Here is a 56,225-nt window from a genome sequence, read left to right as displayed (position 1 = left end):
GGTGAAGAACCCGACGCGCGGCGGCGCGTCGGCGTGCCCGGCGTCGGCCGCCACCTCGGGCTCGGGCCCGGACAGCAACCGTCGCCACCGACCCTCGCGTTCGGCCGTCGTCATGGGTCAGACCTCCAGTCCGGTTCGCGGGGAGAGGCGGGCGCGCCGCCGGTAGTCGTCGAGCAGGGCGCGGAGCTCCGGGCCGCGCGGGCGCCGCCCGGGCCTGATGTCCGCGGTCAGCGCCTTCACCTCCTGGATGTGGACGTTGGGGTCGAGCACGATCGAGGTCAGCTCGTTGGCGGCGTCGCCGCGGCTGAGCCCGTTGGACCCCCAGTGGTAGGGCAGCCCGATCTGGTACACCGTCCTGCCGGCGGCGCGCAGCGGCCCCATCCGGGCCGTGACGTGCACCCGGGCCTCGATCGCGCCGCGCGCGGTGACCACGGTCGCCCAGCCGCCGTGCGCGAGCCCGCGCTCGGCCGCCAGCTCGGGGGAGACCTCGCAGAACATCTCCGGCTGCAGCTCCACCAGGTAGGGCGACCAGCGGGTCATCCCGCCGGCCGTGAAGTGCTCGGTGAGCCGGTAGGTGGTCACCACGTAGGGGAAGACCCCGGCGCCCGGCTCGTCGGGCGCCGGGTGGTACTCGTTGCCCTCGCGCGGGAACGTCATCCGCACCGGCGAGCGGTCGTGCTCGGGGTGCAGCGGGTTGCCGAACGGCGAGTCCTGCGGCTCGTAGTGCGTCGGCAGCGGCCCGTCCACGAGCCCGGCCGGCGCGAACAGCCAGCCCTTGCCGTCGCCCTGCATGATGAACGCGTCGTCGCCGCTCAGCGCCGCCACACCCGAAGCGTCCTCCGCCGGCACGTGGTCGGGGGCCAGGCCCTCGGGGAAGTCGGGCACGTCGTGCCCCGTCCACCGGCCGGCCGCCGGGTCCCACCACACATACGCCTTGCGCTCGCTCCACGGACGGCCGTCCGGCGCCGCCGAGGCGCGGTTGTACAGCACCCGGCGGTTGGCGGGCCAGGCCCACGCCCACTCGGCCGCCACCCAGTCCTGCTCGTCGCCGGGGCGGCGCCGCGCCGCCTGGTTGACGCCGTCCGCGTACACCCCGCAGTAGATCCAGCAGCCGCAGGAGGTCGAGCCGTCGTCGCGCAGCTCGGTGTACGAGGACAGCGGCGCGCCGTCGGGGCCGCGCCCGTTGATCTCGGCCAGCACCGCGTCGGCGATCGGCTCCGCGGTCGGCCCGTCGGTCGGGTAGTCCCAGGCCAGGTCGAGGAAGAGCCGGTCGGCCGGGTCGGTGGAGCCGGCCAGCTTCTCCCTGATCCGCCGGCCCAGGTGGTAGGCGAACCACAGGTCGCTGCGCGCGTCGCCGGCCGGCTCGACCGCCTTGTGGTGCCACTGCAGCCAGCGGTTGGTGTTGGTGAACGAGCCGGACTTCTCGGTGTGCGCGGCCGCCGGGAAGAAGAACACCTCGGTGGCGATGTCCTCGGTGCGCAGCTCGCCGTTCTCGATCTCGGGACCGTCCCGCCACCAGGTCGCCGACTCGATCAGCGAGAAGTCCCTGACCACCAGCCAGTCGAGGTTGGCCATGCCGAGCCGCTGCAGACGGGCGTTGGCCGAGCCGACCGCCGGGTTCTCGCCGAACAGGAAGTAGCCCTTGCAGTCGCCGTCCAGCTGCGCCATCACCGTGTCGTAGGTGCTGTGCGAGCCGGTGATCCGCGGCAGATGGTCGAAGCAGTAGTCGTTCTCGGCGGTGGCCGCCTCGCCGTAGTAGGACTTCAGCAGGCTCACCACGTACGACCGCGCCTCGGCCCAGAAGCCCTTGCGGGTGCGCACCGTGTCCACGAAGGAGTCCAGGTCCCGGTGGCGGTGCGCCTGCGGCATCGGGATGTAGCCGGGCAGCAGGTTGAACAGGGTCGGGATGTCGCTCGAGCCCTGGATACTGGCGTGGCCGCGCAGCGCCTGGATGCCGCCGCCGGGGCGCCCGATGTTGCCGAGCAGCAGCTGGAGCACGCAGGCGGCCCTGATGTACTGGGCGCCGACCGAGTGCTGGGTCCAGCCGACGGCGTAGGCGAAGGCGCTGGTGCGGTCGGGGCCCGAGTTGGTGGTGAGGGCGTCGCAGACCCGCGCGAAGGTGGCGGGGTCCACGCCGCAGACCCGCTCCACCATCTCCGGCGTGTAACGGGCGTAGTGGCGCCTGAGGATCTGGTAGACGCAGCGCGGGTCGGTCAGCGTCTCGTCCCGCTGGACGCGAGGCTGCACCCGGGCGCCGCCCGAGCCGTGCGACTCGGCGCCGCCGGCGTGTTGCTGAGCGGCCAGCTCCGAGGTGGTGCCCGGCTGGGCCTGTGGGCTGCCGGCCGGCGCCCGCACCGTGTCGCCCGCGTAGCGCCAGCTGGCGGGGTCGTAGTGCCGGCGCTCCTCGTCGAGCCCGGAGAAGACCCCGGCCAGGTCCTCGGTGTCCTGGAACTCCTCGGCGACGATCGTCGCGGCGTTGGTGTACGCGAGCACGTACTCGCGGAAGTCCCTGCCCTCGGTCAGCACGTGGTTGATCAGCCCGCCGAGGAAGGCGATGTCGCTGCCGGCCCTGATCGGCACGTGCAGGTCGGCCAGGGCGCTGGTCCTGGTGAACCTGGGGTCGACGTGGACGATGGTGGCGCCGCGCGCCTTGGCCTCCATCACCCACTGGAAGCCGACCGGATGGCACTCGGCGAAGTTGGAGCCCTGGATCACCACGCAGTCGGAGTTCTGCAGGTCCTGCATGAAGGTGGTGGCGCCGCCCCGGCCGAAGGAGGTGCCGAGGCCCGCGACGGTGGCGCTGTGGCAGACCCGGGCCTGGTTCTCGATCTGCACCACGCCGAGGCCGGTGAGGAGCTTCTTGATCAGGTAGTTCTCCTCGTTGTCCAGCACCGCGCCGCCCAGGCTGGCGATGCCGAGGGCGCGTGCCACCCGGTCGCCGTTCTCCTCCCACCGCCAGGTCTCGCGGCGGGTCCTGATCACCCGGTCGGCCACCATGTCCATGGCGGTGTCCAGGTCGAGCGGCTCCCAGTCGGTGGCGCCCGGGCGCCGGTGGAGCACCTGGTGGCGGCGGGCCTCGCCGGTGACGAGCTGGAGGGTGGCCGCGCCCTTGGGGCAGAGCCGGCCGCGGCTGACCGGGGAGTTCGGGTCGCCCTCGATCTGGGTGACCCGGCCGTCCTTGACGTAGACCTGCTGGCCGCAGCCCACCGCGCAGTAGGGGCAGACGGAGGACACCACCCGGTCGGCGGTCGCGGTCCGGGGTCGCAGCCGCTCGGTGGCCCGGGACTTCGCGGCGGCGCCGCGGCCGAGCGGGTCACCGCCCGTCAGTTGCCGGTACACCGGCCACTCCTGGATCCAGCGGCGCGTGCCCATCCCAGGTCCCTTCCCTTCGGGTGTCCCAGGGTCAGTTTCCCGTTCCGGGCATATTTACCGACTTGCGCCGGATATCCACCCGATTGCGTCATCGAGGCGGGGGTGTCGCGGGGGTGTCGCGGGAGTTCCGTAACCGGTTGTGTTGCTGACACGGCGTATGACAGGATGCCGCGATTCGATCGCCACTCGACCCTGGAGCTTCCGTGACCCACGTCGCCGCCGAGGCCCGCTACGAGGACATGCCCTACCGGCGGAGCGGCAGGTCGGGGCTGCGGCTGCCCGCCGTCTCCCTCGGTCTCTGGCACAACTTCGGGGACGGCAATCCACTGGAGACGCAACGCGCCATCCTGCGGCGGGCGTTCGACCTCGGGGTCACCCACTTCGACCTGGCCAACAACTACGGCCCGCCGCCCGGCGCCGCCGAGCGCAACTTCGGCCGGATATTCGCGGCCGACCTGCGGCGCTACCGCGACGAGATCATCGTCTCGAGCAAGGCCGGGTACCACATGTGGTCCGGGCCCTACGGCGAATGGGGCTCCCGCAAGAACCTGCTGGCCAGCCTCGACCAGAGCCTGGGGCGGCTCGGCCTGGAGTACGTGGACGTCTTCTACTCCCACCGACCCGACCCGGACACCCCGCTCGAGGAGACCATGGGCGCGCTAAACGCCGCGGTCCGGCAGGGCAAGGCGCTCTACGTCGGGATCTCCAACTACTCGGCGGCCCAGACCCGGGAGGCCGCCCGCATCCTGCGCGAGCTCGGCACCCCGCTGCTGATCCACCAGCCCTCCTACTCGATGCTCAACCGCTGGGTGGAGGAGGACGGCCTGCTGGACGCGCTTGACGAGGTCGGCGCCGGCTCCATCGTCTTCTCGCCGCTGGCCCAGGGCCTGCTGACCGACCGCTACCTGGGGGGTGTCCCCGAGGGCTCGCGCGCCGCGGGCGAGAGCCCCTTCCTCTCCCGCGCCGGCATCACCCCCGAGTACCTGGCCAAGGCCAAGAAGCTCGACGAGATCGCCGGCGCGCGCGGCCAGAGCCTGGCCCAGCTGGCCATCGCGTGGGTGCTGCGGGGCGGCCGGGTCACCTCGGCGCTGGTCGGGGCGAGCAGCGTGGCCCAACTGGAGGACAACGTGGCGGCGGTCCGGAACCTCGACTTCACCGAGGAGGAGCTGGCCGCGATCGAGGCGACGCTGGCGGAGTAGCAAGCCTGCCCCGCCGTGCGGCTGGTGCCAAGCGGGCAAACCGCCACCAGCTGCACGGTGGGGTCGGACGCTCCCTTTCAACGTTGCATATTTTCCCCGGGAGTTACTTCACTAAGCTATCGAAGTTGCCTAGAGTGGTGGGAGCCGTCCGCACCGTGAGCATCCGCGCACGGTCAGCTCGACCCGTTCGACCACACCGACCAGGGGGCGCACAGTGACGAGGAGGACCCGGTACGCGTTGATCGGCACCGGCGACCGGGCGCGTGCCTACGTACGCGCCCTGCTCCACGAGCACCGCGAGCCGGCCGAGCTGATCGCGCTGCTCGACGCCGTCCCCGTCCACCTGGACCGCTTCGAGGACTACATCCGTGGCCTCGCCGCGGACGGCAGATCACCGGTGCGCTACGGCGCCGGCGGCCTCGAGCGGATGATCGACGAGCAGAAGATCGACCGGGTCATCCTCACCACGCCCGACCCCACCCACGCCGACCTGACCTGCCGCTCCCTGCTCGCCGGCGCGGACGTGATCGTGGAACCCCCGCTGACCATGGACGACGCCGGCGCCCGGCGGATCGCCTCGGCCATCGAGGCCAGCGGCCGCGAGGTCGTGGTCGCCTTCAACCAGCGCCACGCCCCGGCCAACACCGCCCTGCGTGAGCTGCTTTCGGCGGGCGGGGTCGGCCGGATCACCGCCGTGCGGGCGGAGTGGCCATCGGGGCGTGACCCGCTGCTCGCCCAGGCGTCCCACCACTTCGACCTCGTCAACTGGTGGCTCGACGACGTCCCGGCGAGGGTCTCCGCCACCGCGGGCGACGACCTGCCGCTCGCCGTGACCGTCGCCTACCGGGGCGGCGCCACGCTGCACTACACCCGCCGTGCCGAGGACGAACCCCTGCGGCTGGTGGTCGACGGCACCGAGGGCACCGTAGAGCTGGCGCGCGAGGAGCGGCTGACCCTGCGCCGTCACGGCGTGGCGGAGGCTCAGGAGGTGCCGATCGCCGGGCCGGCGACCGACGCCGACGCTGACGCCGACACCCGGCTCTTCCACGCGCTGTTCCGCCCACGGGAGACCGAGCCGCCGGTGCCGCGCGTCCCCGACGTGACGGCCGGCCTCAACGCCGCGGCGATCGGCGCCGCCGCCGTCCGGTCCCTCGCGGCCGGCCTGCCCGTCGACATCGCGGAGCTCGACCCGGCCGTCCCCTGAGGTCGGGCCGGGGCCGCGTGCTCAGGCCACCGGCCAGATCTCCGGAGGAACGGCCGGGAACCCCGCCGCGAGGAACGCCTCGGCGGCCGGATCGTGCACGATCACGTCCGGCCAGAGGTCCAGCGCTTCCCCGAGACCCCGGTTGCCGAGCAGCAGGTGGAGCAGGGCCGCCGGCGGGACCGCGACGTGGGGCGTCGCGGCGTCCCGCCGCGGCTCGGCGCGCGCCGAGACCGGCGCGCCGTCGGCGAAGCGCAGCGTGATCCACTGGTGGTAGGTGTCGATCACCATGGTCTCGCCTGGCCAGCGCAGGTCCTGCTCCCGCCAGCGCCGGGCGACGACGGGCAGCCAGTGGTCGAGCAGGGCGGCCGGATCGCCGGTGCGCGCGTACCAGGCCCGTGGACGCCGGAAGACGCCGGGCGAGGCGGAGCGCGCCAGCGGGTGGGCGGCGGGCAGCAGCAGCCGCAGCGACGTGAAGGGACGCTGCGGGGTGGCCGCCGCGGCGCCCGCCTCGGCGAGCCGGCGCCGCATGCCGGGCACGGCCAGCGGCCACAGCCCCTGGTCGGCGCAGACGGCGGCCAACACGGGCAGGGAGCCGTCGGTGCCGAGGCGCAGGCCGTGGACCAGGTAGCCGGCCACCGCCCCGGCGGCGTCGAGCACCGCCATGACCCCGCGCCGGACCGTGGAGTCGGGCCGGTGCCCGGAGATCTCGTGGGCCCAGACGCGCTCGTCCCGGGGGCAGGCCAGGACGTCCCGACGCGCCACGGTCTCGTCGACACGGGCCAGGGCGGGGGCGTCCGCGGGCACGGCCGGGCGGATCAGGATTCCGGCGGCGTGCGACGCCGGTGGCTCGGCGAGCTCCGCGGCCGGGATGTCCCGGGCGTCCCCGGGGCGGAGCGCGTAGTCGTAGCCGAAGCGGCGGTAGAAGTAGGAGATCCCCTCGATCACCTGGAGCGCGGTCCCGTCGCGCGAGCACCGGGCGTGCAGTGCGTCGAGCAGGCGGCCGGCCAGCCGCTGTCCGCGGTGGCCGGGGTCGGTGCCGACGAGCTCGGGCTGTGTCACGGGCAGCCGGACGCCGCCGAAGGTCCACGTCTGCCGGATCCCGAGCAGGGCGGCGACGATCCCCGTCCCGTCGGCCCGTTCGGCGACCAGGAAGTCGTCGGGCCGCACGCGCGGATGGCCCTCGAAGAGGTCGCGGGTCCATGATCCGATGCCGGGATACGGGTGCACGGCCTCGTTGAGCTCCGCGCACCGGTCGATGTCGGCCGGACGCCCCGGGCGGATGATGTAAGGGTCACCTATGGATTGCACGGGCTACATCCTCGCCAGTGGGACCGCTTCCCACAAGGGGTGCCGTCACGGCGCGACCGGCACATAGCCCAGGTCGACGGGGGCGTGTGACGGGGCGTCGGCGAGGAGGTCGGGGAGCTGCGGGGGCCACACGGGCTCGGCCGTGGGGGCGGAGAGATCGGCCGGGGACCACCAGCGCCAGGCGAGAATGCCGTCGGCGGCGTGCGACGCGGTGAGGTCGCCGAGCGGGTCGCGGCGCGGGGCGTGGGTCAGGAAGATGACCTCGTGCTGGCGCACCGGGACCCCGGCCCGGGTGAAGTCGTGGATCCAGGTGCAGAGCACCCGGTCGGTATCGAGCGGGACGTCGGCCCAGCCGGTCTCCTCGCGCAGCTCGCGGACGGCCGCCCGGAGGTGTGACTCGCCGGGGTCGAGGCCGCCGCCCGGCAGCGCCCAGTGCACGCCGACCTCCTCGTTGTCGTAGCGGAGGAGGAACACCGCCCCGTCGGGGGCCACGACGGCGACCCTGGCCGCCTCTCTCGGGGTTCGCATGCGCCCATCCTCCCAACCGCCCGGCTCAGGCGAGGGACCGCCCGTGGGCCGCGAAGCCCGAGGTCTGCCACACCTCGCCGGCACGGGTGACGGCGATGGCCTCGTGGCCGTCGAGGCCCTCGATCCAGTCGCGGGCCTCGCGGCCCATCGCGAAGGCCGCGGTGGCGCAGGCGTCGGTCGGGGTGAGGCGGTCGCCGACCAGGGTGAGGGAGAGCAGTTCGGTGACCGGCGTGCCCCGGTGCGGGTCGACGATGTGGGCGCCACGCTCGGCCGTGCCCGAGGTGGCGACCGCGAAGTCGCGGCCCTCCAGCACCGCGAGCAGCTCGCCGGGGCGCGCCGGGTGCGCGACGCCGACCCGCCACGGCACCCCGGGCCCGGCCTCGCCAAGCAGCTGGAGGTCGCCACCGCCGTTGACGTAGACGTCGGCCGCGCCCGCCGCGCGCACCAGCGCCGCGGCCCGTTCCACGGCCCAGCCCTTGACCATCCCGGACGGGTCGAGGACGCCGCTCGCGGTGTCGCTGAACCAGCCGCCGCTGCGCCGCTCCACCTCCGCGCAGAGGCCGAGCACCTCGGCCACCTCGGGCGGGCAGTCGGCCAGGGTGGTCTCGCCCCTGGCCAGCCGGCTGACCGCGCTGTCCTCGCGGTAGGTGGAGAAGACGGCATCGACCCGGTGCAGCCAGGTCACGGCGTCGCGCAGCGCCCGGCGGACGGGCGGCGTGCCCGGCGAGCGCACGTCGAACGAGAAGACCGTGCCCATGACCCGCTCCACGTGGCGGGTCCCCGACTCAGCCACCGGCCTGGTCCAGGGCGCTCTGCAGGGACTCCACGTACCCGGCGCTGGTGTAGCTGGCACCGGAGACCGCGTCGATGTGGGCGCTCTGGGCACTGAGCGTCTCCTGGGTGAGCTTCGGCACCGCGTAGGCGCTGATCTCCTGGTCGCGACCGTTCTCCGACGGGGCCCGGAGCACCTCGACGTCGGTGATCCGCCCCTGGTCGAGGGTGACGGCGACCTGCACGGGCCCGTACTGGGTGGTCACGACGTCGCCGGTGAAGGTGCCGGTCGGCTCCGGCGCGGTGCCGGGCGAGGCGTCGGCCGACGGCGGGTCGCTCGGTGGCGGGGCGGTCGCGGCGGGCGGTGACTGGTGCGGCTTGAGGGACAGCAGCAGCACCACGCCCGCGACGGTCGTCACGGTGGCGGCGGCCATACGGCGCATGGCGGCGACTCCTCTCCTGGGCGTCGGTGGGTGGGTCAGAAGGCGAACGACTCGTGGTGGATGCGGCGCCTGGCCACGCCGGCCCCCCGCAGGGCGCGTACCGCGGCGTCCGTCATCCCCGGCGGACCGCACAGGAACACGTCGTGCTCGGCCAGATCGGGCACCAGCCGCGAGAGGCCCTCCGGGGTCAGCGGCACGGGATGGCCGTCCGGCCCGCCGACCGAGTAGTGCACGGCGGCCCCGCGCCGCGCCGCGACGGCGTCGAGTTCGGCGCGCAGCGCGAGGTCCTCGGGGCGACGCGCCCGGTACAGGAGCGTCACCTGCCCGGGCAGGGTCTCGAACAGGGTCCGCAGCGGCGTGATGCCGACTCCTCCGGCGAGCAGCAGCGACTTGCCGGTGGTGCGCCGGGCGGCGGTCAGCCCGCCGTAGGGGCCCTCGACCCAGACCCGGGTACCGGGCCTGAGACGGGCCAGCGCGGCGCTGTGTCGCCCGACCGCCTTCACGGTGATGCGGAGCTGGTCGCCTCTGGGGGGCGCGGAGAGCGAGTAGGGGCTGGCGGTCCACCACAGGCCGGGGGCCAGGAACCGCCAGCGGAGGAACTGGCCCGGTTCGGCGCGCAGTTCGGGCAGCCGGTGGCCGGTCAGGTAGACGGAGACCACGCCCGGACCCTCCCGCAGCACCCCGGCCACCCGCAGCCGGTGGCGCAGCGAGCGGCGCACCGGCAGCAGGAAGCGGTACCAGAGCAGCAGCCCTGCCACGCCGAGGTAGAGCGCGTACCAGGCGGCCCTGGCGGCCGGTGCGGCCACGAACTCGGCGCCGTTGGCCAGCTGGTGGCCGAAGGCCAGGAAGATCGCCAGATAGGTGAGGAAGTGCAGGTAGTGCCACGTCTCGTAGCGCATCCTGCGCCGTGCCGCCCGAACCGAGACGACGCCGGTGACCACCAGCAGCACGCAGCCGATCAGGCACTTCACCATGTCCGGGTAGTCGAGGACCAGGTCGGTCGTCTGGCTGACCACGTTCCGGTGGGTGGTGAGCGCGTAGCCGCAGACCGTCAGCGCCGCGTGCGCCACGACGAGCGAGACGGCGTACCTGCCGCCCATCGCGTGCCAGCGGGCCAGCCGGTCGGTGCCGACGTTCCGGTCGAGCAGCGGAACCCGGGCCATCAGCGCCAGCAGAACGGCGCAGGCGTAACCGGCCAGCAGCCCGGTGACCCGGCCGGCGTTCGTCAGCCACCCGGCGGGCCCGACGACGGCCTCGGTGTTCGCCCACCACAGGGCGACCACCGCCGCGGCGCCGCCCCAGGCCAGCAGCTGGGCCAGGAACGGCACGAGCCGGGTGGTGCCGGGCAGCCGGGGCGCTCGGTGGACGGCCGTTGCCATGTCGCTCCTCTCTTCGCCGGTTTCGCGCCAGGCTGCCAGCGCTCCCTCTGAGAACCCTCTGAGCCGGCGGGCCGCCCCCGGACTCAGAGGGAACCCAGAGCCGGCACGGCCGGCGCGCCGGCCGTCCGCGCGCGATGCTTGAGACACCATGCAGAACCACAGCACCGCCCTCCACCTGCGCAGACCCGACGGCGAACCGGTCCGCGTGCTGGTCGTCGACGACGAGCCCGACCTGGTCGAGGTGCTGACCGGGGCGTTCGGCTACGAGGGCTGGGAGGTGCGGTCCGCGCCGGACGGTGCCACCGCCCTGGCCCTGGCGCGCGCCTTCCGACCGGACGCCGTCGTCCTCGACTGGATGCTCCCGGACAGCGACGGACTCGCGGTGCTGCGCGCCCTGCGCGCCGACCTCGGTCACGTCTGCGTGCTCTTCCTGACCGCCAGGGACTCCGTCGAGGACCGGATCGCCGGCATCACCGCCGGGGGCGACGACTACGTGACCAAGCCCTTCAGCCTGGAGGAGGTGCTGGCCAGGCTGCGCGGACTGCTGCGCCGCGCCGGCATGGCCCGCGAGCCGGGCGGCGGCCGGCTCGCCGTCGGCGACCTGGTGCTCGACGAGGAGGCCAGGGAGGTGACCAGGGGCGGCCGGGCGGTGGAGCTCACCCGCACGGAGTTCGAACTGCTGCGGTACCTGATGCGCAACCCGCGCCGGGTGCTGTCCAAGGCACAGATCCTCGACCACGTCTGGTCCTACGACTTCGGCGGGCAGGCGCACGTCGTGGAGCTGTACATCAGCTACCTGCGCAGGAAGATCGACGCCGGCCGGTCGCCGCTGATCCACACCGTCCGGGGCGTCGGCTACGTCCTGCGGCCGGCCACGCCATGAGGACCCTGCGGGCCCGGCTCACCACCGGCCTGGTGCTGCTGGTCGGCGCCGTCTGCCTGGCGGTCGGCCTTACGACGGTGCCCGCGCTGCACGGCTACCTGTTCGACCGGCTCGACCAGCAGCTGGTCGCCACCCAGGGCCGGTTCGCCACCAGCCTGGAACAGCGCGAGAACCCGCCCGACCCGGACGACGCCGTCGACACCCGCGGCCAGGCCGAGCACACCCTGGGCGCCCGGCTCCAGGAGGGCAGCGCGCCGCGCGCCGCCGTGGTGCGCGACGACTCGGTGGCCGCCGTCACGCTCACCAGCGGCGACCGCGCCGCGCTCGCCGCGGTGCCGGTCGACGGGCAAGGACACAGCCTGACGCTGTCCGCCCTCGGCGACTACCGGGTGGTGGCCGTGGCGGGCGACGAGCGGGACGTGCTGATCACCGGCCTGCCGCTGCACGGCGTGCACGAGACCGTCGCGCACCTGAAGGTCGTCGAGGGCGTGGTCTTCGGCGTCGCCCTGCTGGTCGCCGGGGCGGCCGGCGCGTTCTGGGTGCGGCTCGCGCTGCGTCCGCTCGACCGGGTGGCGGCCACCGCGACCGAGGTCACCCGGCTGCCGCTGGCCAGCGGCGACGTGGCCATGCCGGCACCGGTGCCCGACCCCGATCCGCGCACCGAGGTGGGCCGGGTGGGTGTCGCCCTGAACCGGCTGCTGAGCCATGTGGGCCGGGCGCTGACCAGGCGGCAGGCCAGCGAGGAGCGGCTGCGCCGGTTCGCCGCCGACGCCAGCCACGAGCTGCGCACCCCGGTGGCGACGGTGCGCGGCCACGCCGAGCTCGCCCTGCGGCACCCGGAACCGCTCCCGGCCGAGGTCCGCAGGTCGCTGGAGCGGATCGCCGCCGAGGCCCGCCGCATGACGGGTCTCGTCGACGACCTGCTGCTCCTGGCCCGCCTCGACGCCGCCCAACCGCTGGCCAGGGAACCGGTCGACCTCAGCCGACTGGCCCTCGACGCCGTCGACGACGCCCGCGCCACGGGGCCCGACCACCGCTGGCTCCTCGACCTGCCGGAGCGCCCGGTCGTGGTCACCGGTGACCCGCACGGCCTGCAGCAGGTCGTCACCAACCTGCTGGCCAACGCCCGCGCCCACACCCCGCCCGGCACCGAGGTGGTGCTGCGGCTCGCCACCGGCCCCGAGGAAACCGAGCTGACCGTCACGGACAACGGCCCCGGCATCCCCGCCGAGTCGCGGTCCGAGGTCTTCCAACGCTTCGTGCGCGGCGCCCACACCAGAGCCGGCACGGGCGGCGGCTCTGGGCTCGGCCTCGCGATCGTCGCCGCCGTCGCCGCCGCCCACGGCGGCGCCGCGGAACTCACCAGCCGCCCGGGCCGGACGACCTTCCGCGTCCTCCTGCCCGCCGAGCCCCCGCCCCCTGCGGCGGAGGGCGGGGCGGTCACTCCGGCGTGAGGTCCTCCGGCGTGCCGCGGGCCAGGCCGGCCAACGTGTCGAGGGCCCGGGACAGCACGCCGGGCGCGGGCGACCCCAGGGCCAGCCGCACCGCGTTGGGGGCGTGGGCCGGGTCCACGGTGAAGGCCGCGCCGGGGGCCATGGCGATGCCGTGCCGGGCCGCGGCGGCGACGAAGGTCTCGGCGCGCCAGGGGGCGGGCAACTCCCACCAGCAGTGGTAGGCGCCGGGGTCGGCCGAGACGGCGAAGCCGGCGAGGCGGTCGGCGACGAGCCGTTGGCGCTCGGCCGCGTCGGCCCGCTTGGCGGCCTCCACGGCCGCCGCCGTGCCGTCCGTCAGCCACTGGGTGGCCGCCGCGAGCGCGAAGCCGGCCGCGGACCAGGCGCCGGAGCGCAGGGCGGCCGCGAAGCGCGGCGCGTCGCCCGGCGGGGCGACCAGGAAGCCCACGGTCAGGCCGGGGGCCAGCCGCTTGGAGAGGCTGTCGACGACCACCACCCGCTCCGGCGCGAGGGCGGCCAGCGGGGGGAGATCGGCGCGCAGGAATCCGTAGACGCTGTCCTCGACTGCGGTCAGGCCGGAGTGCCGTAGGACGGCGGCCAGTTCGGACCTGCGCTCGGGCGGCATGGTGGTGCCGAGCGGGTTGTGCACGGTCGGCTGGAGGTAGACGGCGCGCAGCGGGGGAGCGGTGGCCAGCGCGTCGGGCCGCAGCCCGTGCTCGTCCATGGCGAGTGGCACCAGGGCGATGCCGAGTCGCGCCGCGATCCCCTTGACCAGCGGGTAGGTGAACCGCTCGACCCCGAGCCGTTCGCCGGTGGGAACGAGCGCGGCGAGTGCGGCGGCCAGGGCGGCGCGGCCGCTGCCGGCGAACAGCAGGCGGTCGGGCTCCGGCGCCCAGCCGGCGCGGGACAGGTGTGCGGCGGCCGCCTCCCGGGCCGGGGTGGTGCCGGCCGCGGTGGTGGGCCGCAGCCCGGCGTCCAGCACGTCGGGCCGCGTCATCCTTGTCATGCCGGTGGCCAGCCGCTCCGACTGTCCAGGCAACACGGGGAAGTTGACCTCCAGGTCGACGCGGGCCGCGCCCGGCTCGGCCAGCGCGGGCTCGGCCGCCGGCGCGCCGGCCCTGACGAAGGTGCCCCGGCCGACCTCGCCCACGGCCAGGCCGCGCCGCACCAGCTCGCCGTAGACCCGGGCCGCGGTCGAGCCGGCGATGCCGTGCTGCCGCGCGAACCGCCGCTGCGGCGGCAGCCGTTCGCCCGGGCGAAGCCGGCCGGCGGCGATGTCGGCGGCGATCCGGTCGGCGATGCGCCGGTAGTCCTCCATCGGGGGCGGCCCTCTCCTGGTCGGAAAACGAACGAGATTGCTCCGAGAGCATTCTGAAGTATTGCACCGAGATAATGCGGTGCATAGCATCGAGATGTCAAGGCGCACGGCACGAAAGGACGCCGCGATGAGCACTGTCAACGTCAATGGCATCACCGTCGGTTACGAGGACGCCGGCGGGGACCGCCCGGACCTCACCCCGCTCCTGCTGGTGCACGGCCATCCCTTCGACCGCTCGATGTGGGCGCCCCAGCTCGCCACGTTCGCCGCCACCGGCCGCCGGGTGATCGCCCCCGACCTGCGCGGCTACGGCGAGAGCACCGTGGTGCCCGGCGTGGTCACCCTCACCGACCACGCGCGGGACCTCGCCGCGCTGCTCGACGCCCTCGACGTCCCGCGCTGCGTGCTCGGCGGCCTCTCCATGGGCGGGCAGATCGTCATGGAGTTCCAGCGGCTGTACCCCGGGCGCCCCGCCGCGCTGCTGCTCGCCGACACCTCGGCCGCCGCCGACACCGAGGACGGCCGGGCCTGGCGGCGCGCCACGGCGGACCGACTGCTCGCCGAGGGCATGGACGGCTACGCCCACGAGGTGCTGCCCCGGATGATGGCGCCGTACAACATCCAGGCGTTGCCCTCCGTCGCCGCCCACGTGCTGCGGATGATGCGTGGCGCCCACCCCGAGGGTGCGGCGGCCGCGCTGCGTGGCCGGGCGCTGCGCCCCGACTACCGGGCCACCCTGGCCGGGGTGACGGTGCCGACGCTGGTCCTGGTGGGCGCCGACGACGAGTTCACGCCGGTCATCGACGCGCAGGACATCCAGGGGCGGGTGGCCGGGGCGCGGCTCGTCGTCGTCCCGGGCGCCGGGCACCTGCCCAACCTGGAGCGCCCGGACGACGTCGACGCGGCCCTCGCCGACCTCCTCGCCGGCCTTCCGGCCCCGGCGGTCGCCGCTCAGCCGCCCACCGGGAACTCGTAGACGAGGCGGAAGCGGCTCGCCGGCACCACCAGGTCCGCCGTCTCCACGGCCCGGTCGCCGGCGTAGTAGGTGCGCTGCAGGGCCTGGACGTGCGCGCCGGCCGCGAGGCCGAGCCGCTCGGCCTCCTCCGGGGTGGCGGCCCGGCCCGTCACCGACTCGGTGGCCCGGTCCACCGTCACCCCGATGTGCGCCATCCGCGCCACCACCCCGTGGCCGGCCAGCGGCCCGGCGTCCGGCAGCGCCACCGGCGTGCCCTCGGTCAACGCCAGCGGCTCCCAGCTGCTGGAGAGCATGCCGGCCTCGCCGTCGGCCAGGAACGTGTACTCGCTGTGCACCACCGGCGCCTCCGGGTCGACGCCGAGCCGCTCGGCGATCTCGACGGGCGCCGGCAGCACGGCGGTGGCGACGCGCTCGCGGCTGCCGTCCGCCGCCCGCCCCGTGCCGTCGTCCGGCACGTAGAGGGTGCCGCCGAGCCGCTCGTCGTGCCAGGACCGCACGACGGCCCGCAGCGCGGTCGGCTCCCGGACGAAGACCCCGCTGCCGGCCCGCCCGTGTACCAGGCCCTCGGCCATGAGCAGCCGCACCGCCGAGATCGCCACGTTGGGGCCCACGCCGTGCGCCTCGGCCAGGGCCGCCCTGGACGGCAGGCGGGCGCCGGGCGGCAGCTCGCCCTCGACGATCCGGCGCCGCAGCTCGGCGGCCACCCGCAGATAGGCCGGGGTCTCAGACATGGTGCGGGGGCTCCCGTCGCGGTCGACCGATGTGACGAACGACACAGCCCGGGGGTTGATGCAACAGGCGCGCGCCGTCCGCACAGGGCCAACTCGCGGTCGGCGCGCGCTATTCCCGCGTCCCGACAAGCTGATGCAACAGGTTCCGGAAAAGGCGTGCGGTACGTTCGGAAGAAAGCGGCATCCCGTTTGTTCAGTGAATGGAACAGGCTTGACTGCGGACCGCGCGACGGGGCACATTTCCCGATCACCGAGACCCGGTCGGGCGGTCCGGCCTTTCCCCATTGACCGACCGCCCGACCGTCCCGCTTCACCACTCGCGCCGAATGTGAACCACCATGACCCATAACGCAGCTCCCCCGGACGACGAAGTCCATCTCGTCGTCGTCGGCGGCGGGCCGCGTGGGCTCTCCCTGCTGGAGCGCGTCGCGGCGCGCGTCCGCCTGGACGGCGGCCCCGACCTGCGGATCGTGCTGGTCGAGCCGTATCCGCCGGGCGCCGGCAAGGTGTGGCGGCAGGGGCAGCCGGCCGAGCTGCTGATGAACACCACCACCGGCGACAACACCGTCTTCCCCGATGCCTCGGTACGGCTCGACTCGCCCGTGGAAACCGGCCCCACATTTCTCGAATGGCTGCGCCGGATAGCCGCCGAGGGACATCCGGATCCCGGTTCCCTGGCGTTCGCGCGGAGTTCCGGTGAACGCGACTACGCGCCGCGCCGCGTCTACGGCGCATATCTCGCGGAGGCCCTGGAAGCCGTGCGGGCGCGGCTTCCGTTCCGGGTGCTCACCGATTCCGCCACCGGCATAGCCGGCACGGCCGACGGCCGTTACCTCGTGCGCCTGGCCTCCGGCGGCCGGCTCACCGCCGCCGCCGTGGTCCTCGCCACCGGCCACCTCGACGGACCGCCCGCGCCGCCCGCCGCCGAAGGACCCACCCTGCTGCCCGGCGGACACCCCACCGACTACGACCTGGCGGCGACGGCCCCCGGCGCCGAGGTGCTGCTGCGCGGTGGCGGGCTCAACGCCTACGACGTTCTCGCCCTCCTGACCGAGGGACGCGGCGGCCGGCACACCGCCGCCGGGTACCGGCCCAGCGGCCGGGAACCCAGGATCTGGATCACCAGCCGGCGCGGCGTCCCGTTCCACGCCCGTGTCGACACCCCGGGGGTGCGCGCCCCGGTCGCCCATCTGACGCCGGAGACCGTCGACGAGCTGACCGCACGCCCCCGGCTCGACTTCCGCGCCGACGTCCTCCCACTGCTCCACGCCGACCTCGAACTCGCCTGGTACCGGCGGGTGTTCGCGGAACACCCCGAACTCGCGACGGCCGACCTGCCCGCCCTGCGCGCCGCCGCGCCCGCCCCCCACCGGCTCTTCCTCGACCGGCTCGCCGCCCCGCTCGAAGGGCGCCGGTTCGCCCACCCCGACCAGCTGCAACGCTGGTTCGCCGCCCACCTCGACGCCGACCTGGCGGCCGCCACCGACCCCGCGCTGCCCCCGGCCGCCGCGCTCGCCGTCGCCATGCGGCAGGCCCGGCCGGCCCTCACCCGGCTGATCACCGCCGGCAACCTCACCGGCGAGTCCTACCGCCGCGACGTACTCGGACACCTCAACGGCCTGCTGAACTTCTTCTCCGCCGGGCCGCCGGCCCGCCGGGTGCGCGAACTGCGCGCCCTGCACGCCGCCGGCGTCGTCCGCCTCCTCGGCCCGGCCAGCCGCACCCCCGACGGGGCCTGGGCGTCCACCGTGGCCCCCGGACTCGCGGTGCGCCCCGAGGTCGTCATCGACGCCTGGATCCCCCCGGTCGACGTCACCACCGAGGGGACCGGCATCGTCCGCGCCCTGATCGCGGACGGCGTCGGCCGGCCGCACACCCTGCCGTCCGCCACCCCGGGCGGCGCGCCACTGGCCACCGGCGCCCTGGACGCGCGGGCGCGCGACGGGCGGCTGCGATGTCCCGGCGGCGGTGTCCACCACGGCCTGTTCGCCGTCGGAGTGCCCCTCGAAGGGGTGCGCTGGACCACCGCCATCGGCGCCCGACCGGGCACCGACGCCGCCTTCTTCCACGAGACCGACCAGGTCGCCGCCGAGGTACTGGCCACGCTGAGTCAGCGGGGCCACCTCGCCCGCGCCACCCAGGAGATCCCGCAGTGACCGCTGTGACCCCGCCCGCCGCACCGCCCGCCGCGCACCCAGGACGCTGGCTGGAGTTCGGCCTCGCCGACCACTCCACGCCTCCGAGGGCCGAGCCCGCCGCCGGCTACCTCGACCTGTCCGGCACCCCGGCCGAACAGGGCCGGCAGCACGGCGCCGCCGCCCGCGCCGCCATCGCCGCCAACATCGCCGCCGTCCGCCGCGACATCGCAGAGCTCTGCGCCGACGAGGAGTCCCGCGCCCGCTACGAGCGCTGCCTCGACGCCAACGCCGACTTCGTGCGCGCCACGGACCCCGAGCAGTACGCCGAGCTCGCCGGCATCGCCGAGGGCGCCGACGCGTCGCCGCGCGACGTCCTCGCCCTCAACCTCCCCGCCCACATGGTGCTGCGCTGGCTACCGCAGGAGTGCAGCCAGCTGATCGTCGCCGGCGAGCACGCCGCCCCCGGCACCTCGCTGCTCGCCAAGACCCGCGACATGGCCGGCAACTTCGTCGAGCACGTCGTGCTCCGCCGCCGCTACCCCGACGGGCGGCGGCTCGTCGAGGTCACCGTCGCCGGCAGCGTGCTGTGGCCCGGCAGCGGCGTCAACGACGCCGGCGTCGCCATGTCCACCTCCGGCGTGTGGAGCCACCGCACCGAGGTCGACTGGCGTGCCTCGGGCGCCGGCTGGATCCTCATCAACTCCCACGACCTGCTGCGCCGCGCCACCAGCGCCGCCGAGTTCGCCGAACTGCTGCGCGCCCAGCCCAGGATCAGCGGCCTCAACCTCGCCGTGGCCGACGCCGCCGGCGGCCGCCTGGCACTGGAGGCCACCGCCGACGACGTGCTCGTCCGGGACGAGGCCGACCGGCACGTGCTCACCAACCACTACGTCTGCCCGGCCACCGCGCCACTCGCGCCCACCCCGGGGGAGAACGCCTCCACCTACCACCGCGACCAGGTGGCCGGGCGGGCCCTGAACGCGGCCCGGGACATGACCCCCGGGCAGCTCGCCGCGCTCCTCGCCGACCACGACGGCTACCCGCAGAACTCCCTCTGCCGCCACCAGGTCGAGGGCGCGGGATCCGAGACCACCTACGCCTCCATCGCCGTCCTGCCCGACGGCGCCTTCTACGTCACCCTCGGCAACCCCTGCGCCTCCGACCGCGCCGTCTTCGGGGAGGCCGCCCGATGAGTCCACTGAACCGTCGAGCCCCCTCCCGCCGTGGCTTCCTCGGCCTCGGCGGCGGCGCGCTGCTGGCCGGCGCGCTCGCCGGCTGCGGCCTCGGCACCACCACCGCGAGCTCCCGGGCCCGCGACTCCCGGGTGGTCGTCGGCCTCTCCGCCGCCGTCACCACCCTCGACCCGATGAACACCACCTCGGTCGGCACCGACCTCTCCGTGCTGTCCTCGGTGTACTCCTCGCTGGTCACCCGCCGCCCCGACCTGTCCATCGGACCCGACGCCGCCAGCTCCTGGGAGCGCGTCGAGCCCACCCGCTGGCGCTTCCGCCTCGACGAGCGCGCCACCTTCGCCGACGGCACCCCGCTCGACGCCGACGTCGTCGTCTGGAACGTCGAACGGCTGCTGAACGCCGACAACGCGCTGCGCATGACCTCCAACTTCCCGCTGCTGAGCGGCGCCGAGAAGGTGGACGCGACCACCGTCGACCTGGTGACCAGCGCGCCCGACGCCGACCTGCTCGGCGCGCTGTCCTTCCTCTACCTGCTCAGCCCCGCCTGGGCGGAGGCCAACAACCCGGCCACCGCCACCATGGGCTCAGGACCCTACGAGATCACCCGCTACAGCCCCGGCGGCATCGTCGAACTGCGCGCCCGCGCCGACCACTGGCGCGGCGCCCCCGCCATCCGCCAGGTCACCTACCGCATCACCCCGTCGGCCGCCGCCCGGGTCTCCGGACTGCTCTCCGGCGAACTCGACGTCGTCGCGGGGCTCGACCCCCAGGACCTCGACCGGTTGCGCACCGCCCGTGACCTGACCGTCCACCAACTCGACACCACCCGCATGGCGTTCATCAAGCTGAACACCCTCACCGGCCCGATGCGGGACCTGCGGGTGCGGCAGGCCGTCAACTACGCCGTCGACAAGCGGTCCATCAGCGAGAGCCTGCTCAAGGGCACCGTGGAGCCCAGCCCAGGACAGCTGCTCACCTCCGACTACGCCGGCTACCCCGAGGGACTCACCGGCTATCCCCACGACCCGGACCGGGCAAGGGAGCTGCTGCGCGAGGCCGGATACGGCGACGGCGAGCGGCTGCACGTCGAACTCACCGTGCCCACCGGCCAGTACGTCGCCGGCGACCTCATCGTGCAGGCCGTGGCCCAGCAGTTGAGCGAGGTCGGGATCCGCGCCGACATCAACAGCATCCCGTTCACCGTCTACATGCAGAAGTACCTGGTGGATCAGGACATGTCGGACATGCAGTACATCACGCAGGCGTGGCCGACGCTGGCCGCCGGCGGCCTCTACGGGCTCTTCGTCTCCGACAGCCCCTACGCCTACTGGGACGACGCCGAGTTCACCGCCGCCGTCACCGAGGCCCGCACCACCGAGGACACCGCGCGCCGCGACGAGCTCTACGCCACCGCCGCCCGCCGCGCCCGCGAACAGGCCCCCGTGCTCTTCCTCTTCCCCCAGCCCGGCATCCACGCCGCCGCCAGGAACCTGAACTGGCGGGCCCGCCCCGACGACTGGGTGCGCCCGGCCGAGATGTCCTGGAAGGAGGACGCCTGATGCTCCGCTTCGTCCTGCGCCACCTCGGCCTCACCCTGGTCGCCGTCTGGGGCGCCCTCTCCGCCGTCTTCCTGGTCCTGCACTCCTCCGGCGACCCCGCCGTGATGATGGCCCCGGTCGGCGCCGACGAGGACCAGATCGCCCGGCTCAGCCACGCCCTCGGCTACGACCGACCGCTGGCCGAGCAGTACGTCACCTTCTTCGGCGACGTGCTCCGCGGCGACTTCCCCGACTCGCTCACCTTCCAGCAGTCCGCGCTCCACGTCGTCCTCGAGCGGCTGCCCGCCACCGTCACCCTGGCCGTCACCGCGCTGCTGATCGCCTGCGTCGCCGCCGCGGCCGCCGGCCTGTGGTCGGGCTCCCGCGAGGGCGGCGGCGCCCGCCGCGAGTGGCCCATGTGGCTGGTCTTCCTCGCCCAGTCCGTGCCCGGCTTCTACATCGGCGTCCTGCTGGTGTGGATCTTCGGCGTCCAACTCCGCTGGCTGCCCACCTCGGGCTCCGAGGGCGCCGGCGCCCTGCTGCTGCCCGCGCTCACCCTGGCCTGCGGCGTCACCCCGCCGCTCGCCCGCGTCTTCCGCAACAGCCTGCGCGGCGAGCTGGCCCGCCCCTACACCCGCACCGGCATCGCGCTCGGCATGTCGCGCGCCCGGGTGCTGCGGCACGCCGCCCACGGCTCCATGCTCCCGACCATCACCATCCTCGGCCTGGAAGCCGGCGCCCTGCTCGGCGGCACCGTGATCGTCGAGAGCGTCTTCTCCTGGCCGGGCGTCGGCCAGCTGGTCATCACCGCCCTGCAGAACGAGGACTACCCGCTGGTGCTGGCCGACCTCACCTTCCTGATCACCGCGTTCGTGCTGGTCAACCTGATCGTCGACCTGCTGTACGGCCTGCTCGACCCGCGGGTGCGGCACACGAGTGCGAGGAGCTGACCGATGAAGAACCGACACCTCCTCGGCGGACGCGTCAACGGCGGCACCGTGGGCGCCGCCGTCCTCGCCCTGATCGTCGCCCTCACCCTGCTCGCCCCCCTCATCGCCCCACACGACCCGCTCGCCCAGGACCTGGCCCACACCAACGCGGCCCCCGGCGAGCACGGCTACCTCCTCGGCACCGACCAGCTCGGCCGCGACCTGCTCAGCCGGCTCCTGCACGGCGCCCGCACCCCGCTGCTGGTCGGCGCGCTCGCGGTGCTGTGCGGCGGGGTGTTCGGCACCGCGCTCGGCCTGGCCGCCGGCTTCGCCCGCGGCTGGCTCGACCAGATACTCTCCCGGCTCACCGACATCCAGCTCGCCCTGCCCTCCATCCTGCTGGCGCTGCTGGTGCTCTCCTTCGGCGGCCGGTCGACCGCCGTCCTGGTGCTGGTCATCGCCCTCACCGGCTGGCCCACCTACTTCCGGCTGGTCCGCTCCCGGGTCCTCGCCCTGCGCACCAGCGAGTACGTCGAGGCGTCCCTCACCCAGGGCGTCCCGGCCTGGCGGGTCGCCGTCCGCGACCTCCTCCCCGGCGTGCGCGGACTGGTCGCGGTCACCGCCACCCTCGACCTGTCACGGGCCGTGCTCATGGAGGCCGGCCTCAGCTACCTCGGCCTCGGCGCCCAGGCACCCGAGGCCGACTGGGGCCTGATGGTCTCCGAGGGCCAGGGCCAGCTCCTCAGCTCCTGGTGGATCGCCGTGCTGCCCGGGCTCTGCCTGGTCGCCCTGGTGATCTCCGCCAACCTGCTGGGCGAACGCCTCTCCCGCCGCCGCGGCGCCCCCCACGTACCGACAACCTCCACGAGGACCGTCTGATGCTGCCCGACACCACCACCGTCAGGGCCCGCTGGGCCCGCGTCCAGGAGAACCTGCGCGCCGCCGACGTCGACGCGATGATCGTCCTCAAGCCGCAGAACACGTTCTACCTCTCCGGCTACACCCCGGTGATCTACTCCCACCCCGTCCTCGTCGTGCTGCCGGCCGAGGGCGAGCCCGTCTTCGTGCTGCACGCGCTGCGCGCCCACTCCTCGCGGCGCGTCTCGCTCATCACCGACATCCGCCCCTACGGCCGGTGGGCCAGGGAGATCGGCCCCGACCACTGGTGGCAGGTGCTGTCCGACGTCCTCGCCGAACGCGGCCTGGCCGGCGGCCGGATCGGCATCGAGGGCGAGTTCCTGCCGTACAACCACCTCGCCAGGTTCACCGAGGCGCTGCCCGAAGCCACCTTCGTCGACGCCGGCCAGGCCCTGATGCGGGCCCGCTACGTCAAGGACGCGGCCGAACTGGAGTCGCTGCGGGTCGCCGCCTCCGTCGCCGACGCCGGCATGGACGCGGTGCTGGCCGCCGTCGCCGAGCGGCGCAGCGAGGTCGAGGTCTCGGCCGCCGCCATGCGCGCCATGCAGGAGACGTGGGCCACCCGGCACCCCGACCGGATCGCGATCGACTTCGGCAACCTGGAGGGCGGCGTCTTCAACTCCCTCTGGGCCTACTCCCTGATCGGCGACCGGGTCCCGATGAACTCCGCCCCGCCCACCGACCGCCGCCCCGTCGACGGCGAGATCCAGTGGACCGTCATCTGGACCGCGATCGACGGCATGCACACCGAGAACGAGCGCTCCGTCGCCATCGGCCGGCTCGACGCCGAACGACAGGCCGCGTTCGAGGCGCTGCTGGAGATCAACGAGGAGGTCAAGCCGTACCTGCGGCCCGGCCTCAGCTGCGCCGAGGTGTACGAGGCGGCGCGCGCCTCCTACGTGCGGCACGGCTACGGCGACTACCTGCCGGGCCGGATCGGCCACGGCCTCGGGCTCGGCCCGCACGAGCAGCCGAGCCTCGGCCCGCACGACGACCTGGTCCTGGCACCCGGCATGGTGCTGACGATCGAACCCAACCTCCGCATCCCCAGCTTCGGCGGCCTCCAGCACTCCGACAGCGTGGTGATCACGGACACCGGCTTCGAGTACCTCACCACCACCCGCCGTGACCTGATCCAGGTCTGAACCGCGCCCGGGAGTCACGTCATGTCACTGCTGTCCGTCACCAACCTCACGGTCGCCTTCGCGGGCGCCGCCAGGCCCGCCGTGCGGGACGCCTCCTTCGAGGTCCGCCCGGGCGAGATCGTCGGCCTGGTCGGCGAGTCCGGCTCCGGCAAGAGCGCCACCGGCCTCGCCGTCCTCGGCCTGCACGACCCGCACACCACCACGGTCACCGGCTCCGTCACCCTCGAAGGACGGGAACTGGTGGGCGCCGACGAGAAGACCCTGCGGACGATACGCGGCCGGCGGGTCGCGATGATCTTCCAGGACGCGCTCGACGCGCTCAACCCCTACCGGCGGGTGGGGGAGCAGATCGCCGAGGCGTACCGGCTGCACCACGCCGACGCCGACCGCGCCACGGCCCGCGCCCGGGCCGTGGAGCTGCTGACCCGCGTCGGCATCGACCGCCCGGAGGAGCGCGCCCGCCAGTACCCGCACCAGTTCTCCGGCGGCATGCGGCAGCGCGTCATGATCGCGCTCGCCCTGGTCAACGAGCCTGAGCTGCTCATCGCCGACGAGCCGACGACCGCCCTCGACGCCACGGTCCAGGCCCAGGTCCTCGGCCAACTCGTCCGCCTCCAGCGGGAGACCGGCATCGGCGTCGTCCTCATCACCCACGACTTCGGCGTGGTGGCACAGGTCTGCGACCGCGTGGCCGTCATGTACCGCGGCCGACTCGTCGAACAGGGCCCCACCGAACGCGTCCTCACCGCCGGCACCCACCCCTACACCCGCGCGCTGGTCGCCTCCGTCCCCCGCCCCGACGACGAGCCCGGCACCCGCCTCCCCACCGTCCCCGAGGTCGTCGCCACCCTGGTCGGCGAACTGGACGAGGAGGCCCTCGCCGATCCGACCCTCCGCGTCCCGCCTCCGGCGGAGGCCGGCGCGTCGGCCGGCTCCGCCGGCCGCGTGGCGGGCCCGGACCGCGCGGTGCCGGCTGTCTCCGACGGCTCGGGCACCGCCTCGCCTTCGGCGGAGGCCACGCTCGGCGGCGAAGCCGCGGGGGCCGCGTCCGCGTCGGCCGGCTCCGCCGGCCGTGCGGGCGGGCGGGGTGACACGCCGGCCGCCGTCGGGGCTGCGGAGATTTCGCCTCCGGCGGAGGCAGGCCTGGCGCAGCCCGCGTCGGCCGGCCACGCGGGCGGCCGGGGCGGTGCGGTGCCGGCTGTCTCCGACGGCTCGGACGCCCTTGCGTCGGCCGGCGGTGAATCCGCTTCGCCGGGGGCGGAGGCAGCGTCAGCCACCGCCGGCGGCGGAGCCGCCGCGGCCGCGCCGCGGCCGAAGGCCGGGCCCGCGCCGGCCAGCCCGGGCGAAGCCCGGTCGGCCGCCGCCTCGCCGAGGGCGGACGCGGCGCCGCTGCTGGTCGTCAGGGACCTGACCGTCTCCTATCCCGGCCGGCTTGGCCGGCCGCGGCAGGTCGCCGTGCGGGGGGTGTCGTTCGAGATCGCGGCGGGGGAGACGTTCGGGCTCGTCGGCGAGTCGGGGTCGGGGAAGAGCACCGTCTCGCGGGTGCTGCTCGGGCTGCGGCGGCCGGACTCCGGGACCGTCTCGCTGGACGGCGAGGACGTCACCCACGCCTCCCGCCGCGCGCGGCGGCGCCTCGCGCCGCTGGTGCAGATGGTGTTCCAGGACCCGTACGGCTCCCTCAACCCCGACCGCCGGATCGGCGACACCGTGGGCGCGGGGCTCGCGTTCCACACCGACCTCGGCCGCGCCGAGCGGCGAGCGCGCGTCGCCGGCCTGCTGGCCGAGGTCGGCCTCGACCCGGACCTCGCCACCGCCTACCCGGACGCGCTCTCCGGCGGCATGCGGCAGCGCGTCGGCATCGCCAGGGCCCTGGCCCTCGAACCGCGGCTGCTGGTCGCCGACGAGCCCGTCTCGGCGCTCGACGTCTCCGTCCAGGCGCAGGTGCTCAACCTCCTCACCGAGCTCCAGCGCCGCCGTGGCCTGGCGATGCTGTTCATCTCCCACGACCTCACCGTCGTGCGCCACATGAGCAGCCGGATCGCCGTGCTCCGCGCCGGCGAGATCGTCGAGTCCGGCGACCGCGACCGGATCATGGAGCACCCGGAGTCCGACTACACCCGGGCGCTGCTGGACGCCGGCCACCCCGCCGCCCGCCGAGCCGCCTGAGGAGGTACCGCCGTGTACGACGTCATCGACCGGCTCGCCGGGGACCTGCCGGAGGTCACCCGGCTGCGGGCCCTGCGCCCGCGCCTGGTGGGGCTCCAACAGCGCGCGCATGACGTCCTGTTCGGCGGCGGTCCCGCGGTTCTGCCCGAACTGCGGGTCGCCGCGCGGGCGGTGGCCGCCGCCCACCGGCAGCCCGCCGCGCTCGCGCACTACGCCGCCGGCCCGGAGGAGGGACGGCGCGCGGTCGCGGCCGCCGCCCACGCCAGGCTGCTGACCCACGCCCCGGGCACCGCGTCGGCCGCCGACATCGAGGCCCTGTACGCGGCCGGCTTCGCCGACGCGGAGATCGTCACGCTCTCCCAGGCGATCGCCTTCGTCAACCAGCAGCTGCAACTCGCCGCCGGGCTGCGGCTGCTGGCCACCGGGCGCCCCGCCGAAGGACCGACGCCCACCGTGGCCGGCGGCCCGCGCTTCACCACCGAGGTGCTCACCTGGCACCCCACCGTGCGGCCCATCCCCGTCGCGGAGTTGAGCGCGGAGCACCACCGGGCACTGGCCGGCAAGCGGCCCGACACCCCCTACTTCCGCACCCTCGGCCACGATCTCGCGATCCTCACCGAACGCACCGCCATCGACCTGGCGGCCTTCGCCTCCGAGGGCGGTCTGCCCCGCGCCGAGCGCGAACTGGCCGCGACCGCCGTGTCGTTGCACAACGGCTGCGTCTACTGTGTCTCCGTGCACGCCAGGCTCGCCGCCCGCCACGGTCTTGACCGGGCCGCCGTGGCCCGGCTCCTCGCCCACGGCTCGGACGCCGTCATCGGCCGCCGCGCCAGCCTGGTGGTGCGGCTGGCCGCCGGCCTCGCCCCGGTGCCGACCACCGCGACCGGCGCCGACGTGGCCGACCTCAGGGACGCCGGCCTGACCGACCTCGAACTCGTCGACCTGGTGCACTGCGCCGCCTTCTTCGCCTGGGCCAACCGGCTCATGCTCAGCCTCGGCACCCACCACGGGCCGGCCACGCCATGACCGAGCACCACCCGCACAGCTCGCACTACGGCGCCTTCCACGCCGCCCACCACCCGGGCGAGGACCGCCTCAGCCTCCGCCCCGACCCCGGCGACCCCGAACCCTCGCCGCTGCTGCGCAACCTGCCGGCGTTCAGCAGGGCCAGGGTCGACCGGCCGTACGTCAGGCGCGGCTGGCTGACCCGGGGCCCCGGGCCCGACCCCGAACGCGGCCGGGACGCGTTCGTGCCGGTCGAGTGGGACGAGGTCGTCCCGCTGCTCGCCCGCGAACTCGACCGGGTCCGCACCACCCACGGCAACTCCGCCATCTTCGGCGGCTCCTACGGCTGGGGCAGCGCCGGCCGCTTCCACCACGCCCAGAGCCAGGTGCACCGCTTCCTCAACCACCTGGGCGGCTACACCCGCTCGGTCAACACCTACAGCCTGGGCGCCTCCCGGAACCTGCTGAGCCACGTCGTCGGCGACGACCGGTCGATCGTCGAGCCCACCTCCTACCTCGTGCTGGCCGAGCACACCGAGCTCTTCGTCTGCTTCGGCGGCATGCCCGCCAAGAACTCCCAGGTCAACGCCGGCGGCGTCAGCCGCCACACCGCCGCGGGCCAGCTGCGCGCCGCCCGCGCCCGCGGCGCCCGCTTCGTGCTGGTCGGCCCGTTGCGCGACGACCTCGCCGACGATCTCGACGCCGAGTGGATCGCCCCGCTGCCCGGCACCGACACCGCGCTGCTCCTGGCCCTCGCGTACGTCCTCCTGGTCGAGCGCCGCTACGACGCCGCGTTCTGCGCGACGCACGTCACCGGGTTCGACGTGTTCCGTGACTACGTCCTCGGCGCCGCCGACGGCGTGCCCAAGACCCCCGCCTGGGCCGCCGCCGTCTGCGGCGTCCCCGCCGACCGCATCGCCCCGCTTGCCCGCGAGATGGCCGCGCACCGCACCCTGGTCTCGCTCAGCTGGTCCCTGCAGCGCGCCCACCGCGGCGAACAGCCGATCTGGGCCGGCATCGCGCTGGCCGCCCTGCTCGGCCAGATCGGCCTCCCGGGCGGCGGCTTCGGCCACGGCTACGGCGCCACCGCCGGCACCGGCGCCGGGCTGCTGCCGTACGGCCTGCCCACCCTCCCGCAGGGCACCAACCCCGTCCCCGACTTCATCCCGGTCGCCCGCATCGCCGACCTGCTGCTGCGCCCCGGCGAGAGCTACGAGTACGACGGGCAGCGGCTCACCTACCCGGACACCCGGCTCGTCTACTGGACCGGCGGCAACCCGTTCCACCACCACCAGGACCTCGCCCGGCTGCGCCGCGCCTTCACCCGCCCCGACACCGTGGTCGTCCACGAGCCGTTCTGGACCGCGACCGCCCGGCACGCCGACATCGTGCTGCCCGCCACCACCACCCTGGAGCGCGAGGACCTCGGCGCCGCCCGACAGGACCCGGTGCTGATCGCCATGCACCGGGTCGCAGAACCGCGCGGCCAGGCCCGCGACGACTACGCCATCTTCGCCGACCTCGCCCACGAGCTCGGCGTCGGCGCCGAGTTCACCGAGGGCAGGACCGCCCGGCAGTGGCTGGCCCATCTCTACGAGGGCTGGCGCGCCGACCTGCCACCCGAGCACACGCCCGCCGAGGACTTCGACGCGTTCTGGCGCGCCGGCCGGGTCACGCTGACCGGCCGGCGCACCCGGCACACCCTCTACGAACGCTTCCGTGCCGACCCGGCGCGGCACCCGCTGGCCACCCCGTCGGGCCGGATCGAGCTGTACTCGGCGACCGTCGCCTCCTTCGGCTACGACGACTGCCCGGGACACCCCGCCTGGCTGCCGCCGCCCGCGCCGGATCCCGAGTTCCCCCTGTGGCTCGTCGCCAACAACCCAGCCACCCGGCTGCACAGCCAGCTCGACCACGGCCCGCACAGCGCCGCCGCCAAGGTCGCCGGGCGCGAACCGGTACGCGTCCACCCCGAGGACGCCGCCGCCCTCGGCCTGACCGAGGGCGAGGTGGTCAGGTTGCGCAGCGCCGTCGGCTCCTGCCTGGCGGCCGTGGTGCTCAGCGACGCGCTGCGGCCCGGCGTGCTGCAACTGGCCACCGGCGCCTGGTTCGACCCCTCCGCGCCCGAGGCGGCCACCTGTGTGCACGGCAACCCCAACGCGCTCACCGCCGACGTGGGCACCTCACGGCTGGCCCAGGGCTGCACCGGACAGCACACCCGGGTGGCCGTCGAGCGGCTGACCGCGCCGCCACCGCCGGTGCGGGCCCACCAGCCGCCGCCGATCGCGAGCCGGTGAGGGACCTCCCTCGCCGGCACCGATGAGTTCCGCCGCCCGCTCGGGTCAGTCCAACCGACGGCACGACACCGAGCGGCGAGGAGCCCATCATGGACAAGATCACCACCTGCCTGTGGTTCGACGGCCAGGCCGAGGAGGCCGCCACGTTCTACACGTCCGTCTTCCCCGACTCGCGGGTGGTGGACATCACCCGCTACACCGACGCCGGCCCCGGCGAGCCCGGCTCGGTGCTGACCGTGACCTTCGAACTCGCCGGCCGGAGCTTCGTCGGCCTCAACGGCGGCCCGCAGTTCACCTTCAACGAGGCCGTCTCGCTCCAGGTCGACTGTGCCGACCAGGCCGAGGTGGACGAGCTGTGGGCCACGCTCACGGCCGACGGCGGGGAGGAGGGGCCCTGCGGCTGGCTCAAGGACAAGTACGGGCTGTCGTGGCAGATCGTGCCCCGGCGGATGCTGGAGCTGTTCTCCTCGCCCGACCGGGCCAGGGCCGCCGACGCCATGCGGGCCATGATGGGCATGAAGAAGCTTGACCTCGCGGCCGTGGAGGCGGCCTACGAGGGACGGTCCGCGTCTTGACCGCCCCAGGAGGGGCTTCTAGCGTTCCTCCCGTCGGTAGTTAACTACCGTTCAGTCACCTGGCTGGAGGGAAGGGCCGGAGCGTGACCACCGAAGCCTATGTCTACGAGGCCATCCGCACGCCGCGTGGCCGCGGCAAGGCCACCGGCTCGCTGCACGGCACCAAGCCGGTCGACCTGGTCACCGGGCTGATCGGCGAGCTGCTGCGTCGCCTCCCCGGGCTCGACCCGGCGGCCGTCGACGACGTCGTGCTCGGCGTGGTCAGCCCCGTCGGCGACCAGGGCTCGGACATCGCCAGGGTCGCCGCGTTGGCCGCCGGGCTGCCGCACAGCGTGGCCGGCGTCCAGGAGAACCGCTTCTGCGCCTCGGGCCTCGAAGCGGTCAACCTGGCGGCCGCCAAGGTCCGCGCCGGCTGGGAGGAGCTGGTGATCGCCGGCGGCGTCGAGTCGATGTCCCGGGTGCCGATCGGCTCGGACGGCGGCGCCTGGTTCGAGGACCCGATGACCAGCATGACCATCGGCTACGTCCCGCAGGGCGTCGGCGCCGACCTGATCGCCACCGTCGAGGGCTTCACCCGCCGGGACGTCGACGAGTACGCCGCCGAGTCCCAGGCCAGGGCCGCCGCGGCCTGGAAGGACGGCCGCTTCGACCGCTCCGTGGTGCCCGTCCGCGACCGGGCCGGCGTCCCCGTCCTGGAGCGCGACGAACACCTGCGCCCCGGCACCACGGCCGACAGCCTGGCCGGCCTCAGACCGTCGTTCGCCGCCCTCGGCGAGGCCGGCGGCTTCGACGCCGTGGCGCTGCGCAAGTACCACTGGCTGGAGCGGATCGACCACGTCCACCACGCGGGCAACTCCTCGGGCATCGTGGACGGCGCCGCCCTCACCCTGATCGGCAGCCGGGCGGCCGGCGAGCGCTTCGGCCTGACGCCGCGCGCCCGCGTCCTCTCGGCCGCCGTCTCCGGCTCCGAGCCCACCATCATGCTCACCGGCCCCGCCCCCGCCACCCGCAAGGCGCTGGCGCGGGCCGGGCTCACCATCGACGACATCGACCTGGTCGAGATCAACGAGGCGTTCGCCGCCGTGGTGCTCCGCTTCATGCGCGAGTTCGGCCTCGGCCCCGACCGGGTCAACGTCAACGGCGGCGCCATCGCCCTGGGCCACCCGCTGGGCGCCACCGGGGCCATGATCCTCGGCACCCTCCTCGACGAGCTGGAGCGGCGGGACCTGCGGCGCGGCCTGGTCACCCTGTGCGTCGGCGGCGGCATGGGCATCGCCACCGTCCTCGAACGCGTCTGACCACCCGCCGGGAAGGAGCAGGAGCCGTCGCCATGACCAGCAGCACCGCCCACGACGTCATCCGCTGGGAGCGGGACGCCGACGGGATCGTCACCCTCGTCCTCGACGCGCCAGGACGCTCGGCCAACACCGTCGACGCCGCCTTCACCGCCGCCCTCGACCGGGCCGTCGACCGCCTGGAGCAGGAGCGCGACGACCTCACCGGCGTCGTCGTCACCTCCGCCAAGAAGTCCTTCCTCGCCGGCGCCGACCTGCGCGAGCTGATCGCCGTCCCCCGCGAACGCGCCGCCGACTTCCTCGCCGCCAACCTGGCGGTCAAGCGCACCCTGCGCCGCCTGGAGAGCCTGGGCCGGCCGGTCGTCGCCGCCCTGGGCGGCAGCGCGCTCGGCGGCGGATACGAGCTGGCCCTGGCCTGCCACCACCGGATCGCCCTGGAGGCGCCCGGATCGGAGATCGGGCTGCCCGAGGTCACCCTCGGCCTCCTCCCGGGCGGCGGCGGGGTCACCCGCACCGTGCGGCTGCTCGGCCTCATGGGCGCGCTGCCCACGGTGCTGCTCGAAGGCCGCCGGCACACCCCGCGCGAGGCGCTGGCCGCCGGCCTCGTCGACGAACTGGCCGCCGACCCGGAGGAGTTGCTCACCAAGGCGCGCGCCTTCGTCCGCGCCAACCCGGATGCCGCCCAGCCCTGGGACACCGAGGGCTACCGGATCCGCGGCGGTACCCCGGGCGACCGCGCACTCGCCCCCCGACTCATCGCCCTCCCCGCCCAGTTGCAGAAGCGGCTGCGCGGCGCCCCGTTCCCGGCGCCGCGCCTGCTGCTGGCCGCCGCGGTCGAGGGCGCCCAGGTCGACCTGGAGACCGCGCTGCTCGTCGAGGGCCGCTACCTCACCGAGCTGGTCACCGGCCAGACCGCCAGGAACATGATCCAGGGTCTCTTCTTCGACCTGCGCGCGGTCACCGCCCGCCGGGACGCCGCGGGCCCGCCCGCCCGGCCCACCCGCCGCGTCGCCGTCCTTGGCGACGGCGAGGCGGCCGGCGAGATCGCCCGCGCCTGCGCGGCCGCCGGCCTCGACACGGCGGTCACGGAGGCCACCGAGGAACTGGTCGGCCGCGACGTGGTCGTGGTGGCCGCCCCCGCCGAGGCCGACCCGGACCACAAGGCGTTCGAGCGCGTCGCGGCGGCGCTCGATCCCGACACCCTGCTGTGCGCCACGAGCCCGGCCGTGCCCGTCGCCCGGCTCGTCGAGCAGACGGGGCGCGCCGACGTTGTCGGACTGCGCTTCGCGGGACCCGCCGACCGGGCGCGACTGGTGGAGATCGTGCGGGGACCGGCCACCGGCGACGCCGCGCTCGCCCGCGCCCTGGACCTGGCAAGGGTGCTCGGCAGGACCCCGATCGTCGTCCACGAAGGACCAGGCGGCTCGTTCGTCTCCCGAGTCCTCGGCCGCTACCTCGCCGAGGGCGCCGCCATGGTCGGTGAGGGCCTCGCGCCCGCCAGCGTCGAACAGGCCGCCGCCCAGGCGGGCTTCGGGACCGGACCGCTGGCGCTGCTCGACGAGGTGTCGCTGCCGCTGTTCCGCCGCACCCGCGGCGGCGCGGCCCCGCACCCGGGGGACGCCGTGGTCGACCGGATGCTCGACACCTTCGACCGCCCGGGCCGGGCCGCCGGCGCCGGCTTCCACGACTACGACGCGGAGGGGCGCCGCACCCGGCTCTGGCCGGGGCTGCGCGAACACTTCGCCAGCGCGGGGGCCGCCCCCGCCGACCCGGCCGAGCTCGGCGAGCGGTTGCTGTTCGCCGCCGCGATCGAAGCGGTGCGCTGCCTGGAGGAGGGCGTGGTCGCCTCGGTGGCCGAGGCCAACGTCGCCTCGCTGCTCGGCGTCGGCTTCCCCGGCTGGACCGGCGGCGCCCTCCAGTTCGCCACCGGCCACCCGGGCGGACTGCCCGCCGTCGCCGCCCGCGCCGAGGCGCTCAGCGCCGCCCACGGCGAACGGTTCGCCCCGCCGCCGCTGTTGGCGACGAAGGCGGCGCGCGGCGAGGTCTTCACCGATGGCTGAAGCGCGCCGCCCCTTCCTCGGGCGACCTTGTTCGGTTCCGGGCTCCGGCGTACGGTCGGTCGCGATCGAGAACAGCTGAGTTCGTAAGGCGCCGCAACCGGCCCCCATGGGGAAGGGACGCTTGGTGAACATCGACGAAGCCCGGGTGAGATTCCACCACTTGAGAAAGCGGAACGACGGGGTGTCGAGCGTGGAGCTCGACCGGATCTGGTCCTGTCTCGACACGGTGCCGGCCAAGGACATCCTGGGCCGTTGGAAGGGGCAGGGCTTCGCCACCGGACACGGCCTCTACCAGCGGCTGTCGGCCATCCGCTGGTTCGGCAAGACGTTCAACTCGGTCACCGACGCGAAGCCCCTCATCTGCTACGGCGAGAACGGCGAGCTGTTCTCCAACGTCGCGCTCGGCGGGGGCGAGGCCAGCCTGTGGAACATCGAGTTCCGCGGCGAGGTGACGGCCACCATGGTGTACGACGGTCGGCCCGATCTCGACCACTTCAAGCGGGTCGACGACACGACCCTGATGGGCATCATGAACGGCAAATCGGAGCTGGTCCTGCACAATGGCCAGCACTTCTACTTCCTGCTCGAACGAGTCTGAGGCTGCCTGAGGAGAGTCCGCGATGCGGATAACGGCCGCGGTGTCGAGGGCCACGGAATCCGGTTTCACCCTTGAGACGGTGGAGCTCGATCCGCCGCGCGAGGACGAGATCCTGGTGCGGATCGCGGCCGGCGGACTCTGCCACACCGACCTCGCCATCAGATCGGCCATCACCGCGGCACACGGCCCGGTGGTGCTCGGCCACGAGGGCGCCGGCGTGGTCGAGGAGGTCGGCGACGCGGTCGCCGGCGTCAGCCCCGGGGACCGGGTCATCCTCAGTTACCGCAGCTGCCGCCGGTGCGGCCGGTGCCTGGCCGGCCGCCCGGCCTACTGCGAGGACAGCATGCGGCTGAACAACTCGGGCCGCCGCGTGGACGGTTCGGTCACCATGCGGCAGGGCGGCGCGCCGGTGGCCGGCTCCTTCTTCGGCCAGTCGAGCTTCGCCACGCACGCCCTGGCGTCGACCGACAACGTGGTGGTCGTCGCCCCGGACGCCGACCTGACCACCGTGGCGCCGCTCGGCTGCGGCTTCCAGACCGGCGCCGGCGCGGTCCTCAACGTGCTGCGCCCAGGACCCGACGCCGGCTTCGCGGTCTACGGCGCGGGCGGCGTCGGGCTCTCCGCGCTGCTCGCCGCGAAGGTCGCCGGCGCCGCCACCCTGGTGGTGGTCGAACCGGTCGCCGAGCGGCGGGCGTTGGCCACGCGGCTGGGCGCCACGGCCGTGGTCGACCCGGCGGCCGGCGACGTGGTCGCCGCCGTCCGCGAGGCCACCGACGGCGGCCCCACCCACGCGCTCGACACCACCGGCATCCCGTCCGTCGTCGCCGACGCGGCCCGCGCCCTGGCCCCCACCGGCACCCTGGTGGTCGTCGGGCTCGGCGACGCCCAACTCACCCTGGACCTCCAGGACCTGATGCTCAACGGCAAGACGGTGCGCGGCTGCATAGAGGGCGACGCCGTGCCGCAACGCTTCATCCCCGAACTGCTCGACCTGCACGCCGCGGGCCGCTTCCCGGTCGACGAGCTGATCACCACCTACTCCTTCGCGGAGATCAACCGGGCGGTAGACGACCAGCGTTCAGGTCGCACGGTCAAGCCGGTCCTGGTGTGGTGACGCGCGCCTCCGGCAGCCGACGGAGGACCGCGTCGACGGTCTCCTCCGGCGTCTGCGCCGAGGTGTCGAGCCACAGCCCGAGTCGCGGCGTCTCCGCGCGCAGCGACCGGTCCAACTCCGCGACGGACCAGGCCCCGTAGCCGGTCTTGGCGCGGCCGGCCTCGCGCCGCGCGACGGCCCCCCGGCTCGGCGCGAGCACCACGACGTACAGCGGCCGGGTTCTGACGAGCCCCACGTAGTGGGCCAGGTCCTCACCGAGCACCACGTCCTGCACGACCGCCGTCCAGCCCGCGGCCGCGTACCCGTCGGCGGCGGCCGCCGCCAGCCGGTAGCGCAACCGCAGTTGGGCCTCGGCCTCGGGCGAGGCGTCGGGCGTCATCTCCTCCCGCCCCGACACCATCCACCGCCGGAACGCGTCCCCCCGCACATGCGCCGCCCTCGGCAACCGCTCGGCGAGCGCCTGCGCGACGGTCGACTTCCCGGCCGCCATGACGCCGGTGACGAGCACGACGGAGGACGCGAGGGCGTCGGTCGGGTTCTGGCGAGCGCTCATGCTCGGGGAAACCGTCCCGATGTGGTGAAAGTTCCGTCAGCAGCCCGTTTCCAGGCTTTCAGTGGGACACGTGGCCCTCAGGCTGCTCGCTCCCGGGCCGACGCGATAGCCGCCCGTACTGCTTCCAGCAGGGCTTCCAGGCCCTGCGCCCGCTGCCATTCCTCGGCCGAGTGGTGCCAAGTGTGCTGCGTCGCCGGGGCTTCGGGCGCACCGGCGACGATCTCGACGGTCCGCCTCCCCTTCCGGTCGGGGCCGGTGACCCGCAGGTCCATGTTCCGGATGTGGAACCGACGAGGATGGCTGCCGAAGACCTCCAGGATCCGGCCGTCGAACGTGTAGAACTCGCTGCCTGCCCTGGCCGTGATCTCGTCGGTCATGGAGCGACGCTACACGCGGGGACCGGTGGCTGCCAGGCGCCCTGCGTCGTCACCGTTCCCGGGCTCTCCCGCTGCGCGCCTACCAGGGCAACTCCCCGCTTTCGTCCTGGAACGTGCCCGTCGGGCCGTCCGCGCCGAGGGTCGCCAGACGCACGACGGTTCTGGCGCTCTCCTCCGGTGATCTTCCGCCGCCCATGGCCGCGGTCATGTCGGTGGCGGTGAAGCCGGGTTCGAGTGCGTTGAACCTGATGCCCGGGTGGGCCTTGGCGTACTGGACGGTGAGCATGGTGGCCGCCGACTTGGACGCGGAGTAGAGCGTGGCCGTCAGGTGGAACTCCGGCCGGTCGGGGTTGTTCACGGCCCAGAACGAGCCGGCGCTGCTCGAAACGGTGACCACGTTGGGGTTCGGTGATCTGCGCAGCAGGGGAAGCGCCGCCTCGGTGACGCGTACGATTCCCACCGCGTTGGTGTCGAAGACCCGGAGCGCCGTGGGTCCGTCGGTGACTCCGGTCGTCAGGATGCCCGCGTTGTGGACCAGCACGTCGAGCCGGCCCTCGGCCGAGTCGATCGTCGCCAGCGCGCTGTTGACCGACGCGTCGTCGGTCACGTCGAGTTGTACGAAGCGCGCGCCGAGTGCGGCCGCGGCCTTCTCGCCCCGCTCGACGTCACGCGCGCCGAGGTAGACGACGTGGCCCAACTCCACGAGCTGCTTCGCCGTCTCGAAGCCGATGCCCTTGTTGGCCCCGGTGATCAGGGTGATGGTCATGCGGTTCCCCTTCGAGGTGTGTGATCCGGTCACCGGGTCAACTGCCGGAGCAGTTCGCCGGCGTCGTGCAGGGCCGTCATGTGCACGAACCGCCCGTCGCGGACCTGGTAGATGGCGTACTCGACGATCTCGAACGACGCTCCGGTGGGAGCCACGCCGAGCCACTCCCTCACCGGAGTGCCCGTGTTGACCAGTCGCGCGGCCAGCCGGTCACCGTCGAAGAGCAGTTCCCTGAGCTCCCAGTGGAGGTCAGGAACCGCGTCCACGCCTGCCTTCTGAACCGCGATGACGTCGTCCCGGGTGGCCGGCTCGCCGTTCAACGTGGTCCGGTCGGCGATGAACTCGTCCATGGCGTCGAACTCGTGGGCGTTGAGCTGGTCGATGTAGCGCAGGTAGAACGCGCGCAGATCACTGTCGGACATCAGATGGCCCTTCCGTGAGGCAGGCCCGGCTCGGCCCGCTCCGACTTCCGCATCGATCGCTGCAGAACTCAAACGATAGCACTTCTGTAGCGATCGATGCGGAAGAGGTAGGCTGCTGGAGTGGAGACGAAACAGAGCGGCCCGATCGGGCGACCACGGGGATTCGACGCCGACGAGGCTCTCGACCGCGCCGTGCTGGTCTTCTGGGAGCACGGCTACGAGGGGGCCAGCCTGGCCTGCCTGACGAAGGCGATGGGCATCTCCACCACCAGCATGTACGCCGCCTTCGGCAACAAGGAGGAGCTGTTCCGCAAGGCCCTGGAGCGGTACACCGAAGGCCCCGGCGGATACCTGGCCCGGGCCCTGGAGAAGCCGACCGCCCTCGACGTCGCCACCGCGATCCTGGCCGGCGCCGTCCGAAGCACCACCCGCCCGACCCGTCCACAGGGGTGCATGGGCGTGCAGAGCGCCCTCACCACCAGCGACTCGGGGCGGGAGGTCCGCGACCATCTCGTCGCCTGGCGCAACGACAGCCACTCCCGCGTCCGAGAGCGGTTCCAGCGCGCCGTCGACGACGGCGACCTGCCTCCGGAGACCGATCCGGGGCTCCTGGCCCGCTACGTCACCACCCTGGCCTTCGGTATCGCCGTGCAGGCCGCGAGCGGTGTCGGCCGCGACGAACTCCAGGAGATGGCCGACGCCGCCCTGCACACCTGGCCGCTCCCGCAGAACCCGTCGCGTCGCTAGACCAGCGGTGGCTGTGCGGGGGGCAGCGGCTCGGGGGAGGGGAGCGGATCCGGGGGCAGGAGCGGCTCGGGGAGGACCGGGGGTGGTTGCATGTCGGCGAGGACCAGGGCGCTGGACGGCACGGCCCTGCGCTGGCGGGTGAGCGCGGCCAGTGCCCGGTACAGCTGCTCCTCGCCCTGGTAGGCCTCCCGGGCGAGCACCAGCCGGGCGTCGGTCTCCAGGTTCTGCCAGGCGTACCGGCGCATCAGGTTCACCCGCTGCCGCTCGAAGCTGCGCAGGAACTGCGAGCCGGCGCTGAAGCCGGCGGAGAGCAGGGCCAGGATCGCGGCGGGCACACGGGCGTCGGGGGAGGCGAGTCCGGCCGCGCCGGAGACGCCGGCCAGGACGGCGGCGGGAAAGCCCAGGACGAGGTAGGTGGCGTTCCACAGCTTGGCGCGGCGCTGGGCGCGGCGGGCTCCGATCCTCGCTTCCTCGATGAGCTTCTCGACCTCCGAGCGCAGGTGCCGGAGCTGCGCGCTCTCACCCGGGCCGGGCAGGGGGGCCGGCGGCTCTGTGCTGTCGCCGTTGAGCATCGTCCTCCCCCAGAAGACGCTGGTTCGGCAGCCTGAGTCTCTGCCGAACTTGCCTGGCGTTCATGCTAGTTGGCCGAGGCCGGCCCGTCAGGGGAGCGCCACGGCCAGTTTGCCCACCGCGCCGCGGTTGAAGTCGGCCAGGGCCTCGGCGGCGTCGGCCAGCGAGTAGGTGCGGGTGATGGGGACGCGGATCGCGCCGGAGGCGACGTCGGCGGCGAGGCGGTTGAGGGTGGCGATGTCGGGCGAGGCCGTCACCGCCGTGACGCCGAAGCCGCGGCCGGCGGCCTGTTCCGGGCCGAAGCCGAGCGTGGAGGCCATCCGGCCGCCGGCCACGACCAGCTCCGCCAGCTCCATGCCGTTGCCGGCGAAGTGCAGCGCGGCGGAGACGCCCTCGGGGGCGATGGCGCGCACCTGCGCCAGCAGGTCGCCGGCGTGGTCGACGATGCGGGCCCGGTCGCCCGAGAGGCCCTGGACGAACTCGGTCGGTGGTCCTGGGCGGGCCGTGGCGATCACGTCGGCCCCGGCCGCCAGCGCGTACTGGAGCGCGAACGCGCCCACGCCGCCGGTGGCGCCGGAGATCAGGACGACGTCCCCCGGTGCCGGGGCGATGGCGGAGATCGCGTCGAGCGCGGCCGTGCCGGCGAGGCCGAGCGCGCCGGCGTCGGTGGGGGTGACCCCGGCCGGGATCCGGCTCACCCCGAACTCCTCGGCGACCGTGACGTACTCGGCCAGCGCACCGGTGCCGGGAAACGCCCCGGTCACCACCCCGAAGACGGCCTCGCCCACCGAGAAGCGGCCCACCCGCTCGCCGACGGCGTCCACCGTGCCGGCGAAGTCCTTGCCGAGCACGAAGGGGAATTCCGGGTCCGGGTGGGGGATCAGGCCGCCGGCCACCGCGGCGTCGTAGCCGTTGACCGAGGAGGAGGCCACCCGCACCAGCAGTTCGCCGGCGGCCGGGGACGGGTCGGGCAGTTCGGCCACCACCGGGTCGCCGGGGATCTCGTACATCGTCAGCGCGCGCATCGTCGTGGAGGCTAAGGGACGGGCGCCGCGACATCGCCGCACCACACAGTTCACGTCCACGATGACCAGCCATTCGAGCTATTAACCGACGGGGCAGATAGGGTCTGGGAATCATGGAATACCGACACCTTGGCCGCAGCGGTCTGCTGATCAGCGAGATCGCCTACGGCAACTGGCTCACCCACGGTTCCCAGGTCGAGGAGGAGGCGGCCACCGCCTGTGTCCGCGCGGCCCTCGACGCCGGGATCACCACGTTCGACACCGCCGACGTCTACGCCGAGACCCGTGCCGAGTCGGTGCTCGGCCGGGCGCTGAAGGGCGAGCGCCGAGAGGGCCTGGAGATCTTCACCAAGGTCTACTGGCCGACCGGGCCCGGCCGCAACGACCGGGGCCTGTCGCGCAAGCACATCATGGAGTCCATCAACAACTCGCTGCGCCGCCTGCAGACCGACTACGTCGACCTGTACCAGGCGCACCGCTACGACCGGTTCACCCCGCTGGAGGAGACCATGTCGGCGTTCGCCGACGTCGTCCACTCCGGCAAGGCGCACTACATCGGCGTCTCGGAGTGGCCGGCCGAGCAGATCCGTCGGGCCCACGCGCTGGCCACCGAGCTGCGCATCCCCCTGGTGTCCAGCCAGCCCCAGTACTCGATGCTGTGGCGGGTCATCGAGGGCGACGTCATCCCCACCTCTGAGGAGCTCGGCCTCGGGCAGATCGTCTGGTCGCCGATCGCCCAGGGCGTGCTGACCGGCAAGTACCTGCCGGGCCAGCAGCCGCCGGAGGGCTCGCGCGCCACCGACACCAAGGGCGGCGCCAACATGATCAGCCGCTTCCTGCGGGACGAGGTGCTGGAGGCCGTGCAGCGGCTGCGTCCGCTGGCGGACGAGGCCGGCCTCTCGCTGGCGCAGCTCGCGGTGGCCTGGGTGCTGCAGAACCCGAACGTCTCGGCGGCGATCGTGGGCGCCTCGCGCCCCGAGCAGGTCGGCGAGAACGCCAAGGCGGCCGGCGTGAAGCTGGACGCGGACCTGCTGAAGCGGATCGACGAGGTGATCCTGCCGGTCGCCGAGACCGACCGGATCAAGGCCTACCAGAACGTGCCGGCCCAGCGGCCGTGACGTCCGCCGTCCGGCGGGGGTGACGCCCCCGCCGGACATGGTTCCGGCGCCCGTGCGGCGCCGGGACCAGGCGTCCGGCGGTCACGCCGACGCGGCGTCCAGCCTGGCCAGCTGCTCCTGGCTCAGCTTCACCTCCAGGGCGGGCAGCGCGGCCCGGTAGTGCTCGGCGGTGCGGGGCCCGATGAGCGGGACCACCGTCGGCTCTGTCTGGTGCAGCAGCCAGGCGAGCGCCAGCTGGTTGCCCGTCACCCCGGCCTCCGCCGCCACCTCGTCCAGCACCGCCAGCCTGGCGTCCGCGTCGGGACCCGCGTAGGACGCCATCAGCCAGTGGTCGCGGCGCCTGGCCGGGTCGCCGTAGATCCCCTTGAGGATGGGGGAGTAGGCGACGAGCCCCAGGTCGGGGTGGGCGCGCAGGTAGTCCAGCTGCTCCCCGCCGGTGATCGAGACGGTGTCCAGGCCGGCCTTGGGGCGCAGGTACGAGTGCTGCTGCTGGAGGGCGACCGGCGCCGGCCAGCCGTGGCGCTCGCACAGCTGCCTGATCCGCTCCAGGCGCCAGGTCCGCACGTTGGACCAGCCGAGGTGGCGGACCTTGCCGGCCCGCACGATGCCGGCCAGCGCCTCCAGCGTCTCCTCGAGCGGCGTCGACAGGTCGTCGACGTGCACGTAGTACAGGTCGATGTGGTCGGTGCCGAGGCGGCGCAGGCTGTCGTCGACGGCGCGGCGCAGCGTGTCGGCCCCGGCGCCCTCGAAGCCGCCGTCGTGCGCGGCCTCCCAGTTCGGCTCGTCCCCCTCGCCCCAGACCCGTGACAGGTCGGGCACCGCCGCGGCGCCCTTGGTGGCCAGGAAGACCTTCTCGCGCCGCCCGCCGCCGCGCGCGAACCAGCGGCCGAGCAACTCCTCGCTGTGCCCGCCGAGGCTGCCCCGGTCGTTCCACCAGGCGTAGCAGTTGGCGGTGTCCAGGAAGGTGCCGCCGGCCTCGACGTACTCGTCGAGCATCGCGAACGAGGTGGCCTCGTCCGTCAGCGTGCCCATGTTCATGCAGCCGAGCGCGAGCTGACTGACCTGCTCGCCGGTGCGGCCAAGTTCCACGGTCTTCATACGGGTTCGCTCCCCACGGCTCCATGCGTGTGTGACTCCGCGCTGACGCTACGAGTTGGAGCGCACGCCAAGTCAACGCCGTCAGGGCGCCGGCGGTCGCCAGGCGGCGACGAGCGCCAGCAGGCCGGGGAAACGCGCCTCCAGGTCGTCCACCCGGACGTGGCTGCGCCGCTCGAGCCCGTACTGCCGCTGCCGGATCAGCCCCGCCTCGCGCAGCGCGCGGAAGTGGTGGGTGAGCGAGGACTTGGGGCGGTCGATGCCGAACCAGCCGCAGGGGTGGTCGAAGGCCTCGGACTCCAGCAGCAGGGTGCGGACGACGCGCAGCCGCAGCGGATCGCTGAGCGCGCCGAGTACGGCCTCCAGGCGCAGCTCGGCGCGGGCCGGCTCGGGCAGCGGCTCAGGGGCGCCGGCCGGCACGGGGCGGGGGGTGGGGAACGGGCGGGTGGCTGCTGCTTCCGGCATGGCGGCCTCCTCGACGACTCTCGTTGTACGAGTTGCATCGTACAACGGGTTATGTTCGACTTTCCTCGTACTGATAGTACGAGTCCAGTCGTACTGAGTCTTTCGAGGGAGAGTCCATGGCAGCCGCCCCTTCCCACCGTGCGGTGTGGTTCGCCGCCTGGCCGGTGACGGCCGTCTTCGCGCTGTCCAACACCGCCACCCCGCTCTATGTGCTCTGGCAGGAGCGGATCGGCTTCTCGTCCGGGACGCTGACGGTGATCTTCGCCTGCTACATCGTGGGTCTGCTCGGTGCCCTTCCGGTGGCGGGCGTGACCTCGGACCGGATCGGCCGCCGGCCCGTGCTGCTGCCGGCGCTGGCGCTCGGCGTGGTGGCCGGCGTCGTCTTCGCCACCGCCACCTCGGTGGCCGCGCTGGCCGTGGCCCGGCTGCTCACGGGCGTCGCCGTCGGCGTCGTCGTCTCGGCGGGGATGGCCGCGGTGACGGACGTCGCGGGCCCGGAACGGCGGCGGCTCGGCGCGCTGCTCGCCTCCACGGCCATGGTGCTGGGCGCCGGGCTCGGGCCGATGCTGGCGGGCGTGCTGTCGCAGACCCTGCCGGCGCCGACGGTGACCGTCTTCCTGTTGGAGATCGCGCTGCTCGGGCTGGCCGTGGTGGTCGTGCTCCGCCTGCCGCTGCGCGGGCCCACGCGGCCGGCGTCGACCGGGCCGTGGATCAGGCTCCCGTCCGTCCCCCGCGCCAACCGGCGTGAGCTGCTGCTCGGCATCGCCGTCTTCGCGCCTGGCATCACCGCGACGTCATACGTCCTCTCGCTCGGCCCTTCGCTCCTGTCGCGCCTGCTCGGCACCGACAACCGGATGGTCGCCGGCCTGATGGCGTTCGTCATGTTCGGCGCCGCGACGGGCGTCCAGTTCGCGGTGCGGCGGGTGGCGGTGCGGAGCGTCCTGCTGGCGGGGGCGGTCGCCGGCGTGGCCGCCATGACCGGCCTTGTCATCGCCGTCTACCAGGCGTCGGTCCCGTTGCTCCTGGGCACCGCGGCGCTGGCCGGCACCGCGCAGGGCCTCGGCCAGCTCGGCGGCCTCACGCTGCTCGGCGAGGCGGTGCCGGCGGAGCGCCGCGCCGAGGCCAACGCGGCGCTGAACACGGGCGGTTATATCCCGGCCGGGCTGCTTCCCGTGGCCGCCGGCTACCTGGCCGACGCGGTCGGCCTCACGGCCGCGACGACGGCCTTCGCCACGGTGGTGCTGCTCGCGGCGGCGACGGGTGCGGTCCTCGCCGTCGGCGTTGCGCGCGAGACGGCGTCGGAGACGCCGAAGGGACCGCCGGCCAGCGCGGCGCGGATGGCGTCGGAGACGCCGAAGGGACCATCGGCCAGCGCGTCGCGCTGACCGCGGGGCCGCCGGGCCCGCGCGATGGCTGGTCGCCGCCGTACACCAACCTGCTGCGCACCGTCCGGCAGAAGTACCCGAACGCCTGGATCTTCGCGCTCGGCACCTTCCGCGGCCGGTACCTGACGGAGAGCAGGGCCGCGGTGTCGACCGTCACGGCGAGCGGCGACGCCCGGGTGCACCGGACCATCACCAGCCGGCTGGCGCCCGTCATCGCCGTGCGTCTCCAGTCCGCTGGTCCGCTCAGATTCACCCGTGGAGAACGGCCGGTCCGGTGCGTCGCTTCCCCCAGGCACCGGGCCGGTCATTCAGGATGACCATGTGACTACCTCCGGTTCGCTGCCCCACGACCCGGTCCATGCAGCGCCCCCGCCGACCAGACGCCTGACCCAGGCGGCGCTGCGCGAGGCGGTGGGGCACCTGGACGCCTCCCTCGAGCGGATGTTCGGCTACCACATGGGCTGGTGGGGGGAGCGCGGCGACCCCTGCCCCGAGGCCGCCGAGGGCAAGGCGCTGCGGCCCACCCTGGCCTTCCTCGGCGCCGAAGCCGCCGACGTGCCGACCGCCACGGCCGAGCCGGGCGCCGTCGCCGTCGAGCTCATCCACAACTCGACGCTGATCCACGACGACATGATGGACGGCGACACCGTCCGCCGGAACCGGCCGGCCGTCTGGCAGGTCTTCGGCTCCGGGCCCGCCATCCTGCTCGGCGACGGCCTGCACGCCTGCGCCGTCGCCACCCTGCTGCGCCGCGGCGGCCGGCACGGCCCCGACGCCGTCCGACTCCTCTCCGGCATGCTGATGCGGCTGGTCCGCGGCCAGGCCAGGGACCTCGCGCTGGCCCGCCGCCCCTGGCAGGGACCGGAGACCGTCGCCATCGCCGAGTACCGGGCGATGGCCGCCGACAAGACCGCCTCGCTCCTCGGCTGCGCCACCGCCATCGGCGCCCAGCTGGGCGGCGCGTCACCGACCACCCTGCGCACCCTCGTCCAGGCCGGCGAGCACCTCGGCCTCGCCTTCCAGTTCGTCGACGACCTGCTCGGCGTCTGGGGCCCGCCGCGCGCCACCGGCAAGCAGACCTCGACCGACCTCGCCAGGGGGCAGAAGACCCTCCCGCTGCTCACCGCCGTGGGCTCTGGCACCGACGACGGGGCGCGCCTCGCCGCGATGCTGGAGCGCGGCCTGCCCGACCCGGACGCCATGGCACACGCCGCGGAGCTCGCCGAACGGGCCGGCGCCAGGGCCGCCACCGAACGCGCGGCCCGGCACCACCTCACCCTCGCCCGACGCGCCTTCACCTCCCTCGCCCCGCCACCCGAGGCACGGGACGCCTTCGACGAGCTGGCCACCACCGTCATCGGCCGCGCCGCGCTCGCCGCCGACCCGCCCGGGGAACCCGAGGGCGGCGCGCGATGAGCGGGCGGGCCTGGGCCCACCACCGGACCGGGCCGCCGCCCGGCGCCTTCGACGTCGCCCCCGACGCCGACCCGGCCCCGGCCATCGCCCGCTTCGCCTCCCCGCTGACCCGGATACTGCTCAGCAGCGAGGGACTCACCACCACCCTGCTCGCCGCCCTCACCGCCGTCCGCCCCCGGCTGCGTCCCGTGCACCAGGGCCGGCTGCCGGCGGCCGAGGCCGCGCCCGGCGCCGCCGACCTGCTGCGCGCCGGCGCCCGCACCGAGGTGCTGACCCGGCACTCGCTCAGCCTCGGGCACCAGGACCGGCCGCTGTCCGTGAACCACGTGGTGATCCGCCTCGACCTGCTGCCGCGCCTCGCGGAGCGGCTCAGCGTCTCCGCGCTGCCGCTCGGCGCGGTGCTGTGGGCGATGGGCACCGGGCACCGCCGCACCGTGCTCGCCGCCGGACACCGGGCCTGGCCGCACGACCCCGAGGTCGGCCCTGGCTGCTTCAAGACCTATGTGCTGTGGCACGACGACGAGCCGCTGGCCGCCGTCACCGAGACGTTCAACCCGGCCGTGGTGCCGGCCGCCACCGGCGAGTGAGAGGGCGGGCATGTCCGTTCAGCCGAGCACCACGACCCTCCCCGGGGCCCCGGGCACCGGGCGGGCCGTCTACGGCCTCTTCCGCGGCACCCAGGCCGCGCTCAGCGTCGCCCCCCTGCTGCTCGCCGCCCTGCTCGCCGACGACCGGCCGCCGCCGGGCCGGCTGGCCCTCGCCCTGCTGGCCGGCGGCGCCGGCGTGCTCGCCATGTTCGCCGCCCACGACCTGCTCGACCTGCGCCACGATCGGCGCCGCCACGACCTCGTCGCGACGCCCGGCACCCGCGACCTCGACGCCGCCGGCGCCCGCCACCCCGTCGCCCAGGGCCGGCTCGGCGTCCCCACCGCCACCGCGCTCACCCTGGGACTCGGCGGCCTCGCGCTGGCGATCGCCACCGCCCTCAACCCGGTCTGCGCCGCGCTCCTGCTGCTCGCCGCGCTGCTCCAGTCCGGCTACTGCGCGCTGGCCGCCGTCACCCCGTGGAAGGCCCTGCTGTCCGGGGCCATGATCGGGGTCAGTGCCCCCGCCGGCTGGTTCGCGATCACGACGCGGCCCGACTGGCCGCTGCTCGGGCTGCTCGTCATCTGGCTGGTCGCCTGGGAGATCGGCGGTCGCAACATCCCCAACGACCTGGCCGACGTGGCGGAGGACGCCAGGCTCGGCCTGCGGACCGTCCCCGTGGTGCACGGGACGCGCGCCAGCCTGGCGCTGATCGAGGGCTGCCTCGCCCTCACCACGCTGACCGGCGCCGCACTGATGGTGGCCGCCTGGCCCACCGCGGGGCCCGTCGGCCTCGCCGGCACCCTGCTGGCCGGCGTCCTCGGCCTCCAACTGCCGGCCAGCCGGCTGCGGCGGCGGCCGAGCCAGCGAGCCGCGCTCGCCCTGTTCACCGCCGCCAGCCTCTACCCGGCCGCCGTGCTGGCCGCCGTCCTCCTCGGCAGCGCGACCTGGCACCTGCCGGGAGCCTGAGCCCGGTCAGTGGTTGTCCGGGTCGAGCGCCTCCCGGCCGACCCGCAGCATGCCGCCGGTGCCGTCCTCCGGGCCGAGCTCCACCTGGATCCGGTGTGTGCGGTCCCGGCTGACGCTCCCGCCCACGTCGGCCGTCAGCACCCCGATGCGCAACCCGGCACGGCCGTCCCCGGCCTGATGGACCTGCACCGCGAACTCCAGGCTCACCTGCCGCACCGCGAAGCGCACCCCGTCGTCCACGCCGTCCGCCCTGGCCTGCGCCAACTCCCGGCGCACCTGCCGGATGACCTCCGCGAGACCGACGACTCCCTCACCCGACGCGCTCATCTCCACCCCCGATCGTCCGCTCGTGGCCTCCGGAGTCTACGGCTTGTGAGGGTCTGACCGGTATGCTGCGACGTATGGGGGACAATCCGACAACGTCGTCGAACTCCCCGGGGGTTTCGGGGAGTTGGAGAGTCCGGTTACGCCGGCCCAAGGGGCGGGTGTTGGGTGCGGGGGTGCTGGTCTCGCCCGACACCGTGCTCACCTGCGCGCACGTGGTGGGGACGCCCGACCGGCCGGTCCTGGTCGACCTGGTCGGCGTGCCGGGGGCCGGGGCCGTGCGGGCCCGGGTGGACGCGGGGAGCTGGGTGCCCGAGCGCGGCGACCACGGTGACCAGGGCTTCGGACCGACCGGCGACCTCACGCTGTTACGCCTGGAGCGGCCGCAGCCGCCGGGCCGCGCCACCAGGCTGCGCAGGCTCTCGCCCAGCTGGGACCGGCGCGTCGGCATGTACGGCTTCCCCGAGGAACTCGACCAGGGCATCTACCTGCGCGGCCGGCTCGCCGGCGGCACCGGCGGCGACGGGCGGGTGCAGATCTTCCCCGAGGAGCCGGCCGAGTGGGTGCGACCCGGCTTCAGCGGCGCCGGCGTCACCGACCAGCTGACCGGCCAGGTCATCGGGATCGTGGTCAGCGCCTACGTCGGCCAGGGTCTGCGGCTGTCGTTCATGATCCCCACCGAGACGGTCATCCACCACCTGCCGGAGGTCGAGCGGTGGACCGACGGGGACTCCGTCGTCGACCGGGCACTGGTCTCCACCGCCGGCGACGAGCCGGTCGAGGATCCCGCGTTCGCCGCCTGGCTCGCCGGCTGGCTGCGCGGCGGGGCCGGGGTCCCGCCCGCCGAGGCCGTCCTCGTCGAACCGGCCGCCCCCGCCAGGAGCCTGACGCTGCGCCGCGCGCTCACCCAGGCCGACCGTGAGCTGTCCACCACGGGACGTGCCACCACCGGCCGACGACCGGAGCCCGACACCCTCCCGCCGGTCGGATCCCTCGACCTGGCCGTCGACGCCAGCCGCCAGACCCCGGCCGAGCTCGCCGAGCGGGTCTGCCGGCGGATGGGCCTCGACGGCGGCCCCGAGCGCCTGGCCGTCACCGTGCTGCCGCTGACCGTCGTCGTGGACGGCGTCGACCGCGCCCCCGACCCGGCCGGCCTCGCCGAACTCCTCGAACTCCTCGCGGAACAGGGCAGCCGACTGCTGCTCGTCTTCCACGCCGCCGACTCCGAGACCCGCCGCGTGGCCGTCGCCGCCCTCCGGCTGCGCCACCGCCTCGGCCAGCTCGCCCGCCGTCTGGAGGAGACCCTGCCGCTCGAGGCCAGGCTCCACGAACGGTACCGGCAGGTCCGCGCCGACATCCGCCGCGCGACCGACGCCCTGACCACCGTGCACGCGCTGCGCCGCCTCGTTTCCCGGCAGCGTCGGGAGTGCTCGGTCCCCGATCGCACGGCAGCCGGACTCGACCGGCTGCACGAGGAGTTGGACGGCTACGAGGGGGAGGCCCGGAAGGCCGCGGCCCGCATCGAGGAGGCGGTGACCAGGCTCGACGCCCTCGTCGTCCGGCGGGACGAGTTACGTGGCCGGCTCGGCGCGGCCCAGGCCAGGGCGCGCGCCGTGTGCGACGGGGAGGACCTGCCCCTCGCCCACGCCTACGCGGCCGCCCACGAGCTGCTGTGGCGGGCGCCCTGTGACGTGCCGGCCGCGGAGCGGGCCGTCGCGGCCTACGTCCTCGCCGTCACCGGCCGCCCGGACGAGCCGGCGGGGGTCTCCACGCCATGACCGCCTGCGACCGGCCGCCCTGCGACGGCACCGTGCTCGCCACCGGCTACTGCGACACCTGCGGCCGACGCCCCGCGGCGTCGACGGCCGGGGCCGCACCGCCGAGCCCGCCACCCCCCACGTCGGACCGGACAGCCGACGTGCCGTCCCGGGCGTCCGCCGTGCTGTCCGCCGCCGGCGGCGGCGAGATGTCCCTGCCGGACGTCTCCGTGCTCGACCCGTCAGAACTGGTGGACGACGACCCCCGCCCGCCCAGGGAGGGCAGGCGCTGCGGCAAGGACGGCTGCGACGAGACGATCGGCGTCGGCTTCGGCGGCCAGCCGGCCAGGCCGAGCGGCTACTGCCCGCGCGGGCACCCCTACTCCTTCGAACCCCGACTCCACCGCGGTGACCTGCTGGGCGGCCAGTACCGGGTCGAGGGCCCCGTCGCGCACGGCGGTCTCGGCTGGATCTACCTCGCCAGGGACACCCAGCTCGACGACCGTCCCGTCGCGCTCAAGGGCCTGATCAACGCCAACGACCCCACCGCGCTCAGCGTCGCGGAGGCCGAACGGCGTTACCTCACCGCCCTCGACCATCCCGACATCGTCCGCATCATCAACTTCGTCACCTGGCGGGACACCGGCTACCTGGTGATGGAGTTCGTCGGCGGACGCTCCCTCAGGGAACTGCTGACCCGCCGGGGCCAGGAGCGGGTGCTCGGCGAGCCGCTGCGCCTGGAACACGTCGCCGCCTACGGCTGCCGCATCCTCGACGCCCTCGACTACCTGCACAGCCGCGGCCTGCTCTACTGCGACATGAAGCCGGACAACGTGATCCACCACGGCGACCGCGTCAAGATCATCGATCTGGGGGGCGTCCGCCGCATCGACGACCACGTCTCGGACATCGTGCGCACCCGTCCCTACCTGCCGGACGAGGAGCTGTACCACCACTCCGAGCCGGCCGAGGAGCACGGGGAGCGCCGCCCTCGGGTCACCAAGCTCTCCGACCTGTACACCGTGGCCACCACCCTGGGTGAGCTGGTGGACGCCGCCGTGCCGGGGCCGCCGGTCGCGCACGACTCGTTCCGCCGGCTGCTCGATCGCGCCACCGCCACCGAACCGGACGCCAGGTTCGCCACCGCCGCCGAGATGTCCACCCAACTACGGGGCGTCTGGCGCGAGATCCACTCCCTGAGCACCGGCGAGCCGCACGTCGCCCGGTCCACCGTGTTCTCCCCGGGCGCCGACCCGCTGGACGCCGGTCTCGGCGCCGTTCCGCCGCCGGACCACGAGGCGTTGGAACCAGGCGTCGCGCCACCGGCCCCGGAACTCGTGGCCCTCCGGCTGCCCGTGCCCATTCCGCACCCCCACGCCCCCGCCGCCGCGCGTGAGCTGCTCACCTGCGCCACCTCCCTCGCCCTCGGCGACCTCGACGCGGCGGAGGAGGGGCTGCTGCGGGCCTGCCGACTGCTCGGGCCCGCCGTCGCCCGACACGACTGGCGGATCGCCTGGCACCGCGGGCTGCTCCTGCTGGCCAGGGGCGACGTCCAGGACGACGGCGCCATCCAGCGGCTGCTCGGCATCTCGCCCGGAGCCAGACCGCGAGCCCGGGACTGGTTCGAAGCCGTCTGTGACGCGCTGCCCGGCGAGCCGGCGCCCAAGCTCGCCCTCGGCTACTGCGCCGAGCGTGCCGGCGAGCCCGAGGTCGCGGCGCGCCGCTACGCGGCGGTCTGGCTGCGCGACCCGTCCGACGGCGCCGCGACCTTCGGCCTCGCCAGGGCCCGGCTCGCCGCCGACGACCGGGCCGGCGCCCTCGCCGTCCTCGACCAGGTCCCGCCCCACGCACCGCACCATCGTGCGGCCCGGCTCGCCGCAGTCCGGGTGCGGGCCGGTTGGCGTGGCGAACGCCCCCCGACCGCGGAGGAGTTCCGACACGCACAGGAACTCGCCGCCCAGCTGACGCTGGACGGCGGCAGAACCGAGGGCCAGGAACGCGCGCGGTTGGTCGCCGAGATCAGGGCGTCGGCGCTGCGCGCGCTGGGCGTGGGCGCCCTGGCGCCCGACGAGCTGGCCCCGGGGCCCCTCTTCGGCGACCCGCCAGGCGAACGCCGGCTGCGGAAACTGCTGGAGGCGTCCCTCCGGGAGATCGCCGAGGGGGCCAGGACCCGCGAGGAGCACGCGGCGCTGATCGACCGCGCCAACCGGGTCCGACCGTGGACCCGGTTCTGAGCGCACGACGCCGGCAGGAGGCACCACAGGGACAGGGGGAACGACCATGACCGACCGGAACGGCGAACCCGCCGTCACGCTCACCGTCCACCAGGACGAGGAACTCGCCGTCAGCGCCGCGAAGTCGGGCGTGCACGGCTTCCTCAGCGTCCGGGTCGGCGGCGTCGACCCCGCCGCGCACGGCGGCCCGCCGGCCAGCGAGGTGATCGTGATCGACTGCTCCGGCTCCATGGCGACCCCGAGCAGCAAGATCGCCTCCGCCCGCGAGGCCGGGATCGCCGCGGTCCAGGCGCTGCGCGACGGCACCAGGTTCGCCGTCGTCGCCGGCACCCACCAGGCCCGCATGGTGTACCCGTTCGACGGCCGGCTGGAGATCGCCGACCATGACTCCAAGGCCCAGGCCGCCGACCAGATCCGCTACCTGTACCCCAACGGCGGGACGGCCATCGGCGCCTGGCTCAGGCTTACCCGCCGCCTGATGGCCGACGGGGAGAGGATGCGGGAGGGCCCCGCGGGACACCGGCACGCCCTGCTGCTCACCGACGGCTGGAACGAGCACCACGCCGAGCTGCTGGCCCCCGAACTCGACGCCTGCCGGGGCCTGTTCGTCTGCGACGCGCGGGGCATAGGCGACGGCTGGAACGCCAGGGAGCTGGAGGAGATCGCCAACCGGCTGCACGGCACCGCCAGAGCCGTGCTCCGCGACGCCGAACTACGGGCCGAGTTCGAGGAGATGGTGCGGGCCTCCATGACCCGCAGCCTGTCCGGGGTCGTCATCCGGGTGACCCCCATGCCCGGCGTCACCATCCGCTTCCTCAAGCAGGTGTACCCGGTCGAACACGACCTCACCGACGGCGGTCGCCCCGCGACCGGCGGGACCGTCGAGTACCCCACCGTGGCGTGGCGGGACGGGGAGGAACGCGCCTACCACGTCTGCCTGGACGCCGATCCCACCGGCCGGCCCCGCCTCGAGGACCTGCAGCTCGCCTTCGCCGAGGTGGCGCTCGCGACGGCGCCCGCCGCCGCCTCAGAACCGGAGGCGATCACCGTCCGCTGGCTGCCGGGCGATGCCCAGCCCACCAGACGCAGCGCCGTCAGCGAACACTTCGGGCTCTGGGGCGACTACGGCCGGGTCGTCGCCGACGCCTTCGACGCCTACGAGGCCGGCGACCTGCCCACCGCCCAGGCCAGGCTGGGCACCGCCGTCCGCATCGCCCACCGGCTGGCCGACGCCGACAAGCTGCGACTGCTCGCCGAGGTCGTCGAGATCGGCGACGCCGCCACGGGCCGGGTCACCCTCCGGGGCTCCTTCGACCAGCGCCTCCTCGGGCAGCTCCTGATGACCCGCAGCCACACCACGCTCGTCCCCGGCGACCTCATCGAGGGACCGCCCGGCGAGCCGCGCCACTGCTCCCAGCCCGACTGCGACGCGCTCTCGGCGCCGCACGCCGAGTTCTGCGTCGACTGCGGTCACCCGCTGCCCGCCCCCACCGCCGGCCGGGAGCCGGAATGAGCGACACCCGCCGGGCGCTGCTGCACCGGCTCACTCTGTTGATCGCGCTCACCCTCGCGACGGTGCTCGCGCTGTTCACCGCCTACGCCGGCGTGCACCGCGACGCCGGGGCGGTCAGGCACGGCACCGCCCCCGCCGTCCTGGACATCACCACCGCGCAGGACGCCCTGCGCCTGGCCAACGCGGCGGCCAGGGACACCCTGGAGTCAGGCCAGGGCACCCTCGTCGGTGCCGGCAGCGGCTACCGCATCCAGCTCGCGGTCGCCAACCAGAGCCTGGCGAGCGCCGCCGAGGGCGACGTGGCGGGCGACGCGGGGCTGCGTGTCCTGCAGACCGTCAGCGGCCTCATCGTCGCCTACTCGGGGTGGATCGAGCGGGCCGCCACGGAATCCGAGGACGCCGACCTGCGCGGCGCCTACCTGCACTACGCCGACACCATGCTCAACCGGGAGGACAGCGGCATCCTCGCGCGCCTCGACCGGCTCCAGACCGAACAGCGCGCCGAGTTGGCCGCGCAGACCGTCTTCGGCTGGCCGGAGCTGCTCGCCTGGGGCGTGGCGCTGCTGAACTCCGCCCTGCTCCTCGGGTTCCTGGTGGAGACCCAGCGTTTCCTGCGCCGCAGGTTCCGGCGACGACACAACCCGTGGCTGCTCGGCGCCACCCTCGTGCTGGTCGTGGCCTGGGCGCTGCTCGCCCTCGGCACCGTCCAGACCCAGCGCGCCAAGGACGAGGCCCGCCGCGACCTCGCCGGGGCCGTGGCCACCTGGCAGGCGGTCGCGGGCGGCCCGGTGACGAGCGAGGGAGAGGACGTCGCCCGATCCATCCGTAGTACGGCGGAGGAGGTCGAGACGGAGATGCGGGACACCGGCTGGCGGGTCGGGATCGTCGGCTGGGTGCCGGCGCTCGCGCCCGCGCTCGCCACGCTGATCGTGTGCGGCATGGAGCCGCGCGTCGCCGAGTACCGGTTCAGGGCGCGATGAGGGGCCCGCGCGTCGCCGCCGCCGCGGCCCTCGTCCTGGCCCTGCTGGTGGCCGCCTACGTCGTGGTCGACCGGGTGGGCAGGTCCGCCTCGTCGGCCGGCACCGTCACCGTGTTCGCCTCCTGGACCGGCTGGGAGGCCAGGGCGTTCGAGGCCGTGCTGGCCGAGTTCACCGAGTCGACCGGCATCGAGGCCGAGTACCAGGGCACCACCGCCCAGCGCGAGGTGCTGATGTCCCAGGTGCGGTCGGGCTCGCCGCCCGACGTGGCGATCCTCTCCAGCCCGGGCGAGCTGGCCGAGTACGCCGGCCGCGGCGAGGCGTTCCCGCTCGACACGGCGCTGGGCGAGCAGCGGTCCGCCTACGAGGCGCCCTGGCTCGCGCCCGTCGCCGGCGGCACGGAGACGTACTGGGTGCCCGTCAAGATCGACCTCAAGAGCGTCGTCTGGTACGACCCGGCACGCCACCCGGAGCGCGCGGACGTCGCGGCCCTCGCCGTCGACGGCGACTCCTGGTGCGTCGGGATGGGCTCGGACGCCACCTCAGGATGGCCCGGCACCGACTGGGTGGAGGACCTGCTGCTCCAGACGGCGGGACCCGACGCCTACGAGGCATGGGCCACCGGGGCCCCCGGCAGCTGGACGACCCCCGAGATGGCCGCCGCCTGGCGCGGCGTCGCCGAGGTCCTCACCGGCCGGGGCTCCGACCGCGCCACCGAGTCCCTGACCCGCGACCACGGCCCGGCGTCCCGTGAGCTGTTCGCCGACCCGCCGGGCTGCGCGCTCGACCACCAGTCGTCGTTCATCCGCGCCGAGTACGGCGCGGCGACCCTCGGCGGCGGCGTGCCGCCGGGGGCGTTCCTGCCCTCCTCCACCGTGCTGCCCGGCGCCGCCGGGGAGCAGCGCGGCTGGGAGGTGGCCGGGGACTTCGCCGGCATGTTCCGCGACACGCCGCAGGCGCGACGGCTCATCGGCTACCTGGCGTCAGCCGAGGCCCAGCGGCTGTGGGCCGGCGCGATGCCCGACGACATGCCGAGCCCCATGTTCGCCAACGCGCGGGTGGGCGAGGACGTCTACGCGGGCGACGCGGCCGGCGCCGAGATCGCCCGAATCCTGCGGGGCCCCGGGCCGCACTGCCTCGACGCCTCGGACGCCATGCCGCCGCCCGTGCGGGACGCCTTCCAGCACGCCGTGCTGCGCCTGCTCGCCGAGCCGACCGAGCCGCCCGACGAACTCCTCGCCGACCTGGAGCGGGTCAGCGCGGCCGTGACCGAGGACGGCGCGGCCTGGCCGTCCTCGGTCTGCGGCTGACCCGGCCGCCCGGCCTCAGCCGGCGGCGACGTCGATCTCCTTTCGGCCCGGCATCGACGAGGAGGCGCCCGGGCGGGTCACCGACAGGCCCGCCGCCGCCGAGGCCCACGCCAGCGCCGCCGCCATCGGCCGGCCCTCGCCGCGCGCCACGGCCAGGGCGCCGACGAAGGTGTCGCCGGCGGCCGTGGTGTCCACCGCACGCACCCGGGTAGCGGGCACGCGCACCGGCTCCGCGCCGCGGGCCAGGAACAGGCTGCCGGCCTCGCCGAGGGTGACGACCACCTCCGGCACCCGCTCCAGCAGCGCGGCGGCCGCCCGGTGCGGGTCCCGGTGCCCGGTCAGCGCCGCCGCCTCGTGCTCGTTGGGCACCAACAGGTCGGTCAGCCCCAGCAGTTCGTCCGGCAGCTCACGGGCCGGCGCCGGGGTGAGCACCGTCCGCACCCCGTGCGCCCTGGCTGTCCTGGCCCCGGCCAGCACGCCCGCCATGGGCAGTTCCAACTGGAGCAGCAGCGCTTCGGCGGCCGCCACGCGCGCCTCGTCGCCGGGGGCGAGACCGGTCACCGTGCCGTTGGCGCCCGGCACCACCACGATGGAGTTGCCGCCCTCGTCGTCCACCACGATGTGCGCGGTGCCGCTCGGTCCAGGCACGGTCCGCAGACCGGCCGTGTCCACCCCCGAGTCGGCGAGCGCGGCGCGCAGCCGGGGGCCGAAGTCGTCGTCGCCGACCGCGCCGATCATGGTCACCCGGCCGCCGGAACGGGCCGCCGCGATGGCCTGGTTGGTGCCCTTGCCGCCCGGCACGGTGCGGAACTCGCGCCCAGAGACGGTCTCGCCGCGCCGGGGCGCGACCGGCACGTAGGCGACCAGGTCCATGTTGGTCGAGCCCAGCACGGCGATCGCGGGGGCCGGGACCCCGGTGGGGTGGCTCATGCGACGACCTCCAGGGTGAGCGCCGCCAGCTCGTCGAACCCTATGCCGTCGAAACCGGCGATCGAGGTGGCGAGCCGGTTCTTCAGCGGCGCCGTCCACCGGGCGGGCAGCGCCTCCGGCGCGCCGGCCAGCAGCCCGGCCAGCGAGCCGGCCGTCGCACCGTTGCTGTCGGTGTCCCAACCGCCGGACACCGCCCGGCACACGGAGGCCGTGAAGTCGCCGTCCGCGTGGGTGAGCGCGGCGGCGAGCAGCGCCACGTTGGGCAGCACATGCACCCAGTGGTGGTCGCCGTAGCGCGCGTGCAGCCGGTCCACCACGGCGTCGAAGTCGGCGGCCGCCGGCAGCTCACGGGCCGTCGCCACGCCGAACCGGACGGCCTCGGCCAGCCGGGACTCCGCCGGCACCACGGCGAGCCCGGCGCGCAGACAGCCGTGCACATCCACGCCGCCGCCGGCCGCCGCGGCGATCGCGGCCGCCGCGAACATCGCGCCGTAGACGCCGTTCGCCGAGTGGCTCAGCACCGCGTCCCGGTAGGCGAGTTCGGCGGCCCCGGCCGGGTCGCCAGGATGCGTGTACCCGTAGACGTCGGCCCTGATCAGGGCGCCGATCCACTCCCGGAACGGGTTGTGGTGGGTGGCGGTGGCCGGCGGCTCCCACCCGGCCAGCAGGTTGCGGTAGGCGACCCGCTCGGCGGTGAAGGTGCGGCCGGCGGGCAGCTCGTCGAGCCAGAGCCCCGCCACGTCGGCCGTGTCGAAGCCGTGGCCGTGCCGGTGCAGCAACAGCAGCCCGAGCAGCGGGTAGTTGAGGTCGTCGTCCTCCGGGGCGCCGTCGATGTTCTCGGCCAGCGAGTTGGCCGCCGAGCGGCGGTTCCACGGGTGGGCGGCGGCCAGCTCGGCGGGCAGCCCGCGCGCCGTGAACCAGGTGTCGAGCGGCCAGTTGCCGGTCGCCCTGCCGATGGCCCGGATCCCGGCCAGCGGCAGCTTCTCCACCGGCTTGCCCAGCACACAGCCGACCGCCCGGCCCAGCCAGCCGGCGTGCAGCCGGGTCTCCAGCGCCACCCGGTCGAGCGGCGCCCCGGCCCCGGCGGGGGCCGGCCAGTCGGGGCAGGCGGCCCTGATGGCCGCCCGCCCCGCCGGCTCCCGGTCGGCCCTGT

50 protein-coding genes (1 of these 50 running past the window's edge) are annotated in these 56,225 nt (G+C 74.6%); 30 read left to right on the top strand and 20 right to left on the bottom strand.

Annotation, left to right across the window (positions count from 1 at the left end; genetic code table 11):
• Together ACFWI8_RS24180 and fdh are read right to left on the bottom strand one after the other, a co-directional pair.
• On the bottom strand, positions 1-114 hold the start of the coding sequence (locus ACFWI8_RS24180) for a 4Fe-4S dicluster domain-containing protein (RefSeq protein ID WP_387095067.1). It extends 843 nt beyond the left edge of the window; 114 of the gene's 957 nt are visible here — the first part of the coding sequence; it begins with the start codon at positions 112-114; the stop codon falls past the left edge of the window.
• 3 nt (positions 115-117) lie between these two features.
• Positions 118-3,372: a formate dehydrogenase gene (gene fdh, locus ACFWI8_RS24175; protein ID WP_387095065.1), complete on the bottom strand. Its 3,255-nt coding sequence runs from the start codon at positions 3,370-3,372 to the stop codon at positions 118-120.
• Between the two features lie 203 nt (positions 3,373-3,575).
• Here fdh and mgrA point away from each other — a divergent pair, with 203 nt between their 5' ends.
• The gene (gene mgrA, locus ACFWI8_RS24170) at positions 3,576-4,571 is read left to right on the top strand and encodes an L-glyceraldehyde 3-phosphate reductase (protein WP_387095063.1); all 996 of its coding nucleotides are present in this window, start codon (positions 3,576-3,578) and stop codon (positions 4,569-4,571) included.
• A gap of 214 nt (positions 4,572-4,785) precedes the next feature.
• Positions 4,786-5,775, top strand: a complete 990-nt coding sequence (locus tag ACFWI8_RS24165; RefSeq protein WP_387095061.1) for a Gfo/Idh/MocA family protein — start codon at positions 4,786-4,788, stop codon at positions 5,773-5,775.
• Between the two features lie 21 nt (positions 5,776-5,796).
• On the opposite strand, the gene ACFWI8_RS24160 is transcribed toward ACFWI8_RS24165, so the two are convergent.
• From ACFWI8_RS24160 to ACFWI8_RS24140, 5 genes are read right to left on the bottom strand one after another with little or no spacing between them, the layout of a single operon-like run.
• The gene (locus tag ACFWI8_RS24160) at positions 5,797-7,083 is read right to left on the bottom strand and encodes a GNAT family N-acetyltransferase (protein ID WP_387095059.1); all 1,287 of its coding nucleotides are present in this window, start codon (positions 7,081-7,083) and stop codon (positions 5,797-5,799) included.
• A 45-nt stretch (positions 7,084-7,128) separates the two neighbouring features.
• Positions 7,129-7,611: an NUDIX hydrolase gene (locus ACFWI8_RS24155; RefSeq protein WP_387095057.1), complete on the bottom strand. Its 483-nt coding sequence runs from the start codon at positions 7,609-7,611 to the stop codon at positions 7,129-7,131.
• A 25-nt stretch (positions 7,612-7,636) separates the two neighbouring features.
• Positions 7,637-8,368, bottom strand: coding sequence for an FAD:protein FMN transferase (locus ACFWI8_RS24150; protein WP_387095055.1), 732 nt, complete (start codon positions 8,366-8,368; stop codon positions 7,637-7,639).
• A gap of 28 nt (positions 8,369-8,396) precedes the next feature.
• The gene (locus tag ACFWI8_RS24145) at positions 8,397-8,825 is read right to left on the bottom strand and encodes an FMN-binding protein (RefSeq protein WP_387095053.1); all 429 of its coding nucleotides are present in this window, start codon (positions 8,823-8,825) and stop codon (positions 8,397-8,399) included.
• Positions 8,826-8,860: 35 nt separating this feature from the next.
• Positions 8,861-10,204, bottom strand: coding sequence for a ferric reductase-like transmembrane domain-containing protein (locus ACFWI8_RS24140; protein WP_387095052.1), 1,344 nt, complete (start codon positions 10,202-10,204; stop codon positions 8,861-8,863).
• A 148-nt stretch (positions 10,205-10,352) separates the two neighbouring features.
• Here ACFWI8_RS24140 and ACFWI8_RS24135 point away from each other — a divergent pair, with 148 nt between their 5' ends.
• Both ACFWI8_RS24135 and ACFWI8_RS24130 read left to right on the top strand, forming a co-directional pair.
• Positions 10,353-11,087 carry a response regulator transcription factor gene (locus tag ACFWI8_RS24135; RefSeq protein ID WP_387095050.1) on the top strand — a complete coding sequence of 245 codons (735 nt, stop codon included), beginning with the start codon at positions 10,353-10,355 and terminating at the stop codon, positions 11,085-11,087.
• On the top strand, positions 11,084-12,541 hold the full coding sequence (locus ACFWI8_RS24130) for a sensor histidine kinase (RefSeq protein ID WP_387095048.1): 1,458 nt from the start codon (positions 11,084-11,086) through the stop codon (positions 12,539-12,541). Before ACFWI8_RS24135 ends, ACFWI8_RS24130 begins: the two co-directional genes overlap by 4 nt.
• On the opposite strand, the gene ACFWI8_RS24125 is transcribed toward ACFWI8_RS24130, so the two are convergent.
• The gene (locus ACFWI8_RS24125) at positions 12,528-13,856 is read right to left on the bottom strand and encodes a PLP-dependent aminotransferase family protein (protein ID WP_387095046.1); all 1,329 of its coding nucleotides are present in this window, start codon (positions 13,854-13,856) and stop codon (positions 12,528-12,530) included. The genes ACFWI8_RS24130 and ACFWI8_RS24125 overlap by 14 nt on opposite strands.
• A 127-nt stretch (positions 13,857-13,983) precedes the next feature.
• On the opposite strand from ACFWI8_RS24125, the gene ACFWI8_RS24120 reads away from it, so the two are divergent.
• Entirely contained in the window at positions 13,984-14,832 is an 849-nt protein-coding gene (locus ACFWI8_RS24120) for an alpha/beta fold hydrolase (protein ID WP_387095044.1), read from the top strand.
• On the opposite strand, the gene ACFWI8_RS24115 is transcribed toward ACFWI8_RS24120, so the two are convergent.
• Positions 14,808-15,563, bottom strand: coding sequence for a GntR family transcriptional regulator (locus ACFWI8_RS24115; RefSeq protein WP_387095042.1), 756 nt, complete (start codon positions 15,561-15,563; stop codon positions 14,808-14,810). The genes ACFWI8_RS24120 and ACFWI8_RS24115 overlap by 25 nt on opposite strands.
• Positions 15,564-15,901: 338 nt before the next feature.
• On the opposite strand from ACFWI8_RS24115, the gene ACFWI8_RS24110 reads away from it, so the two are divergent.
• The 14 genes from ACFWI8_RS24110 (at position 15,902) to ACFWI8_RS24045 (ending at position 34,534) form a co-directional block, all read left to right on the top strand.
• Positions 15,902-17,719: an FAD/NAD(P)-binding protein gene (locus tag ACFWI8_RS24110; RefSeq protein ID WP_387095040.1), complete on the top strand. Its 1,818-nt coding sequence runs from the start codon at positions 15,902-15,904 to the stop codon at positions 17,717-17,719.
• Positions 17,716-18,894 carry a C45 family autoproteolytic acyltransferase/hydolase gene (locus ACFWI8_RS24105; RefSeq protein WP_387095038.1) on the top strand — a complete coding sequence of 393 codons (1,179 nt, stop codon included), beginning with the start codon at positions 17,716-17,718 and terminating at the stop codon, positions 18,892-18,894. Before ACFWI8_RS24110 ends, ACFWI8_RS24105 begins: the two co-directional genes overlap by 4 nt.
• Positions 18,891-20,453, top strand: coding sequence for an ABC transporter substrate-binding protein (locus tag ACFWI8_RS24100; RefSeq protein WP_387095036.1), 1,563 nt, complete (start codon positions 18,891-18,893; stop codon positions 20,451-20,453). Before ACFWI8_RS24105 ends, ACFWI8_RS24100 begins: the two co-directional genes overlap by 4 nt.
• Positions 20,453-21,382, top strand: a complete 930-nt coding sequence (locus tag ACFWI8_RS24095) for an ABC transporter permease (protein WP_311595665.1) — start codon at positions 20,453-20,455, stop codon at positions 21,380-21,382. Before ACFWI8_RS24100 ends, ACFWI8_RS24095 begins: the two co-directional genes overlap by 1 nt.
• Positions 21,383-21,385: 3 nt before the next feature.
• Positions 21,386-22,240, top strand: coding sequence for an ABC transporter permease (locus ACFWI8_RS24090; RefSeq protein WP_387095034.1), 855 nt, complete (start codon positions 21,386-21,388; stop codon positions 22,238-22,240).
• Positions 22,240-23,424 (top strand): M24 family metallopeptidase, encoded by a 1,185-nt coding sequence (locus tag ACFWI8_RS24085; RefSeq protein WP_387095033.1) that lies wholly within the window; start codon positions 22,240-22,242, stop codon positions 23,422-23,424. Before ACFWI8_RS24090 ends, ACFWI8_RS24085 begins: the two co-directional genes overlap by 1 nt.
• Positions 23,425-23,445: 21 nt before the next feature.
• Positions 23,446-25,590 (top strand): dipeptide ABC transporter ATP-binding protein, encoded by a 2,145-nt coding sequence (locus ACFWI8_RS24080; RefSeq protein ID WP_387095031.1) that lies wholly within the window; start codon positions 23,446-23,448, stop codon positions 25,588-25,590.
• A 12-nt stretch (positions 25,591-25,602) separates the two neighbouring features.
• Positions 25,603-26,616, top strand: a complete 1,014-nt coding sequence (locus ACFWI8_RS24075) for a peroxidase-related enzyme (RefSeq protein ID WP_387095029.1) — start codon at positions 25,603-25,605, stop codon at positions 26,614-26,616.
• Positions 26,613-28,892 (top strand): molybdopterin-dependent oxidoreductase, encoded by a 2,280-nt coding sequence (locus tag ACFWI8_RS24070; protein ID WP_387095027.1) that lies wholly within the window; start codon positions 26,613-26,615, stop codon positions 28,890-28,892. Before ACFWI8_RS24075 ends, ACFWI8_RS24070 begins: the two co-directional genes overlap by 4 nt.
• 89 nt (positions 28,893-28,981) lie before the next feature.
• Entirely contained in the window at positions 28,982-29,467 is a 486-nt protein-coding gene (locus tag ACFWI8_RS24065; RefSeq protein ID WP_387095025.1) for a VOC family protein, read from the top strand.
• Positions 29,468-29,550: 83 nt separating this feature from the next.
• Complete coding sequence (locus ACFWI8_RS24060) at positions 29,551-30,765, top strand: acetyl-CoA C-acetyltransferase (RefSeq protein ID WP_387095024.1); 1,215 nt, start codon at positions 29,551-29,553, stop codon at positions 30,763-30,765.
• Between the two features lie 32 nt (positions 30,766-30,797).
• A complete protein-coding gene (locus ACFWI8_RS24055; protein ID WP_387095023.1) occupies positions 30,798-32,822 on the top strand; it encodes an enoyl-CoA hydratase-related protein in 2,025 nt (674 codons plus the stop codon).
• Between the two features lie 160 nt (positions 32,823-32,982).
• Positions 32,983-33,420 (top strand): DUF4334 domain-containing protein, encoded by a 438-nt coding sequence (locus ACFWI8_RS24050; RefSeq protein ID WP_387095021.1) that lies wholly within the window; start codon positions 32,983-32,985, stop codon positions 33,418-33,420.
• A gap of 79 nt (positions 33,421-33,499) precedes the next feature.
• Complete coding sequence (locus ACFWI8_RS24045) at positions 33,500-34,534, top strand: NAD(P)-dependent alcohol dehydrogenase (protein ID WP_387095019.1); 1,035 nt, start codon at positions 33,500-33,502, stop codon at positions 34,532-34,534.
• Here ACFWI8_RS24045 and ACFWI8_RS24040 read toward each other — a convergent pair.
• From ACFWI8_RS24040 to ACFWI8_RS24025, 4 genes are all read right to left on the bottom strand, one after another.
• Entirely contained in the window at positions 34,512-35,087 is a 576-nt protein-coding gene (locus tag ACFWI8_RS24040; RefSeq protein WP_387095017.1) for an AAA family ATPase, read from the bottom strand. The two genes, ACFWI8_RS24045 and ACFWI8_RS24040, sit on opposite strands and share 23 nt — an antisense overlap.
• A 77-nt stretch (positions 35,088-35,164) precedes the next feature.
• Positions 35,165-35,464: a hypothetical protein gene (locus ACFWI8_RS24035; protein ID WP_387095016.1), complete on the bottom strand. Its 300-nt coding sequence runs from the start codon at positions 35,462-35,464 to the stop codon at positions 35,165-35,167.
• Between the two features lie 79 nt (positions 35,465-35,543).
• A complete protein-coding gene (locus ACFWI8_RS24030) occupies positions 35,544-36,230 on the bottom strand; it encodes an SDR family NAD(P)-dependent oxidoreductase (RefSeq protein ID WP_387095015.1) in 687 nt (228 codons plus the stop codon).
• 29 nt (positions 36,231-36,259) lie between these two features.
• Positions 36,260-36,652, bottom strand: a complete 393-nt coding sequence (locus tag ACFWI8_RS24025; protein WP_387095014.1) for an ester cyclase — start codon at positions 36,650-36,652, stop codon at positions 36,260-36,262.
• A gap of 120 nt (positions 36,653-36,772) precedes the next feature.
• Between ACFWI8_RS24025 and ACFWI8_RS24020 the strand changes: the two genes are divergently transcribed.
• On the top strand, positions 36,773-37,399 hold the full coding sequence (locus ACFWI8_RS24020; RefSeq protein WP_387095012.1) for a TetR/AcrR family transcriptional regulator: 627 nt from the start codon (positions 36,773-36,775) through the stop codon (positions 37,397-37,399).
• On the opposite strand, the gene ACFWI8_RS24015 is transcribed toward ACFWI8_RS24020, so the two are convergent.
• The gene (locus tag ACFWI8_RS24015) at positions 37,396-37,971 is read right to left on the bottom strand and encodes a hypothetical protein (RefSeq protein WP_387095010.1); all 576 of its coding nucleotides are present in this window, start codon (positions 37,969-37,971) and stop codon (positions 37,396-37,398) included. The genes ACFWI8_RS24020 and ACFWI8_RS24015 overlap by 4 nt on opposite strands.
• An 87-nt stretch (positions 37,972-38,058) precedes the next feature.
• Positions 38,059-38,994 (bottom strand): NADP-dependent oxidoreductase, encoded by a 936-nt coding sequence (locus ACFWI8_RS24010; protein WP_387095009.1) that lies wholly within the window; start codon positions 38,992-38,994, stop codon positions 38,059-38,061.
• Between the two features lie 113 nt (positions 38,995-39,107).
• Between ACFWI8_RS24010 and ACFWI8_RS24005 the strand changes: the two genes are divergently transcribed.
• Positions 39,108-40,112 (top strand): aldo/keto reductase family protein, encoded by a 1,005-nt coding sequence (locus tag ACFWI8_RS24005; RefSeq protein ID WP_387095007.1) that lies wholly within the window; start codon positions 39,108-39,110, stop codon positions 40,110-40,112.
• Between the two features lie 81 nt (positions 40,113-40,193).
• On the opposite strand, the gene ACFWI8_RS24000 is transcribed toward ACFWI8_RS24005, so the two are convergent.
• Entirely contained in the window at positions 40,194-41,210 is a 1,017-nt protein-coding gene (locus tag ACFWI8_RS24000) for an aldo/keto reductase (protein ID WP_387095005.1), read from the bottom strand.
• Positions 41,211-41,291: 81 nt separating this feature from the next.
• A complete protein-coding gene (locus ACFWI8_RS23995) occupies positions 41,292-41,672 on the bottom strand; it encodes an ArsR/SmtB family transcription factor (RefSeq protein WP_387095004.1) in 381 nt (126 codons plus the stop codon).
• A 116-nt stretch (positions 41,673-41,788) separates the two neighbouring features.
• On the opposite strand from ACFWI8_RS23995, the gene ACFWI8_RS23990 reads away from it, so the two are divergent.
• The 4 genes from ACFWI8_RS23990 (at position 41,789) to ACFWI8_RS23975 (ending at position 46,027) form a co-directional block, all read left to right on the top strand.
• A complete protein-coding gene (locus ACFWI8_RS23990) occupies positions 41,789-43,057 on the top strand; it encodes an MFS transporter (RefSeq protein WP_387095003.1) in 1,269 nt (422 codons plus the stop codon).
• 321 nt (positions 43,058-43,378) lie between these two features.
• Positions 43,379-44,473: a polyprenyl synthetase family protein gene (locus tag ACFWI8_RS23985; protein WP_387095001.1), complete on the top strand. Its 1,095-nt coding sequence runs from the start codon at positions 43,379-43,381 to the stop codon at positions 44,471-44,473.
• Positions 44,470-45,060, top strand: coding sequence for a hypothetical protein (locus ACFWI8_RS23980; RefSeq protein WP_387095000.1), 591 nt, complete (start codon positions 44,470-44,472; stop codon positions 45,058-45,060). The genes ACFWI8_RS23985 and ACFWI8_RS23980 overlap by 4 nt, the downstream gene beginning before the upstream one ends.
• Before the next feature lie 10 nt (positions 45,061-45,070).
• Positions 45,071-46,027: a UbiA family prenyltransferase gene (locus ACFWI8_RS23975; protein WP_387094999.1), complete on the top strand. Its 957-nt coding sequence runs from the start codon at positions 45,071-45,073 to the stop codon at positions 46,025-46,027.
• A gap of 6 nt (positions 46,028-46,033) precedes the next feature.
• Here ACFWI8_RS23975 and ACFWI8_RS23970 read toward each other — a convergent pair whose 3' ends face one another.
• The gene (locus ACFWI8_RS23970; RefSeq protein WP_387094998.1) at positions 46,034-46,354 is read right to left on the bottom strand and encodes a trypco2 family protein; all 321 of its coding nucleotides are present in this window, start codon (positions 46,352-46,354) and stop codon (positions 46,034-46,036) included.
• A gap of 158 nt (positions 46,355-46,512) precedes the next feature.
• Between ACFWI8_RS23970 and ACFWI8_RS23965 the strand changes: the two genes are divergently transcribed.
• Genes ACFWI8_RS23965 through ACFWI8_RS23945 form a run of 5 tightly spaced genes read left to right on the top strand, consistent with a single transcriptional unit; the run spans position 46,513 to position 54,142 of the window.
• On the top strand, positions 46,513-48,129 hold the full coding sequence (locus tag ACFWI8_RS23965; protein WP_387094996.1) for a trypsin-like peptidase domain-containing protein: 1,617 nt from the start codon (positions 46,513-46,515) through the stop codon (positions 48,127-48,129).
• Positions 48,126-50,342: a tetratricopeptide repeat protein gene (locus ACFWI8_RS23960; RefSeq protein WP_387094995.1), complete on the top strand. Its 2,217-nt coding sequence runs from the start codon at positions 48,126-48,128 to the stop codon at positions 50,340-50,342. The genes ACFWI8_RS23965 and ACFWI8_RS23960 overlap by 4 nt, the downstream gene beginning before the upstream one ends.
• 46 nt (positions 50,343-50,388) lie before the next feature.
• The gene (locus ACFWI8_RS23955; RefSeq protein WP_387094994.1) at positions 50,389-51,855 is read left to right on the top strand and encodes a VWA domain-containing protein; all 1,467 of its coding nucleotides are present in this window, start codon (positions 50,389-50,391) and stop codon (positions 51,853-51,855) included.
• The gene (locus ACFWI8_RS23950; protein WP_387094993.1) at positions 51,852-52,835 is read left to right on the top strand and encodes a hypothetical protein; all 984 of its coding nucleotides are present in this window, start codon (positions 51,852-51,854) and stop codon (positions 52,833-52,835) included. The genes ACFWI8_RS23955 and ACFWI8_RS23950 overlap by 4 nt, the downstream gene beginning before the upstream one ends.
• Positions 52,832-54,142: an extracellular solute-binding protein gene (locus tag ACFWI8_RS23945; RefSeq protein ID WP_387094991.1), complete on the top strand. Its 1,311-nt coding sequence runs from the start codon at positions 52,832-52,834 to the stop codon at positions 54,140-54,142. Before ACFWI8_RS23950 ends, ACFWI8_RS23945 begins: the two co-directional genes overlap by 4 nt.
• A gap of 15 nt (positions 54,143-54,157) precedes the next feature.
• On the opposite strand, the gene rbsK is transcribed toward ACFWI8_RS23945, so the two are convergent.
• A complete protein-coding gene (rbsK, locus tag ACFWI8_RS23940) occupies positions 54,158-55,072 on the bottom strand; it encodes a ribokinase (RefSeq protein WP_387094989.1) in 915 nt (304 codons plus the stop codon).
• On the bottom strand, positions 55,069-56,225 hold a 1,157-nt coding region (locus ACFWI8_RS23935), incomplete at its 5' end, for an ADP-ribosylglycohydrolase family protein (RefSeq protein WP_387094988.1). The genes rbsK and ACFWI8_RS23935, both read right to left, overlap by 4 nt.

Origin of the sequence: Streptomyces sp. NPDC127098, from assembly GCF_042722465.1 — a bacterium.
In the GTDB taxonomy this organism is placed as follows: Bacteria; Actinomycetota; Actinomycetes; order Streptomycetales; family Streptomycetaceae; genus Streptomyces; species Streptomyces millisiae.
The sequence above is the reverse complement of the archived record's forward strand: the minus strand, read 5'-3'. Positions and strand labels throughout refer to the sequence as shown.

What these genes read in the sequence shown, in the direction of transcription:
- fdh (WP_387095065.1), bottom strand. Translation starts at nt 3,372, where the DNA reads ATGGGCACGCGCCGCTGGATCCAGGAGTGGCCGGTGTACCGGCAACTG.
- ACFWI8_RS24155 (WP_387095057.1), bottom strand. Translation starts at nt 7,611, where the DNA reads ATGCGAACCCCGAGAGAGGCGGCCAGGGTCGCCGTCGTGGCCCCCGAC.
- ACFWI8_RS24150 (WP_387095055.1), bottom strand. Translation starts at nt 8,368, where the DNA reads ATGGGCACGGTCTTCTCGTTCGACGTGCGCTCGCCGGGCACGCCGCCC.
- ACFWI8_RS24145 (WP_387095053.1), bottom strand. Translation starts at nt 8,825, where the DNA reads ATGCGCCGTATGGCCGCCGCCACCGTGACGACCGTCGCGGGCGTGGTG.
- ACFWI8_RS24140 (WP_387095052.1), bottom strand. Translation starts at nt 10,204, where the DNA reads ATGGCAACGGCCGTCCACCGAGCGCCCCGGCTGCCCGGCACCACCCGG.
- ACFWI8_RS24135 (WP_387095050.1), top strand. Translation starts at nt 10,353, where the DNA reads ATGCAGAACCACAGCACCGCCCTCCACCTGCGCAGACCCGACGGCGAA.
- ACFWI8_RS24130 (WP_387095048.1), top strand. Translation starts at nt 11,084, where the DNA reads ATGAGGACCCTGCGGGCCCGGCTCACCACCGGCCTGGTGCTGCTGGTC.
- ACFWI8_RS24125 (WP_387095046.1), bottom strand. Translation starts at nt 13,856, where the DNA reads ATGGAGGACTACCGGCGCATCGCCGACCGGATCGCCGCCGACATCGCC.
- ACFWI8_RS24120 (WP_387095044.1), top strand. Translation starts at nt 13,984, where the DNA reads ATGAGCACTGTCAACGTCAATGGCATCACCGTCGGTTACGAGGACGCC.
- ACFWI8_RS24115 (WP_387095042.1), bottom strand. Translation starts at nt 15,563, where the DNA reads ATGTCTGAGACCCCGGCCTATCTGCGGGTGGCCGCCGAGCTGCGGCGC.
- ACFWI8_RS24110 (WP_387095040.1), top strand. Translation starts at nt 15,902, where the DNA reads ATGACCCATAACGCAGCTCCCCCGGACGACGAAGTCCATCTCGTCGTC.
- ACFWI8_RS24100 (WP_387095036.1), top strand. Translation starts at nt 18,891, where the DNA reads ATGAGTCCACTGAACCGTCGAGCCCCCTCCCGCCGTGGCTTCCTCGGC.
- ACFWI8_RS24095 (WP_311595665.1), top strand. Translation starts at nt 20,453, where the DNA reads ATGCTCCGCTTCGTCCTGCGCCACCTCGGCCTCACCCTGGTCGCCGTC.
- ACFWI8_RS24090 (WP_387095034.1), top strand. Translation starts at nt 21,386, where the DNA reads ATGAAGAACCGACACCTCCTCGGCGGACGCGTCAACGGCGGCACCGTG.
- ACFWI8_RS24085 (WP_387095033.1), top strand. Translation starts at nt 22,240, where the DNA reads ATGCTGCCCGACACCACCACCGTCAGGGCCCGCTGGGCCCGCGTCCAG.
- ACFWI8_RS24080 (WP_387095031.1), top strand. Translation starts at nt 23,446, where the DNA reads ATGTCACTGCTGTCCGTCACCAACCTCACGGTCGCCTTCGCGGGCGCC.
- ACFWI8_RS24070 (WP_387095027.1), top strand. Translation starts at nt 26,613, where the DNA reads ATGACCGAGCACCACCCGCACAGCTCGCACTACGGCGCCTTCCACGCC.
- ACFWI8_RS24065 (WP_387095025.1), top strand. Translation starts at nt 28,982, where the DNA reads ATGGACAAGATCACCACCTGCCTGTGGTTCGACGGCCAGGCCGAGGAG.
- ACFWI8_RS24055 (WP_387095023.1), top strand. Translation starts at nt 30,798, where the DNA reads ATGACCAGCAGCACCGCCCACGACGTCATCCGCTGGGAGCGGGACGCC.
- ACFWI8_RS24040 (WP_387095017.1), bottom strand. Translation starts at nt 35,087, where the DNA reads ATGAGCGCTCGCCAGAACCCGACCGACGCCCTCGCGTCCTCCGTCGTG.
- ACFWI8_RS24035 (WP_387095016.1), bottom strand. Translation starts at nt 35,464, where the DNA reads ATGACCGACGAGATCACGGCCAGGGCAGGCAGCGAGTTCTACACGTTC.
- ACFWI8_RS24030 (WP_387095015.1), bottom strand. Translation starts at nt 36,230, where the DNA reads ATGACCATCACCCTGATCACCGGGGCCAACAAGGGCATCGGCTTCGAG.
- ACFWI8_RS24025 (WP_387095014.1), bottom strand. Translation starts at nt 36,652, where the DNA reads ATGTCCGACAGTGATCTGCGCGCGTTCTACCTGCGCTACATCGACCAG.
- ACFWI8_RS24015 (WP_387095010.1), bottom strand. Translation starts at nt 37,971, where the DNA reads ATGCTCAACGGCGACAGCACAGAGCCGCCGGCCCCCCTGCCCGGCCCG.
- ACFWI8_RS24010 (WP_387095009.1), bottom strand. Translation starts at nt 38,994, where the DNA reads ATGCGCGCGCTGACGATGTACGAGATCCCCGGCGACCCGGTGGTGGCC.
- ACFWI8_RS24005 (WP_387095007.1), top strand. Translation starts at nt 39,108, where the DNA reads ATGGAATACCGACACCTTGGCCGCAGCGGTCTGCTGATCAGCGAGATC.
- ACFWI8_RS24000 (WP_387095005.1), bottom strand. Translation starts at nt 41,210, where the DNA reads ATGAAGACCGTGGAACTTGGCCGCACCGGCGAGCAGGTCAGTCAGCTC.
- ACFWI8_RS23995 (WP_387095004.1), bottom strand. Translation starts at nt 41,672, where the DNA reads ATGCCGGAAGCAGCAGCCACCCGCCCGTTCCCCACCCCCCGCCCCGTG.
- ACFWI8_RS23990 (WP_387095003.1), top strand. Translation starts at nt 41,789, where the DNA reads ATGGCAGCCGCCCCTTCCCACCGTGCGGTGTGGTTCGCCGCCTGGCCG.
- ACFWI8_RS23980 (WP_387095000.1), top strand. Translation starts at nt 44,470, where the DNA reads ATGAGCGGGCGGGCCTGGGCCCACCACCGGACCGGGCCGCCGCCCGGC.
- ACFWI8_RS23975 (WP_387094999.1), top strand. Translation starts at nt 45,071, where the DNA reads ATGTCCGTTCAGCCGAGCACCACGACCCTCCCCGGGGCCCCGGGCACC.
- ACFWI8_RS23970 (WP_387094998.1), bottom strand. Translation starts at nt 46,354, where the DNA reads ATGAGCGCGTCGGGTGAGGGAGTCGTCGGTCTCGCGGAGGTCATCCGG.
- ACFWI8_RS23960 (WP_387094995.1), top strand. Translation starts at nt 48,126, where the DNA reads ATGACCGCCTGCGACCGGCCGCCCTGCGACGGCACCGTGCTCGCCACC.
- ACFWI8_RS23955 (WP_387094994.1), top strand. Translation starts at nt 50,389, where the DNA reads ATGACCGACCGGAACGGCGAACCCGCCGTCACGCTCACCGTCCACCAG.
- ACFWI8_RS23950 (WP_387094993.1), top strand. Translation starts at nt 51,852, where the DNA reads ATGAGCGACACCCGCCGGGCGCTGCTGCACCGGCTCACTCTGTTGATC.
- ACFWI8_RS23945 (WP_387094991.1), top strand. Translation starts at nt 52,832, where the DNA reads ATGAGGGGCCCGCGCGTCGCCGCCGCCGCGGCCCTCGTCCTGGCCCTG.
- rbsK (WP_387094989.1), bottom strand. Translation starts at nt 55,072, where the DNA reads ATGAGCCACCCCACCGGGGTCCCGGCCCCCGCGATCGCCGTGCTGGGC.